The sequence below is a fragment of the Streptomyces sp. NBC_00286 genome (genome assembly GCF_036173125.1).
Taxonomy (GTDB): domain Bacteria; phylum Actinomycetota; class Actinomycetes; order Streptomycetales; family Streptomycetaceae; genus Streptomyces.
The window spans coordinates 8,975,858-9,033,528 of record NZ_CP108054.1 but is presented as its reverse complement, the minus strand read 5'-3'; the positions used below and the strand labels follow the sequence as shown (position 1 = coordinate 9,033,528).

Here is a 57,671-nt window from a genome sequence, read left to right as displayed (position 1 = left end):
ACCGGATCCAGGTGGTCTTGAGTTCGGTGTACTTCTCGAGGGCGTGGACGGACTTGTCCCGGCCGTTGCCCGACTGCTTCATGCCGCCGAAGGGGACGGTCAGGTCGCCCTCCTCGTAGCAGTTGACCCAGACCGTGCCGACCTTCAGCGCTCGCGAGACCTTGTGCGCGGTGGACAGGTCGGAGGTCCACAGGCCCGCCGCCAGGCCGTACTCGGTGGCGTTGGCCAGCCGTACCGCTTCCTCCAGGTCGTCGAAGGTGAGCACCGACAGGACGGGGCCGAAGATCTCCTCGCGGGCCAGCCGCATGCCGGGGCCCACCCGGTCGAAGACGGTCGGTTCCAGGTACGTGCCTCCCGTGCCGGTGAGGATGCGGTCGCCGCCGGTCCGCAGCCTGGCGCCCTCGGCCAGACCCGTGTCGATGTGGTCTCGTACGCGGCTCAGGTGGGCCTCGCCGGCCAGGGCGCCCATCTCGGTGGCCGGGTCGAGGGGGTCTCCGACCCGCAGATCCCGGGCTCGCGCCACGACGGCCTCGACGACGCGTTCGGCAATCGATGAGTGCACCATCAGCCGGGACGGGGCGGTGCACATCTCGCCCTGGTTGAAGAAGATGCCCCAGGCGGCGGTGGCGGCGGCCTTCTCCAGGTCGGGGGCGTCGGGAAGGACGATGTTGGGTGACTTGCCGCCGAGTTCCAGCCAGACGCGCTTGAGGTTGGAGTCGGCGGCGTAGTGCAGGAAATGTCGGCCTACGGCGGTCGAGCCGGTGAAGGCCAGGACGTCGACGTCGGGGTGGAGGCCGAGGGCGCGACCGGCGACCGGTCCGTTGCCGTTGACGACGTTGAGCACGCCCGGCGGCAGCCCGGCCTCGGTGGCGATCCGGCCCAGGAGGAGCGCGGACAGCGGCGAGTTCTCCGACGGCTTCAGTACGACCGTGCAGCCGGCGGCCAGTGCCGGGGCGATCTTCCAACCCGCCAGTGTCAGCGGGAAGTTCCACGGTACGACCGCGCCCACAACCCCGGCGGGCTCCCGGGTGACGAGCGCGAGGGCGTCCGGTGCGGTGTGCGGGGACTCGTCGGTGAGCTTGTCCGCCAACTGCCCGTACCAGCGGAAGGTGTTGATGACGGCACGCAGCTCGATCGCGTACGCGTCCGTGATCGGCTTACCCATCTCCAGGCTGACGGCGAGCGCGAGCGTCTCGCGCCGCTCCTCCAGCAGATCGGCGATCCGTACCAGCAGGCGGCCCCGCTCGGCGGGCGCCAGGCGCGGCCACGGACCGGCGTCGAAAGCCCGGCGGGCGGCGGCCACGGCCGCGTCCACCTCGGCGGCGCCCCCGTCGGCGATCCGGGCCACGACCTGGCGGTCCCGGGGCGAAACGGCCGCGAAGGTCTCTCCCCCGCCATCCTCGTCAGCGCCGTCGATGTGATGGGCACCGGACACCTCGAAGGTCTTGGCGCGGCGCAGCCACTCGTCGTGGGTGATGTCCGGCATGCGTGGCCTCCAGCTCACAGCAGTTTATGTCATTTGATCTCAAACGATATGAGTCACAAGGGCCGTCTACAAGCCCCGACAACTCCTCACGGCGACCCAGGAGAGCCGCGCCCGTGCGGTCCGGCCCCGGCCGGGACCGGACCGCACGGGCGCGCGTACGCCTCCGCGGCAGCCTCCTGGCCGTACGCCAGCCGACGAACGACCGCCTACCGCATGTCAGTTGACGACCGCCGCCTTGCCGCGCGTCAACCGGGCCGCGACCACTCCCGCGACCAGGACGGCCGGGACGGTGAGCTCCAGCCACAGAGCGGTGCTCTGCTCGCCGCCGATGAGCGTGGTGAAGTTCTCGACGATCAGCCAGATCGCACCGACGATGCCCAGTGCGCCCAGGGCCGGGGCGATCAGGGTGTTCCAGGGCCGGGCGTCCAGGCGTTCCCGGCGGAAGAAGGCGATCACGGAGACCGAGGTCAGGAAGTACAGCAGCATGATTCCCAGGACGGCCACTCCGCTGCCCCAGGAGAACAGGGTCAGGACGGGGTCCTTGTCGGCCAGCGCGAAGGGCATCACCAGCAGGACGGCGATGGCCGTCTGGACGAGGCCTGCCACGCCTGGGGAGTGGTGACGGTTGATCGACGTCAGCCTTCGGGGCAGCAGCCCGTCGCGGCTGAGGGAGAACAGGTAGCGGTTGGCGGAGTTGTGGAAGGCGAGGATGCCCGCGAAGAGCGAGGTGGCCAGCAGGATGGGCAGGACGTCGTTGACCCAGGTACCGAACTGGTCCGCGATGGGCGCGAAGACGAAGGCCGTCGAGTCGCCGCTCTCCAGCGCTTTGCCGGCGGCCGCGGTCGCGTTCGAGGCGCCGTAGGCGGAGATCAGCATCCAGGAGGCGAAGGCGAAGAAGCCGGTGACGAGGGCGACGGCCAGATACGTGGCTCGGGGCACCGTCCTGCGGGGTTCGCGCGCCTCCTCGCCGTAGATCGCGGTCGCTTCGAAGCCGATCATCGAGGCGACGGAGAACATCAGCGCCACGCCCGGGGCGCCGTCGAGGGCCGCCCCCGGCGAGAAGGACTGGCTGAAGCCGAGGCCCTCGGGTCCGCCGCCCTGGACGAAGGTGACGAGCGCGAAGGCGCTGAGGATGCTGAACTCCGCCAGCACGAAGACCGCCAGCACCTTGGCACCCATCTCGATGCCCGAGGCTCCCAGGACCTGGACGATCGCCATGGTGACCAGGACACACACCCACCAGGGCACGTCCACCCCGGTGTGGTGTGCCAGCAGTCCGCTCACGGTCGCTCCGTACAGGCCGTACATGGCGGCCTGGATCGCGCAGTACGCGAAGAGCGCGACGCCCGCGCTGCCGGTGCCGACGTGCCGGCCGAGACCCTTGCCGATGTACGTGTAGAAGGCGCCGGCGTTCACGACATGCCGACCCATGGCCACGAAGCCCACCGAGAACAGCAGGGTGATCACCCCCGCCGCCACATAGGTGGCAGGGGCGCCGGGTCCGTTGCCGAGCGCGACGGAGAGGGGGACGGCGCCCGCGACGCCGGTGAGCGGTGCCTGGGCGGACAGCACGAAGAAGAGGATGCCCAGGACGCCGAGGGAGTTGGGCTTGAGCTTGCCTTGGGTGGAGGCGTCGGGCGCGGCCTGGTTGCCGACCGCTGTCTGACTGTCCACTCGGATCACCTGCCAGAGAAAGGGAGAGGGTCGTTTCAGGCCAAACGAGTTGCCTCATCGTGGGCGGGAACTATCCGTTTGGCAAGGGGGTACGTGCTCCGGGATTTCCGCCGGAGTTGTCCTCAGCGCGTTTCCGGGCAGCGCGAACGCGGCCCAAATGCCCAGTCGGGACGTCCTGTTGGGCTTCTTGACTAGCGGTCTGCCGAGCCGGTGTCGCCGTCAGCTTCGGCTTCGGCTTCGGCTTCAGTTTCGGCTTCGGCTTCGGCTTCGAGGAGCCGGAGCAGGTGGCGCAGCTCCTCGACGGCCGCGTCGGTGGTCTCGGGCTCGCCGAAGACGAGCTGGTGCAGCACGATCCCGTCGAGGGCCGCGAAGATCAGTCGGGTCAAGGGGTGGTCTGCGTCGTGGGGCAGGATCCGGGACAGTTCGCGCTTGGTGGCGTCGAAGTAGGCGTCGTACAGCGCGCGGATCTGCGGCAGCAGCTCCGGCCGGCGCCGGGCCTCCAGCAGCAGCTCGTACTGGAACGCCTGTATGTCCGGATCCGCCGTGACCATCTCGGAGAGCCCGACCGAGAAGTCGGCGACCTTGCCGGTCCCTGGTTCGAGCGCGCTGGTGCTCAGCGAGGTGCGGATCGCATGGGCGAGCGCCTCCTCGATCAGTGCGTCCCGCGAGCCGAAGTGGTGGACGACCAGCCCGTGCGTGGTCCCCGCCTCCTGCGCGACGGCCCGGTAGGTGAGCTTGCGCAGCCCGCCCCGCGCCACGACCCGCACCGCCGCGTTGAGCAGGGCCTCGCGCCCCTCCCCGTAGTTCATGCGCCTGCGCGGCTCACGACCTTCGGGCTGCTCGGCGGACTCGGTCATGCTGGTGACCCTACCCGCCCGCCGTTCACCGCCGGGGTGGACGGATGCCGCGGAACTCCCAGTCGCCGCCGAGCGCCGTGGACAGCACCTCCTCCGATTCGGTGGGCTGGGCGCCGACGTCGGTGCGGATGGGGGTGGGGCCGGTGACGACGTGGTTGGTGAGGCGGCCCAGGCCCTCGACCTCGACTTCAACGACGTCGCCGGGCTGGACGGGACGGGAGTTGGCAGGGGTGCCGGACAGCAGCACGTCACCGGGGTACAGGGTGATCGTGCGCGCGATGTCGGCGACGAGGTAGTGCATGTCCCACTTCATCTCGTCGGTCGAACCGTCCTGGACCACTTGGCCGTTGACGTACGTGCGCAGGCTCTTGCCGTGGAAGTCCCAGTCGGTTACCAGGCCCGGGCCGAGCGGGCAGAGGGTGTCGGAACCCTTCACCCGGAGCATCGAGCCGGCGTCGGTGTCGCGGAAGTCGTGCAGGCCGTAGTCGTTGGCGATCGTGTAGCCCGCGATGTACGTCCCCGCCTCGGCCGGCGCGATGTTGCGCGCGGTCTTCCCGATGACGATGGCGACCTCGCCCTCGTAGTTGAGCCACTTGCAGCCGTCGGGGCGGACGATCGCGCCTTTGTGCGCGTTGAGGGCCGAGGTCGGCTTGTGGAAGTAGGTGGGCGTGTCCGGGAGTTGGATCTGGAACTCGTCGACGCGGCTGCGGTGGTTGAGGTGGACCGCGATCACCTTGGACGGGACGACCGGGGGCAGGTGATGCGCCTCCTCGGTCTTGACGCGGCGGCCGTCCCCGGCGACGAGTTCGTCCCCGTCGACGGTGACCTCGACGGCGGCGCCGTCGAGCAGGATGCGGCGGTATTCGGGCATGGCGGTACTCCTCGTCAGGACTGAGCGGCGGGGGTGGGCAGTCCGTTTCCGGTCCAGCCGTCGGCCGGACGGTCGAACCACAGATGGACCTGGCCGGTGCCGACGGAGTTCTCGTACTCGCCGTACTGCCGGGCCTTCGCGACGCACGCCTGCTCGCCGAGCGCGCCGGCCATCATCAGGTAGTGGAAGAACTTCGCCTCGGGCTTGAACTTCCAGAACTCCCCCATGGTGTCCAGGACCTTGTCGTGACGGCCCTCCTTGAACCACGCGATGCGTTCATAGTCGGCCTCGCGGGCCTCCGGCGTGCGGATGTGCACCGGGTCGCTGGCCTCGTGGTCGCGGATCTCGCGCAGCGGCCAGAAGGTGTGCGACAGCGCTCCCGAGGCGATGAGCAGGACGCGCCGCCCGGGGGTGGCGGCGATGCCGTCGGCCAGGGCACGGCCGAGGCGTAGGTGGTCCTCCATGTCGCCGGTCTGGCAGACGCCGATGCTCACCCAACGCTTGTCCGGAAGCCCCTCGCCGAGGAACTTCCACAGGTTGATGGTGGCGTAGTAGATCGGCAGGTAGTCGTCGTCGATCGCGGTGATCCAGGTGCCGTGCTTGTCGGCGAACGAGGCGATGTTGTGCGCGAGTTCGGGATCGCCGGGAAAGTCGTACGGCATCCGGCACATGCCGCGCGGCAGCTCCTCGGAGGTGAACAGGCCGGCGCGACGCTGCTGGGCGGTGACCACGAACTCGACGGTGGTGGCCCAGTGGGAGTCGAGGACGACGACGGTGTCATACGCGTCCGCGGCATCGCGCTCGAAGACGTCCTTACGGAGCTGCTGGAGGCCGGTGACGAGGGTGATCTCCTTGCCCTCGTTCAGCTCCAGCCGGTCCGCTTCCGGCAGCACGATGGTGGGCACGTGGGCGAGTAGGCCCGCCCCGACGATCTCACCCATGGTTGTTCCATCCGTTCGGGGCGGTCACGGTGTTCTTCAGGTCGCAGTAGAAGTCGAAGCTCCAGGTGCCGCCCTCCCGGCCGACACCGGAGAGGCGGGAGCCGCCGAAGGGCGCCTGGAGGTCACGTACGAAGAAGCAGTTGACCCAGACCGTGCCCGCCACGAGCTGGTCGCTGACGCGTTCGGCGCGCTCCCTGTCACCGGTGGCGAGGGTGGCGGCGAGCCCGAAGCGGGTGCCGTTGGCGAGGTGGACGGCTTCTTCCTCGGTGGCGAAGGTCTGGAGGGTCAGTACCGGCCCGAAGACCTCTTCCTGCACGATCTCCGAGTCCTGGGCGACATCCGTGAGGAGCGTCGGCGCGTAGTACTGCCCTTCCTTGCGGTGCCCGCCGATGACGACGCGCGCCCCGGCCTCGACGGCCCGCTGCACGAAACCGTCGATCTTCTCCAACTGCCGGGGGTGGATGTTGGGCCCGATGTCGGTGGCTTCGTCGCGCGGGTCGCCCTGCTTCAAGGCGGTGGCCTTCTCCACGAAGCGGCGCGTGAACTCCTCGGCAATCGATTCCTCGACGAGGATGCGGGTCGCGGCGAGGCAGACCTGCCCGGCGTTGTCGTACTGCTCCACCGCGAGGTCGACCGCGAGGTCCAGATCGGCGTCGGCGAACACCAACAGGGGTGATTTACCACCGAGTTCGAGGCTGAGCGGGGTGAGGTTCGGCGCGGCGGAGGCGGCGATACGACGCGCCGTCGGCACCGAACCTGTGAAGCTGATCCGGCGCACGTCCGGGTGCGAGGTGAGGGCGTCGCCGATCTCGGCGCCGTAACCCTGGACGACGTTGAGGACACCGGCGGGAAGCCCGGCCTGGGCGGCGATGTCGGCGAGCAGTGAGGCGGTCAGCGGGGACCACTCGGCCGGCTTGAGGACGACGGTGTTGCCGGCCGCCAGGGCGGGGGCAACCTTCCATGTGGCCAGCATGAGCGGGGCGTTCCACGGGGTGATCAGCACCGACGGGCCCGCTGGATCCCAGCTCACGTGGTTCGTGTGGCCTCGCGTCTCGAAGTCCTCGTGCTCGAGCTTCAGCAGCCAGTCCGCGAAGAAACGGAAGTTGTGGGCGACGCGCGGCATGACGCCCCGCCGGTGGGAGCGGAGCAGGGCGCCGTTGTCGCTGGTCTCGACGATGGACAGCTCTTCGATCCGCTTCTCCACGCCGTCGGCGATGGCGTGGAGGATGCGGGCGCGTTCGGCGCGGGGGGTGGCGGCCCAGGAGGGGAAGGCGGCTTTGGCGGCGGCCACGGCGGCGGTGGCCTCCGCCGGGGTGCCGCGGCTGATCTCACCGAGGACGCTTCCGTCGATGGGAGAGAGGTCGGTGAAGGTGCCTGGAGAGGCTAGGCGTTGGCCGCCGATCCAGTGCCGGGTGTCGACTGTGACTCCGGCGACGGTGATGTGGTCAGGCATGAGGGAAAGGGCTCCAATCAAACACGGGGTGGGGCGCCACCATCAGGGGCGCGGGCTGTATCGATATGCGGCTCTGCTGCGTGGCCACGAACAACCCGGAGCGGGCCACGAACCTCACTCGGCAGACGCTCCCGACGTACCGACCTCCAGCAGCCGCCCGCCGTCCCAAACCACCCCAACCTGCCGGTAGTACGCAGCAATCGGCTCCCGAACCTCCAACCGCGCCAGCTCCTCCGTAGGCGCCTCGAACAACTCCAACTCGGCGTCGCCGACCCACGGTTGCCCGCCCTCAAACGACGCCGCCCCGGACTCGATCAGCTCATCCAGAGCGAGCCCCTTGCCCTTCTCAATGGACGGCAGCCACCGGTGATGCACCATGGGATGCCCGTTGACGAACCCGTTCGTCTCCGACGGCTCCCGCAACGTCACCACGACCTGCGCCAGCCGCCGGTCAGCGGCGGCAAGCGTGGCCCCAAACCGAGCCCCCGCCTCAACCCGCGGAGCGGGCCCGTACTGATGAGGCCGCGTCTGGTGAATGGACCCGAGCTTCTTCGGATACCCCTGGTGCAGCCCGCGCGCGATGGCGAAGTCCTTGTCGACCCAGATGTAGACGCAGCGTGAGTACGTCTGCCCCCGGAACTTGCAGCGCACGACGGCGAAGGCCTCCTTGTACTGCGACAGCACCGGATCCAGCAGCTCGTCCCGGGACTCCGAGCAGGACTGCCAGTCGGCCCAGATCAGCGCTACGGCACCCGGGTCCTCGTCGGCCAACTCCAGTGGCTCGGGCAGCAGTTCACGTACCCGCGAGGGATCCGTGCGGTACTCGACGGTCAGCAGATCACCGGAGTAACGCCACGGCGGCGACGGAATCAGCGACGAGGCACCGCTCGCCGTCTTGGGATGGAAGTAACCACGGAGACTGGCCACTTGGAGCTCCTTACGCGGTGAGGGCGGGCTGCTTGAGCAGGTGGGCGCGATACTTGGCGGCACCCATCGCGGCCGCTTGGCCGCCGAGCGCGACGACGCCGACGAGCCGTCCGTCGACGTGATAGCCGACGAGGACGTCACCGTCCGGCTCGCCGTCCAGCACTCGCACGTCATCGAGGCCGAGACCGGGCGCCCCGAACGACTGGAGCCGGAAGTCGTGCTGGTCGCTCCAGAAGGTGGGAAGCGGGGCAAAGGGCGCCAACTCCACGTCCGCACCGGCCAGATGAGCGGCCAGCGTCTTCGCGGCGTGCTTGGCGGTATCGGTGGGGATCGACCAGTGCTCGACCCGACGAGGTACGCCGTCGTAGCGGGCGTTGGGGAAGCGGGCGACGTCGCCGACCGCGACCACCTCCGGATGTCCGCCGGCCCGCAGGTGCTCGTCGGTGAGCACACCGTCGGACAGGTCGAGCCCGTTGCCCTGAAGCCAGTCGGTGTTCGCGACCGAGCCGACCGACTCCACGACCACATCGGCGGGCAGCACGGAGCCGTCGTCGAGGACGACACCGGTCACCCGGTCGTCGCCCTCGAACCCGGCGACTCCCGTGCCGAGGGCGAAGCGCACCCCCCGCTCCTCGTGCCGCTTCAGCAGCACGCGGGCGAGCAGTTCGCCCAACGGGCCCACCATGGGCAGGGGCAGTGGATCGACGACGGTCACCTCGCGAACGCCGAGTCCTACGGCGGTGGCGGCGACCTCGCAGCCGATGAAACCGGCGCCGACCACGACGACACGGGCGCCGGGCCGGGTCAGTTCGGCTCGCAGACCTTGGGCGTCGGCGAGCGTACGGACCGTATGGCGGCCGCCGAGCAGGCCGGGGCAGCGCAGCCGACGAGGCCGCATGCCGGTGGCGACGACCAGACCGTCGTACGAGAGAGCCGATCCGGTGTCGAGTTCCACGGTCCGCTCGGCGAGGCGGGCCGCGACGACCTTCGTACCGAGCAGCCACTCCACGTCGGCCGTCGACGCCTTCGGCGTGAAGGCCAGCGACTCGAACGGCACCTTCCCGGCCAGCACTTCCTTCGACAACGGCGGCCGGTTGTACGGCATATGGGGCTCGTCCCCCACGACGGTGATCGCGCCGGTCCAGCCCGCCGCGCGCAGTTGCTCGGCGGCGCGCAGGCCGCCCATGGAGGCGCCGACGACGACGATGCGTCCGGTCACGGTGCTCAGTCCTCGATCCGAATGGCCTGCAGCGGACACACGTCCGCGGCCTCCTCGACCTCGTCGCGCAGCGCGTCGTCCGGATCGGAGACGTACGCCAGGTGGCCGGAGTCGTCCATCGAGAAGACGTCGGGGGCCGCGAAGACACACTGGCCGTGGTCCTGGCACTTGTTCATGTCGACGACGACCTTCATGGCCGGTCCTCCAGGTGGTGAGGGCGTCGGGCAGGGCGGGGACGGTTCGGTGGGAGGGGCCCGGCCGCCGTGCGCTCAGGCGCCGCGCGGCCGGGCCCCTCTGCCAAAGGGATGCGAGGAAGCCACACCCCTGACTCGTTTGGCTTCAAACAACATAGGAAGCTCACTCGCCCTGGTCAATACCTGTCCAGGTGGATAATTTTTTCGGGCCAGCCTCTTGCGGCACGGCGACTGGCTTCCATACCGTTCGGGCTCAAATGAAATCTCCAAGTCCCCCGACTCCCCGGACTCCCCCTTCGAGCGCCCCAAGGGCCCGAGGGTGTCCCATCACCCGCCCAAGGAGACATCGGTGAGCGCATCCGACACCCCAGACGTCCGACGCCACATGGAGCGGCTCGCCGCCGAGGGCATCGACGTGGTCCGGGTGATCTATCCGGACCTGATCGGCACCGACCGCGCCCGCGACGTCCTGCTCGACCACCTGCCGTCGGCCTGCGAGCACGGCCTCGCCTTCTGCCGCGCCGTCTACCACACCAGCCCGCAGGGCGACGTCGTCCCGGTCGCGGGCGGTCTGGACGCGGGACTGCCCGACGTCTGCGTGCGCCCGGACCTGTCCACCCTGGCCGCGCTGCCCTGGGAGCCCGGCGTCGCCACCTGCCTCGGCGAGGTCGTCGACCCGGCGACCGGGGCTCCCGCCGCCGAGTCACCGCGCGACCTGCTGCGTAGCGTCCTGGACCGGTGCGCCGAACACGGACTGCGGCCCGTGGTCGGACCCGAGCTGGAGTACTACCTGCTGGAGCCCGCCCCGGACACGCCCACCGGCTGGCGCCGCGCACCGGAGACCACCGGCGCCGTCTACACCGCCGGACTGCGCGCCGACCCCGGCAACCACCTGCTGCGCACCCTGCGGCACCTGCGCGACCTGGGCATCGGCGTCATCACCGGCAACCACGAGTTCGACGGCGGCCAGTACGAGATCAACCTCAGCCACTCGGGCGCCCTGGACGCCGCCGACCGCGCCTTCCGCTTCAAGAGCGCCGTCAAGGAACTGGCCCGCACGGAAGGCAAGCTCGCCACCTTCATGGCCAAGCCCTTCGGTGAGGCCGGCGGCTCCGGCTTCCACCTCCACCTCTCCTGCCTGGCCCCCGACGAGGAAGGCGGCCACAACGCCTTCGACGACCCTTCCGGCACGTACGGCCTGTCCGCCACCGCCCGGCACGCCGTCGCCGGCATCCTCGCCCACGCGCCCGCGCTCGCCGCGCTGGCCAATCCCACGGTCAACTCGTACAAGCGCTTCGGACCCGACACCCTCGCGCCCTGGCTGATCGACTGGGGTCTGGACAACCGCAGCGCCATGCTCCGCATCCCGCCCGAGCGGGGCTCCGGCGCCCGCCTGGAGCTGCGGCTCGGCGACGCCGGCGCCAACCCGTACCTGCTGATCGCCGGCACGATCGCCGCCGCCCTGCTCGGCGTCCGGGCGGGCGAGGAGCCCCCGGCCCCGCTGGAGGGCTACGGCTACGACACGTCCAAGTCCCCCGTACTGCCGACGAACCTGCCCGCGGCCCTCGACGCGCTGGAGGCGGACACCGCCCTCACCGAGGTGCTCGGCAAGGACTTCACCACCTCGTTCCTGAGCTACAAGCGCAACGAGGTCGAACGCTTCCAACGGCACGTCACCGACTGGGAGTTCACCGAGTACGCCTATCACCTGTGACGCCGAGGAGCCACCGCACCATGAGCATCCCGACCCCAACCTCAAGCCCGAGCACGACCGACGCGATACGCGAACCGATGCCGCTGGCCGATGTCGACCTCGCCGACCTGGACAACTTCACCGACGGGGTCACCCCTTGGCGGATGTTCCACACCCTGCGCCATGAGGACCCGGTGCACTGGCAGCCGGAGGAAGTCCCCAACTCCGGTTTCTGGGCGGTGACCCGGCACGCGGACATCGCCGCCGTCGACCGCGACTCGGAGACCTTCACCTCGACGAAGTTCGTCAACCTCGAAGAGGTCGACGACGACCAGATCAAGAGGCGCGCCTCCATCCTTGAGCTCGACGGCGTCCGCCACCGCGCCCTGCGCAGCCTGATCCAGCGCCAGTTCGGCGCGAGTGTCATCAACAGCTACACGGACTTCCTGCGCGGCCTGACCGCCACCACACTGGACGCCGCCCTGGCCAAGGGCAGCTTCGACTTCGTCAGGGAGATCTCAGCCGACTTCCCCATCAACGTGCTGGCCCGCCTCCTCGACGTACCTCCTACGGACAACCAGCAGCTCATCGACTGGGGAAACCGCATCATCGGAAACACCGACCCCGACTACGCCGATGTGCTGCTGCACAGCGAGGAGAGCGAGCAGTACCGCGACCTGCCGTTCCGCTCCCCCGCCTCACTCGAAGTCTTCGAGTACGGAAGGGAGTTGGCCCGCCGGCGGCGCGGAGGCGACGGTACGGACCTGGTGTCCAAGCTCGTCAACACCACCCCGCGCGACGGAGTGCCGCTCTCACCGCAGGACTTCGACAACTACTTCCTGCTGCTGGTCGTCGCCGGCAACGAGACCACCCGCCACACCATCACCCACTCCATGCTGGCCCTCCTTCAGCACCCCGAGCAGCTGGCGCGCCTCCAGGAGGACCCCTCGCTGATCCCCACCGCGGTGGAGGAGTTCCTGCGCTGGGCCTCGCCCGTCTACCACTTCCGCCGCACCGCGACCCGCGACGTCGAACTCGGCGGCAAGCAGGTCAGGGAGGGCGACAAGGTCGTCATGTGGTTCGCGTCCGGGAACCGCGACGAGGAGGTCTTCGGCAACCCGTACGACTTCGACGTCGCCCGGCAGAACAACGATCACGTCACCTTCGGCAAGGGCAGCCCGCACCTGTGCCTGGGCAACCTGCTCGCCCGTACCGAGATCCGCATCATGTTCGAGGAGCTGATTCCGCGCCTCGCGGACATCCGCCTGGCCGGCGACGTCCCCCGCGTCCGCTCGAACTTCGTCAACGGCATCAAGAAGCTGCCGGTCGAGGTGACTCTGGCCTGACGACCCGCGGCAACAGGCGCCACCCGCAACAATCACCCGTCCCGGGTGAGTGCTCATGTCCGCGGTGACCGCACGCTGGAGCCGTGGACGGTCTCCAGATCCTTCCGCCGGCCATCACCATGATGGTCGGGCCGCAGATCATGTCGGCGGTCATCTTCGTGACGACACCGAGCGCGGTTCATGTGTCCCTGGGTTTCCTGGGCGGCGTAGCGGTGGTCGCGACGGCGGCAGGAGTGGCCCTCGCGTGGGGACTCGCCGCCGCCCCGGGGAACGCCGTCGACCTGGGCAGCAGAGACGACAACGGCTCGGGCGGCAAGATCATCCAGTACGTACTCGTCGGCCTGCTGGCGGCTTCGACGGCGAAGAACTGGTTCGGACGGGCCACCGCCGAGCCGCCGAAACGGCTCGGCACGCTGATGACGGCCGGCCCGAAGAGGGCGTTCAAGGTCGGGCTGCTCGTCATCCTGCTGATGCCGTCGGACATCGCGATCATGCTGACGGCCGGTGTGCATCTGGAACAGAGCGACTCGGGATACGAGCGGGCGCTTCCGTTCATCGCCCTGACCGTCCTGGTGGCCGCGATCCCGCTGCTGGCCCGGCTCCTGTTCCACCGGCGGGCGGAGTCAGCCGCGCCGACGGTACAGGAGTGGATCAGACCCATGGCCGGCTCATCAACATCATCGCCTGCGCGATCTTCATCGTCCTGATCCTCACCTGAAGGCAAGCGCACATCCCCGCCTGAGGCAGGCGGGCCCGACGAATCGAGGAAACGTCATGACGCAGACAGTGCACCGCCGCTCTCCCGAAACGATGCCTGCTGCCGCCGGACTGGTCGTGTTCGCGGCGGTCATGCTGGTCATCGCCGGTGTCCTCGACATCTTCCGGGGGATCATGGGCATCGCCGACGACGATCTCTTCGTCGCGACGCCGCAGTACGTCTTCCGGTTCGACCTGACCGGATGGGGCTGGTTCCACCTGATCCTCGGGTTCCTGGGGGTCCTCATCGGTGTCAGCCTGTTCAAGGCCGCCCTCTGGGCACGGATCGCGGGTGTGGCGATCGCCGGGTTCCTGATCATCGCGAACTTCCTGTCGCTGCCCTACTACCCGGTCTGGTCGATCATCTCGATCGCCCTGTACTCCTTCGTCATCTGGGCGCTGTGCGTGGTACGGCCAGGGACGATCACCGACTGAGCGGACCGGCCTCCCGCCCTCTCGTGTGGCGATCATGAACATGGGGCCGTCAGATGGAACTGAGGCCTCAGCCATGTCGCAGGCCACACCCAGAGGGCGGTGGGCATGCCCCGCAACACAGCCTCAGCAGCACGGGACACCCGCGATACCTCGGCGAACGTCCCGGCTTCCGGCCGCGGCGGCGCGGAGGCGCGCCGGGGGCCGACGGGCGACCCGCTGCTGGCCGCGAAGTTCGCGATCCCGGCCGTGCCACGGACTCTCGTACACCGTCAGCGGCTGCTGGACCGGCTCACCGCGGGTACGGCCGGTCCTCTGACGCTGATCACCGGCCCGGCGGGCGCTGGGAAGACGACGCTGGCGGCCTCGTGGGTGGCCGAGGGGACGGCACCGGGCCCGGTGGTGTGGCTGACCGCGGAGCATGAGGACCGAGCGCCCGGGGAGTTCTGGGCGTACGTACTCGAAGCGCTGCGCCATCACGAGGTCGAGCTGCCCGAGGATCCGGACCGGCCCGGGTCCGCCGAGTTCGTCGAGCACTCCTTGCTCGCGACACTCGCGTCCGGGCTGGCCCGCCGAAACCGGCCGGTCGTGTTCGTACTCGACGGTCTCGACCAGGTTCCGGTACGGGAGGTGACCTCGGCCCTGGACTTCGTCCTGAGCCACGCGGGCCCGAGTTTGCGCCTGGTCGTCATCAGCCGGGTCGACCCCCTGCTTCCGCTGCACCGCTACCGTGCCCAGGGCCGGATCTGTGAGATCCGCAGCGCCGATCTGGCGTTCACCGAGCAGGAGGCCTCCATGCTCCTGCGCGGACATGGTCTGGAGTCCTGCGAGGAGAGCGCCGACGTCCTGACGACTCGCACCGGAGGCTGGGCGGCCGGTCTGAGGCTGTGCGCCCTGGAGATGCAACGGTCCGACGACCCGAGCGGCTTCGCCCGCTCCTTCGCAGCATCCCAGAGCGCGGTAGCCGACTACCTGCTCGCCGAGGTACTCGACGCCCAGCCCGAGACCACCCGCGACCTGCTGATGCGCTCGAGCATCCTCGAGCGGGTGCACCCCGACCTGGCGAACACGCTGACGGGGCGCGAGGACGCGGAGTGGATCCTGGCGGGGCTCGCCCGCGCGGGCGCCTTCGTGGAGTCCGTGGCGGGGACGAGGTGGTGCCGTTTCCAGCCACTGTTCGCCGAGGTTCTGCGCACGCATCTGCGCCACCATCATCCCGGGCTCGAACCCCGGTTGCGCCGCCGGGCCGCGGTCTGGCTCGCCGACCATGGCTGGCTCACCGAGGCGGTGGAGCAGGCGGCTGCGGCGGCGGACTGGGAGTGGGCCAGCGCCCGGGTGGTCGAGCATCTGGAGATCGGGCGTCTGCTTACCGGTCCCGAGGCCCAGCGGCTGGAGGGCTGCTTTGCCGGTATGCCGCGTGATCTCCCCGACGCCGCGTCCGCGCTCGTGGCGGGGGCCTGTGCCGCGGCTCGGTACGACTTCGTGGGATGCCGGGCGCAACTGGACCGGGCTGGGGAGCACATCCGCACGGCCCAAGCACAGCCGTCTGCGGAGACACGGCTCGCTCTTTCCCTGCTCCGGCTGCTCAGTTTGCCCGGCGGTGGAGACCGCGATGCTGCCCGGGAGGCAGACCGGACGCTGGACCTCGCCGGGTGCGTGCCCCGGTCGCGGCGTGCGGAGCATCCGGAGATCGAGGCGCTACGGCGGTACGGACTGGCCCGCGGGCTGCTGCTCACCGGGCGTCTCGGCGCCGCCCGCGCCGCCTTCGCCGCCTTCGCCGCGGCGGCGGACGGCCGCACCGACGCGACCGACGTCGTACGGCACCACAGTCTCGGGATGCTGGCCCTGCTGGAGTCCCTCCGCGGTGAGCTCAACGAGGCCGAGAAACATGCCCGGTTGGCCCTCGCGACCGCCCGCGACCGTTCCGTGCCGCCGGCGCGGCGGTCCGGGATCGGGCATCTCGCGCTGGCCGGCGTCGCCCTCGAACGCGGCGATCTCCGGGGCGCACGTCATCATCTCGACCTCGGTTCCGAGTGTCCCGACGCGGAGCTCGACCCGGTCGCGCGTACCGAACTGCTGGTGGCGCGCGCCCACTTGAACCTCGCGCAAGGCCGCTGGCGCGATGCCCTCGCGGAGATCGAGGATCGTCCGCCTTCGCTCCCGCCCTGGCCGGCGCAGCGCGTCGCCCTCGCGGACTCGGCCGTCCAGTTGGCCCGGGGTGATCCCACTGCGGCGATCAGCGCCCTGCGCGAAGCCGGGCCTGATGCGTCGGCGCACGTCATCGCGCTTGCCCGCGCCCATCTCGCGTCGGGAGACGCCGACCGGGCGCTCGCTCTCCTTCCACCACCGGACGATCAGGGCGACGCGGGCATCAGGCAACGGGTCGCCGTCCTTCTGATACGGGCCCATGCCGCGCTCCTCGCCAAGGACACCGAGTCGGCGCACCGCATACTCGGCGAAGCCCTCTCCACCGCCCGGCCCGAGACTCTGCGGCGCCCCTTCCTCGAGGCGGGGCCCTGGGTGCGGCACCTTCTGGAGCTGCGGCCCCATATGGCCCACAGGCACGCCTGGCTCGGGAGCCCCTCGGCTCCACTGGTCGTGGAGCAGCTCAGTGTTCGCGAGCGTCAAGTGCTCGAGCACTGCGCGCAGGTCATGTCGACGGAGGAGATCGCGGAGGCGATGTGTCTGTCGGTCAACACGGTGAAGACGCACTTGCGGAGCATCTTCCGCAAGCTCGTTGTCTCCCGACGGGGCGAGGCGGTACGGCGAGCGCGGGAGCTTGGGCTGCTCTGAAACGGGGCCCTACCGGGAGGGCGGGTTCGCTGCGCGTGCGGGTCCGTCGTGGGTTGTCGCGTAGTTCCCCAGCCCCGCCCCTTCCCGAAACTGTGGGCTGCGCCTCCAGGCCCCCCTGCCTCCGGCGGGCGGGTGGGCGCCTTCGGCGGGTGGGTGGGTTTGTGGGGTGGGCGGGGTGCCTCCGGGAGGTGGGCGCCCACCGCGGGTGGGCGGGGTGCCTATCGGGGTGGTGGGTGACATGCCATGTCGCGGCTGCGGGTGCGTTGTGGCTGGTCACGCCCCGCGGCGGAGCCGCAAATTGACACAGCCCCGCGCCCCTGAGGGGGTGGGTGACAGCCGTGTCGCGACTGCAGACCCGTCGTGGCTGGTCGCGCCCCGCGGCGGAGCCGCACATTGACACAGCCCCGCGCCCCTGAAGGGGCGCCCCTGGAGCCGTCCGTTATCAGGCTCAACAGCCATCACCCTCACCAGGCAACCGTGCTCGCCATCCACCCTGCTGACCAGCCACCGCGTGCCCGCACCCCCAACTACCCGCAGCCTGCCGCCGGGGGGAGGGGACGTGGGCCGGTGCGTCGTATGCCCGTCGCTTAGCTTCGGTCTGGGCACACCAGAACCCTGTATCAGCAAGGGGTCGTATGCCCTGTTGGCGACGGGCTGACGCACCGGACCGCGGCCCCGCACCCACCACGCACCCAAGGGGCGCGGGGCTGCGTCAATGTGCGGCTCCGCCGCGTGGGCGCGACCAGCCACACACAACCCGCACCCGCGACACGAAGTGTCACCCACCACCCCGTGGCGGGGGGCCTGGGGGCGCAGCCCACAGTTTCGGGAAGGGGCGGGGCTGGGGAAAGAACCGCCCAACCGCCAGCCGCACACGTCACCTGATGCGAGTGATGCCCCCCACCGCGCCGCGAGCCACCCTCGTAACCATGCCCATGCAATACGAGTTCCGCGTCACCGGCCACCTCTCCGCAGCCCTCGCCGCCGCCTTCCCCGAGCTGGAAAAGACCCCAGCCCCGGAGCAAGCCCTCCTCTTCGGCCAGGTCACCGACGAGGCACACCTCTACGGCCTGCTCCTCCGCTTCCAGGACCTGGGCCTGCAGATCATCGAAATGCGCCGGCTCCCGGAGGGGTAAGGCCACTCACGCCACCGCCCCAAGCGGCGCCCCCTTCTGGAACTGCGTCCGGTACAGCTCCGCGTACCGCCCACCCACCGCGAGCAACTCCTCATGCGTACCCCGCTCCACGATCCGCCCCGCCTCGACGACGAGGATCGTGTCAGCGGCCCGTACGGTCGACAACCGATGGGCGATGACCACCGCGGTCCGGCCCGACAACGCTTCGGTGAGCGCCTCCTGGACGGCGGCCTCAGACGTGTTGTCCAGGTGCGCGGTCGCCTCGTCAAGGATGACCACCCGCTGCCGGGCAAGCAGCAGCCGCGCGATGGTCATCCGCTGGCGCTCGCCACCGGACAGCCGATAGCCACGCTCACCCACCACCGTGTCGAGCCCATCCGGCAGCGACCGCACGAGGTCCTCAAGGCGGGCGCGCCGCAGAACGTCCCACAGCTCGTCGTCGCCGGAGGCATCCGCATCGGGCCGCGCAAGCAGCAGATTCGCACGCACCGAATCGTGGAACAGATGCCCGTCCTGCGTGACCATGCCGACAGCGCCCCGCATCGACTCGGCACTCAGATCACGCACGTCGACGCCACCAATACGCACGGAACCCTCATCGACGTCGTACAACCGCGGCAGCAACTGCGCGATCGTCGACTTCCCGGCACCGGAAGAGCCGACAAGAGCGACAGTCTGCCCAGGCTCAGCACGGAACGAAATACCGTGCAGAACCTCCGCGCCCCCACGGGTGTCCAACGACGCCACCTCCTCCAGCGAGGCCAGAGACACCTTGTCCGCAGACGGATAGCCGAAGCGGACATCCGTGAACTCCACGGAGAGCGGACCCTCCGGCACCTTCCGAGCGTCCGGCTTCTCCGAGATCAGCGGCTTCAGATCGAGCACCTCGAAGACCCGCTCGAAGCTCACAAGCGCGCTCATGACCTCAACTCGCGCCCCCGCCAAGGAGGTCAGGGGCGCGTACAGGCGGGTGAGGAGCAGCGCCAGCGACACCACGGCGCCGGCCTCAAGGCTGCCGCGCAGCGCGAACCAGCCGCCGAGGCCGTAGACGAGGGCGAGGGCGAGCGCGGAGACGAGGGTCAGCGCGGTGATGAACGCCGTCTGCGCCATCGCCGTACGCACCCCGATGTCGCGCACCCGCCGGGCCCGCGCCGCGAACTCCTCCGACTCGTCCTCGGGCCGCCCGAAGAGCTTGACCAGCGTGGCGCCGGGCGCGGAGAAGCGCTCGGTCATGCGGGTGCCCATCGCGGCGTTCAGGTCGGCGGCCTCGCGCTGGAGTTTCGCCATCCGGCGGCCCATGCGGCGGGCGGGGATGACGAACACCGGGAGCAGGAGCAGGGCGAGCAGGGTGATCTGCCAGGACAGGGTGAGCATGACGGCGAGGGTGAGCAGCAGCGTCACGAGGTTGCCGACGACTTGGGACAGGGTGTTGCTGAACGCCCGCTGGGCGCCGATCACGTCGTTGTTGAGGCGGCTGACGAGCGCTCCCGTACGGGTGCGGGTGAAGAAGGCGACCGGCATGCGCTGCACATGATCGAAGACCGCCGTCCGCAGATCGAGGATGAGTCCCTCGCCGAGTCTCGACGAGAGCCAGCGGCTCGTCAGTCCGAGTCCCGCCTCGGCGAACGCGATCAGGGCGATGAGCAGGGCAAGGCGTACGACCGTGCCCTCCTCGCCACCGGACACGATCACGTCCACGACCCGTCCGGCGAGGACCGGCGTCGCCACCGCGAGCAGCGCGGTCGCCACGCTGAGCACCACGAACTGCGCGATACGGCGGCGGTGCGGACGGGCGAAGGCGGCGATGCGGCGCAGCGTCGCGCGGGCGAGGGGGCGGCGCTCCTGCTGGGCGTTCATGACGCTGTGCAGCTGCATCCAGGCTGTGGTTTCCATACTCATGGGAACGACGCTAGAACCTCAATCAACCTTGAGGTCAAGCGGCTGACCGATACTACGCGTGATCCAAGGCCGTGACGCCTGATCCCAGGAAACGTGCGCGGCGCGTAAGCCGCCGTCCCCGTGCACGCAACCCCCCGTTGGCACGGCGCGGAAAGCCTTTCCCGGTGTGACGGACGTACGACTTCCCCGCACCCTGCGCAGACGCATACCGGTCCGCCAGATCCTGTGCCTGCTTCCGCTCGCCCTCGTGGCCGTGGTCGCGGTGCGCCACTGGTCCGTGCTCGTGGACGGCTTCCACCACCTGGCGACGGCCAAGTGGCCCTGGCTGCTGGCGGCGGGGGCGGCGACCTGCCTGACCTGGGTCGCGGCGGCCGTCACCCGGCAGGGCGCCCTGGTCGAGCGGCTGCCCAAGTGCCGGTTGCTCGCCACGCAGTTCGCGGCGGGCGCCGCCAACCATCTGCTGCCGACCGGACTCGGCGCGAGCGCCGTCAACCTCCGTTTCATGGCGGTCTGCGGGGTTCCACTGACCCGCTCCTCGGCCGCCCTCGCGCTCTATCTACTCGCGGAGGCCATCGCCCGGACCGGCCTGCTGCTGGCCCTGCTGATCGCCTTCCCCGACGCACTGCGCCCCGACAAGCTCATCCCGGACGCGGCGGTCGGTCCGCTGCTGATCGCCGCCGGTGCCGCGGCGTGCGTAGCGCTAGCGGTCCTGCTGCTCGTACGACGGCTGCGTACCGCCCTGTCCACCTTCCTGCGGACCGCGCTGGGTGAGGCGCGCTCCGTGCACACCCGGCCGGCGCGCGCACTCGCGCTGTGGGGCGGCTCGTTCTCCTTCCCCATCCTTCAGGCGGCCGGACTCGTCGCGGTGAGCCTTGCGCTGGGGCTGCCGGTGTCTCCGCTGCACATCGTGGTCGCGTATCTGGCGGCGACTGTCGCCGTCGCCCTCATCCCCACGCCGGGCGGTATCGGCTCGGTCGAGGCCGCGCTCATCGTCGCGCTGGTGGCAGCGGGCGGCCCGGCCGCGGTGGCGACGGCGGTCGTACTCGCCTACCGCATCATCACGGTGTGGCTGCCGCTGCTGCCGGGGGCCTTGACGCTGGGCGCGCTGGTGCGCCTGAAGATGATCTGAGGCGGGGCCCCAAAGGCGGCGCATCCAGGCCAACTTGGGCGCCACGAAGGCGAGGGCGAGTCCCAGCCCCTTGAGCCGCCGGTGATCACTCCATGCAAGCCCTCCCCCAGACACGCCGGGCGTCCGGACAGCCGACGCGCCTACGACGATGGCCGGAATCAGAACGGCCCAGGGGCGAGGCATACGCGCGGATACGGCAGGATGAGCGAGCCCGCCGGATTTCGCACAGACGTCCCGGCGGGAGCGCACATCCAGGAATCGAGCAGCAGGTGACGAAGTGACGAGACATCACATACCGGGCGTACGCCCCCTTCCCAGAACGACGGGAGGCAGTTGGTGAACCGCGATCTCACCGCACACGACATGATCATCGCCGGCGTCTGGGTGGCCGTCGGGCTTGCGGCGGGCGTCGGGCTGCGGATGCTGCTGCGCTGGCTGCGCAAGCACGCGGACCGCACGCGATGGAACGGTGACGACGTCATCGTCGACTCGCTGCGCGCGCTGGTGCCCCTCGCGGCGCTGGCCGGCGGTGTGGCCGCCGCAGCGGCGGCCCTGCCTCTGACGAAGCAGGTCAATCACAACGTCAACCAGGTCCTGACGGTTCTCCTCATCCTCGCCTCCACCATCACGGCGGCGCGTATCGTCACGGGCCTGGTGCGGGCCGTGACCCAGTCACGGCAGGGCGTCGCCGGATCGGCCACGATCTTCGTCAACATCACCCGTGTCGTGGTGCTGGCGATCGGCATCCTGATCGTCCTGCAGACCCTGGGCATCTCCATCGCCCCGCTGCTCACCGCCCTCGGCGTCGGCGGTCTGGCGGTCGCCCTCGCTCTCCAGGACACCCTCGCGAACCTCTTCGCGGGCATCCACATCCTCGCCTCGAAGACGATCCAGCCCGGCGACTACATCAGACTGACTAGCGGTGAGGAGGGCTACGTCGTCGACATCAACTGGCGCAACACCGTCGTACGTAATCTCTCCAACAACCTCGTGATCATCCCCAACGCCCAGCTGTCCAGCACAAACATGACCAACTACAGCCGTCCCGAACAGGAGATGACGCTCACCGTCCAGGTCGGGGTCGGCTACGACAGTGACCTGGAGCAGGTCGAGCGGGTGACCTCCGAGGTCGTGATGGAGGTGATGACGGAGGTCGAGGGCGCCATGCCCGAGCACGAACCCGCCATCCGCTTCCACACGTTCGGGGATTCGCGGATCAGTTTCACGGTCATCCTGGGGGTCGGCGAGTTCAGCGACCAGTACCGGATCAAGCACGAGTTCATCAAGCGGCTGCACACGCGCTACCGGGTCGAGGGCATCAGGATCCCCTCCCCCGCGCGGACGATCGCGCTGCAGAACGGCGGCCCGAACGGCAGCGGGGCCATTCCGCCGCAGTGGGACGGCGTCACCACCATCTCCGTAGACACGCAGAAGGCATGAGCCGAGCGGGAGGTCACCGTGTCAACACCGGTGACCTCCCCGGCAGTTGCCCGCCCCAAGAGGAGGCGTCAGGGCACGTACGTGGCGGTCAGGGCACGTACGTAGCGTTCTGCGCCGTGGCGACCACCTGCTGACCGTTGGCCTGGGTGAGCCGACCCGCGGACACCCACGCGTCCACCGTCGACCGCACCCGCGTCACCAGGGCGGCCTTGTTGGCGAACGGCGCCCCCGCCCAGATCTCGTCGAGCAACGTCGTCCCGTCGGACTTCGCCGGGTTGGCGACCCCGGAGTCCGTGTTCCCGAACACGACCTTGGGCTCGGCCCGGCGGACATAGGCGTGCGTCCGGTCCTCGGTGCCCTCGTAGAAGGGGGCGAACTCGGTGCCGTTCAGCGTGTAGTGGAGCGGCTTGCCGGACACCGGTGCCAGTGAGGGCAGCAGGTCGCCGGAGAGGGCGGCGTTCTTGTAGAGCCCGACCTGGAGGTGGCTGGTGCTGGAGTTGCGGCCCACCAGGTTGACCGGGCCGTAGAACAGGGTCTGCAGGGTCGGGTCGTCGAGCGCCTTCTCGACCCGCAGCCGGAACGGGATGGTGACGCGGACGGTGTCGCCGCTGCGCCAGGCCCGGGAGATCGTGAAGTAGCTGCCGGGGCTGGGAGTTCCGCTGACCGCGCTGCCGTTGACGGTCACCCGGAAGCCGCCGGTCGCCCAGGACGGCACCCGCAGCTTCAGGTCGAAGGTCGCGCTGCCGCCGGTGATGGTGAGCGTGGAGCCCTGCTCCCTCGGGTAGTCCGTGGCCTGTGTGACGGTGACGCCCTTCGCGGACCAGGTCAGGGTGGAGGGGCTGTACAGGTTGACGTACAGGGCGGAGTTGTCGGCCTTCGTGAAGTACACCGAATCCTGGTACTTGGTGGCGCTCTCCATGCCGGTGCCCTCGCAGCAGGTCGTGCCCTGCTTGGGCGTGTAGTCGCGTACGTGCCCGGGGGTGAGGCCGATGAAGTACGTGACCAGCGGCTTCTCCGCGTCGGCCTTGTCCTGCTTGGAGCCGAGGACCTGGTTGTACAGGCCCCGCTCGTAGTAGTCCATGTACTTCGGGTCCTGGTCGTGGAAGAACAGCATCCGGCTCAGCTTGAGCAGGTTGTACGCGCAGCAGGTCTCGGCGCTGGTGTCGCTGATCGTGCCCGCGATGACGCCTCGGGCCTTCCAGAACTCGCCCGTGCTCGTCCCGCCGATGCCGAAGATGCGGTGCGGGATGACCATGCCCCAGAAGTTCTTGGCGGCGGTGAGGTAGCGGGTCTCGCCCGTCGCGTCGTACAGCCGCACGTAGCCGGTGAAGATCGGGATGTGCTGGTTGGCGTGCAGGCCGTTGAGGATGTCCGTGTTCGCGGCGCAGGCGTCGATGAGCTTGTCGAGGTCGAACAGCTTGGCCAGCGCGAGGTGTTCGGCCTTGCCGGTGATCGAGTGCAGGTCGACGATCGTCTCGACGATGCCGCCGAACTCGCCGCTGGAGAAGATGCCCCACATGCGCTGGAGGGTGGCGTCGGGCAGCTTGGACAGCCGGGAGTACATCCAGTCGCACATGCCGGAAGCGAGGTCGAGCGCGCGGTCGTCGTCGGTGGCGAGGTACGCGTCGAGCAGTCCCTTGAGGATCTTGTGCGCGGTGTAGTAGGGCGCCCAGACCTTGGTGTAGTCACCGCTGGTCATCGACTCCAGCTGGATGAACTGCGTCTCCGGGTACGCGGCGAGGAACCCGGGATGGCTCGGCCGGCCCCAGGTGCGGCGCAGGGTGGCGGTGAGGTTGCGCCCTGAGGCGTCCGCGAAGGTGCCGCCGGTGGTGGCCGAGAAGTAGTACGACGCGAGGTTGCCGAGCCCCGCGGAGGACGTCTTGGCCTCGTTGGTCTGCAGCGAGGTGATGTCGGCGGCGGCCAGGGCCCGGGAGTAGACGTTGAACTCGTCGAAGGCGCCCGCGAACACGGGGTCGGTGGAGAAGTTGGAGCGGCCCAGCCAGTTGTTCGTCAGGGTTCCCAGGGTGGCCGGGTTGAGGGTCATCGAGGTGTTCTGGGCGACGCGTGCGCCGTTGACGTAGAGCGTGCCGGTGTTGCCGGAGATGGTCACCGCCAGGTGGCTCCACTGGTTCAGCGGCAGTGCGGCGGTGCCGTTGAGGCCCTGTTCGCCGCCCGGCCCGCTGGTGGTGATGGCGAAGCGCGGTACTCCGCTGGCGTTGCGGGCGGCCAGGTACATGTACCGGGTGGTGTTGTTGCCGAAGTCGAAGATCCGCTGCCAGTTGGCGTTGTGCGTGGGCTTCACCCAGACCGACAGGGTGATCGCCGCGGCACCGCCGAGCACGGCGGCCGGGAGGTCGACGTACTGGTACGAGCCGCGCACGTTCTCGTGCGCGCCGCCCCACTTCCCGGTGACGGCGAGCATCTTCGGGTCGTTGCGCAGTGCCGTGCGCACCTCGGTCAGCGCGCCGATCATGGTGCGGATCTTGTCGGCGTACGCCTGATCGCCGGTGGACGCGTACGCCTGCGACAGCATGGTCAGGAAGTGGCCGGTGTAGTGGCCGCGGAGGTTGCCGTTGGCCTCGCCGTCCAGTCCCTCCCAGCCACCGGGTGCGACCGCGCCGCCCGTGGAGAGCCCGGCGTTGGCGCGGTAGACCTGGAGCAGCCGGTTCACGTCGTAGCCGCGGCCGTGGTCGAGCATCAGCTGGCGCTTGCCGGCGAAGATGCCCTGCCCGAGCTTCACGTCCTCCAGCTCGAACGGCCGCACCGCCCAGGCGGACGGCACCGGCAGCCCGGCCGCGACGGCGACCGCCGCCGCGGAGGCACCATTCGCGGCGGCGGCGCGGCCGATGGGGATCGCGGAGATCACCGGGGTCGCGGCGACCAGGGCGGCGGCGCGGAAAAGGGATCGTCTGGAGGGGGATGACGCCATGGGGGGCCTCTTCTTGCTCAAGCTTCTGGTCAGGAGGGATGTCCGATATATCGATCAAGGTTCGGATAACCGACCAGACCGTAAAAGGCGGGCGAGATCACGTCAATGGTTACGTCACGATTGACACCGAGTACCCCTATGGCATCACCAGAAGCAGAAGTCGCAAGCGTTCACGAAGTCTTGACGCGACCCCACCTGCACCTTACGTTCTGACCGGCTTGCCGAACTCTGTTCGAAATGTCGGCCGTTGGCCGGTGTGTCCAGGGCGCTCGACTGCATGATGCGGCAACGTTCCGCGGTCGGGCGACCACTCCCGTCCGCTGACGGCTTCCTGGTCCCGCGTAACGGCACGGCGATCGGGGCGCGTCTGTGAACTGACCGCCGCGTACGGCCGTTCCGCAGGGGCCCCGATCAACAAGTAGGGCCCATGGGACGGGCCGTACCCGCAGAAGAAAGCACCGAGGAGAGCCGCACATGAACACACCGGACAGACCCGCCGCCGTACCGAACGACACCAGGCCCCCGAGCTCCCTGACGCCATCCCGCCGCGGTGTACTGCGGGCGATGGCCGCCCTCCCCGCTTCCGCTGCCCTCCTGGGCGCACTGCCCGGAACGCTCGGCTCGGCCCTGGCCTCCGCACCACCTCGCGGCTCCGCCACCCGCTACACCATCATGCCGTTCCTCAACAGCACCGATGCCACGGTCAACGTCTACGAGTCCGACGACGCCACCGACTTCCGGCTGGTGAAGGCGTCCGCGTACACCCCGCCGGCGGGCCGGATCCGGGACGCCAGCATCTTCCGGCACTCCAACGGCTACTACTACGTCACGTACACCACGCGCACCTGGCAGGACACCAGCACCACCATCGGATTCGCCCGCAGCTCGGACCGGGCCAACTGGACGTTCCTGTACGACTACACCGTCCCCATCGCGAACCTGTCGCGCGCCTGGGCGCCCGAGTGGTTCGTCGACAGCGACGGCAGCGTGAACATCATCCTGTCCTGCTCGACCGCCAACGACCAGTGGATCTTCACGCCGTATCGGCTGAGGGCCACCAACTCCGCGCTCACCGCCTGGAGTTCACCCGTGGCCCTGTCGGGAATCGGCGCCAACCACATCGACACGTTCATCGTGAAGCTCGGCTCCACCTACCACGCGTTCACGAAGAACGAGACGACGAAGTACATCGAGTACGCCACCGCCACCGCCCTCAACGGCCCGTACACCATCCGCCGGACCGGCAACTGGGCGGGCTGGGGCAGCACCCGCGAGGGCGCCGCGCTGATCCAGCTCGACAACGGCGCGTGGCGGATCTTCTTCGACGGCTACGGCGACGGCAGCTACTACTACAGCGACAGCTACGACGCCTTCGCGACCTGGAGCGCCCCGAAGAGGCTGCCGTCGATCTCCGGCACGGCACGTCACTTCACCGTGCTCAAGGAGACGGTCTCCGGCGGGGTGAACCTGCCGGTGAACGTCACCCGCTCGTTCCGCTCGGCCAACTACACCACCCGCCACTGGCAGGAGCAGTCCGCCCTGCTCAACCTCCCCGTGGTGAGCTCCTCGAGCAGCGCGGCGGAGAGGCAGGCGGCCACGTTCACGGTCGTGCCGGGTCTCGCCGACGCGGGCGGCTACTCCTTCCGCAACGCGGCCGGGAACTACCTGCGCCACTGGGATTTCCGGGCGCGCTTCGACGCGAACGACGGCTCGTCGACCTTCGCCAGGGACGCCACGTACATCGCCCGTACGGGCACGGCGAGCGGCTCGGTCCGCTTCGAGTCGTACAACTACCCGGGCTACTACCTGCGCCATTACGGCTTCCAGTTGCGGGTGGACCCGGCGGACGGCTCCGCAGTGTTCCGCCAGGACAGTTCCTTCGTGCCCGTCACACCACTCTGACCTGCACGGCAGTCCCGTCCCACAGATCTGCGTGCACATCGCGTGCACACTTGCGGCGGCGCATTGCGGCACGTTGGTCGTGTGCCGGGTGCGTTCGGCGATCATGATGTCCTCCTTTCCTCCTGTCCTCCTGTCCTCCTGTCCGGTAACGGCTGAGCCCGGCGCACGTTTGCTTCGTGCGCCGGGCTGGCGATCTCTGCGGCGCACCAGGTCCGCTGGACGTCACGTCCGCTGTGAGCGCGGCGTCAAGGCCGCCTCGGGTATCCCCGCAGGCGCCGGGATGCCGTACAACTCCTCGAAAGAAGCCGGCGCGTTCTTCCAGTCCACTTCCAGAGCGAAGCCGTACGTATCCAGTGTCTCGGCGAGCGTCCCGTGCCTCATCCGAGCCTGAACGTTCCGGGGCGGGCGGTACACCCGCAGCGATCAGGACAGCATGCATGAAGTCCCGCAGGTCCCGGAACGTGGCTGTGTCCGGTACCTGGACTCCCTTGGCACGCGCCTTGGCTTTCGCGCGATTGAATACCTCGGAAAGCGTGTTGGGTCGCAGTGGCGTCCCCCGGCGAGTCACCGTAACGAGTTGGTCGTACTCATCGGGACGGGGAGTCCAACCGCTTCGCTTGCGGTGGCGCAGGGCAGAGGCAGAGGGTGGTGCCGTTCGCCGCTCCATATGCGCCATATACCTGTCCAGGAGGAACGACCCCATGGGGATCACTGCGTAGCTGTGTGCGGTTTTCAGAGGTGCTGCCTCGCCGTGCTGACACTGTTCGAACACCTCCAGCTTCTTCAGACTGCACTTCATGTCAGTCGTGCGCACGGCTGCGGCTGGCGGTCTCCCGGAGGTCAGCGTATGCAAGGCGCGCATTCCGCAGATCAGCACCGCTCAGCAAGAAACCGCTGAGATTCCGGTTGCGAAGCTCGACCCCCCGCAAATCGGCGAACCTGAGGTCGATCTTTGTGTCCCTATTCAGGTCAGTGATGCGGCCTTCGTTGACGCCAGAGTTGAACCGGGTGGTGATGCCCTGCACTACTGCGTGCTGGTCTTCGCGGATGGCCTTGGCCAAGCTGGCCAGTGCTGGGAGATGGGAAGTGGCGAGTTGCTCGAGCCAGCCAGCTGTCCGCCGGCTACTCCGCGGAGGAGATACTGGTCTGCGCGGCGAGCGCCGTTCGCGGCCGCCGCGTACGACCGAGTCAGTAGGGCCTGTGCGGCACTTTTCGGAGGGATGGGAAGGTGGTTCCCCGAATCCGGCACCAGGGTTCGTCCTGCCCCACCATGACGACATGACTCTGCAGTCAGTGATCAGGGGTGCGCAGTCCGGCCAGCAGAATAACGAGCAGGTGTTCGGTTCGGTGGAGTGAGGCGCTGCTTGTGCGGGTGAGGAGCTGGTAGAGGACGGAGCCGATGAGAGCGTCAGCAACCGCTTCCACGTCGACGTCGGCGCGGAATTCGCCGCTCGTCACTCCCGCGCGCAGGCAGCTCGCGACGGCCTCGTGCTGCGCACGGGTGTGGTCCCGATAGAGGCTTTCGGCGTCGTGCGGGCTCTCGGCGGCGGCAGCGGTCAAGGCCAGGATCATGGCCGCATGGCGCGGGTCGCCGACCGATGTGGCGTAGGCACGGAACCAGGCGGTCAGTTGCTGGGCGGAGCTGTCGGTGCTTGGCCGGCCGGGCAGCCGGATGCCGGGCGCGGCAGTGAGAAAGCTGTGCAGGACGGCATCGCCGACGAGGGCCGCTTTGGAGGACCAGCGGCGGTAGAGCGTGGGTTTGCCGACGCCGGCTGCGGCGGCGACCTTCTCCATCGACAGACCGGCATAGCCGTCGCGCAGGAGAACCTCCCGCGCCGCGTCGAGGATGGCCTCGTCCCTGGCCGCGTCCCGGGGCCGCCCAGGCCGCCGCACCTCATTCATAGCCGCCCATCCTACGAGAGGTACACTCATAATTACGAAACGTATCGTAACGATATGTAGGAGGGGTCCATGGGTGCAAACGTGGTTGTCGTCATCGGTGTGGGCGGCATGGGGCAGGCCATCGCCCGGCGCCAGGGCAGCGGCAACAAGCTACTGCTCGCCGACTTCAACAAGAAGACTCTCGCTTCCGTCGCGGATCTCCTGCGCGGGCAGGGACACGACATCGTCACGCAGACGGTGGACGTCTCCTCACGTTCTTCGGTCGCCGCTCTCGCGGACGCGGCGGCACAGCTCGGCCCCGTGGTCCAGGTCGCGCACACCGCGGGCCTCTCTCCCGTTCAGGCCCCCGCCGCCGCCGTCCTGAAGGTGGACCTGCTCGGCACGGCGCTGGTCCTGGAGGAGTTCGGGCGGGTCATCGCGCCCGGCGGAGCAGGCCTGGTGATCTCCAGCATGGCCGGACACATGCTGCCCGTCCCCCTGAGCGCGGAGCAGGAACAGGCCCTCGCCCACACGCCCACCGACGATCTGCTGGACCTGCCCTTCACCTCCCCGGAGGTCGCGGGACAGGCCGCCTATCCGCTGGCCAAGTACGGCAACCGGCTCCGAGTCCAGGTCGCCAGCGCCTCCTGGGGCGAGCGGGGAGCCCGGATCAACTCCATCAGTCCCGGCGTGATCGCCACCCCCATGGGACAGCAGGAACTCGACGGGGACAGCGGCCAGATCATGCGCGCCATGATCTCCGCGTCGGGAACCGGCCGACTGGGCACACCCGACGACATCGCCGAGGCCGCCGCCTTCCTGCTCGGCCCCGGCGCCACCTTCATCACCGGCAACGACCTGCTCGTGGACGGCGGCGTCGTCGCGGCCATCCGCGCCGGCCGTCTCACTCCGGTCGCCTGACTCGGAATACCGGGGCACAGCGGCACTCCCGCACCCCGGCCCTCGTCCGCCGCCTCCCCGAACGACCACCAACTGTCGGCCGGCCCGCAAGTGCCCGTAACCGTATGCATGAGGAGAAACCATGAGCCTGGTTCCGCCCCCGTTCGACCCCGAACTCGCCGCCGTTCTGGAGGTTGTCGCCGAGACGCTTCCTTCCACCTTCACGATCGACATGGTGGCCGCGGCACGCCAGGGCATGGCAGCGGCCAGGCCAGGTCCGGAGGCACTGGACCAGGACGGGCTTTTCGAGGTGGAGGACCGGATCGTGCCGGGCCCCGAGGGTGCCCCCGACATCTCGCTGCTGATTGCCCGCCCACCCAACCACGTGACAGCGCCCGACCAAGGCGTGTACGTGGCCGGCGTGTCCACCATGTACCGCACTGCGCGAGCATGACGAGGTCCGTGAGCGTCGCCGCCACGCCGTCCACCCAGCGCACGCCAAACCGGAACTGCCGGCCACCCGCCCGAACGAGATCCGGTCCCGAGACGTAACGCGGCTGCGCGGACCGGGCAAACGGGTCTTCTGCCACCTGTACTCGATCATCGACATCTACAGCCGCTACACCGTCGTCTGGATGGTCGCCGTCCGCGCCGACGTCCTGACCGCCGTCTACCAGCGCACCCCTGAACGGTTCGTCAACAAGCCACCCACCCCGCCGATCGTCCCCACCAACGTGTGGATCAACCAGCCGGACGACCGCGCCGCCGCCCAGTGATCACCTCGGACGCCGGCGACCCCGGCTCATTCGACGAACCCTGAAACCGACCGACTCACCAGGCTTGAGACGTTCCGCGTCTCGTGGTCGACCAGGACGAGGCCGCCACCATCCGGGGTCTCCGCGTGCACGGGCGGGCTCGGCCTTGCACCGAGCCCGCCGCTCCCACTCCACCCGTTCCTGGTCGCTCGCTGTGACGCTCACCCGGTTCGGCGTACGTCGTTGCCCGCGAACGTCAGGAACACCAGGACCTGCGTCACGCCAACGGCTAGCGCTGCAGTGTCAGTACCCCCGGCCGGTAAGGCAGGAGGCCGTAGTCCCCGCCGTCGGTGCTGGGGTCGCGCCCCTGGTAGAGGAACTGCAGATTGCAAGGGTCGATGGTCTTGGTCTGGTCGGGGTTGGTGCGAACCAGATCGCCGTGGCTGATGTCCCTGGTCCAGGTGGCGCCGCTGTTGGCACTGCCGGCGAAGGGGCTGGTCACGGTGTCGGCCTGCGGCTGCGGTGTCCACGTGCCGTCGAGGCTGGTGGCCGTGAACGAGCGGAAGTAGCGACCATACCCTGTGTAATTCTGGGCCTCGACGATCATGAGGTACTGGTTCTGACCCTGGACCTTGTAGACCTCGACCGCCTCGAACAGGTTGAGCGGCGTGTCGCTCATGATCTTCGTGAACGAACCGAAGGTGCCCGGGAAGTTGCCGATGGGCATGCTGGCGCGGTAGATGCCGCCCTCATCGTCGGCGAAGAACATGTACATGTTCGTGTCGTCGCCGATGAGGGTCACATCGAGGGGGCCCCCCTTCGGGAGGGTGCCCGTGAACAGCTCCTGCTGCGCGGACCAGCCGTTGGGGTCGGTGGGGTCGCTCGAGGTGCGGTATCCGAAGCTGTATGGCCAAGCCCCGTTGTAGGCGAGCACCCAGAGGTTCTTCGGGGCGAAGTAGAACAGCGTCGGCGCGATGCCATCGAAGGGGATCGTGTTCTGGGTGGCGGTGGCCATGTCGGACCAGTTCGTGAAGGGGCTGAAGGTCGTCAATCCCCAGCGCCCGTCGTTACCGGCGAGGGTGTTGTGCGTCGTGGCATAGACGATGTGCTTGCCGTTGTGGACGACGCTGGTGAAGTCCTTGAGCGAGGCCCACCCCGCCTTCGGCTCCGCCAGCGGGCCGGTCGAGGTCCAGCGGTAGGTCGACGGAAGAGCACACGCGTTGCCCGTCCCGGACAGGCCGGTCCACTTCTGGTTGGCGCCGCCGTGGCACGACCAGATCTGCACCCCCGTGCCGTTGGCCTTGCCCCAGCCCGAGACGTCCAGGCACAGCCCGGACCGCACGCCGACGATCGTGCCGTCGGGGTTCACCCGCCACTGCTGGTTGTCGCTGCCGTTGCACGTCCAGATCTGCACCGGGGTCCCGGACGTGGTGCCGCCGCCCCGGACATCCAGGCACTTGTTGCCGTACACGGTCAGCTGGTTGCTGTCCGTCAACGTCCACTGCTGGTTGGTGCCGCCGTGGCAGTCCCAGATGTGCACGTTCGCGCCGTCGGTCTGACTGAAGCCCGCCGCATCGAGGCAGCGGCCGGAATCGACACCGCGCACGTCGCTGGTGGTGGCCGCCTGAGCCGGGCCGGCGACAAGCAGCGCCGCCAGCGCGGCCAGGGCCGCAACCACGGCGGCGAGCGCTGCAGATGGATGTCTGGGGCTGAAACTACGTCTGTGCATAAGGACCTCGTCATCCTTGAGCAAGCGGCTCCGGTCCACCCCGTCAGGGGCTGTCCGGACGGCGGTGTAGTGCGGGCCCTAAAATGTTCGACATAGCGAACATGGGTCGAAGTGTCGAGCAAACTGGATAATAGGGTTCCGGTGATCAGCGTCAATACCTCTCGCAAATTCACAAGCCGGAACATTCACAGACTGAAACCAGGCGGCCTCAAGTCCCATGCCTGTACAGGTCTTTAACTGTGGGTCAGGTAGCGGTGCGGGCGCGGGCTTGGACAGGCACCCTTGCAGTACTGGTTGCCACCGCTCCCGAAAAGGTTGCCGCCCGGTCCAGGTTGAGGGTGCGAGGGGCCACGGGCAGCGGTGCAGGCGGGTGCGTTCGACCGTCTAGCGCGGAGGCCGGTGCCCTGCCTGTCTCGCGGTGGACGCGGGTGTTGACCTGCTGGCAGAAGATCGCGCAGGCCCCGCAGAGTTCGGCGAAGCTGCTGTGCTTCTCCCGCAGGTTCGCGGAGGTCGGGGTCAGGATCACCACCCGGAAGCGGGACCACGCCAGCCACGCGCAGAACAACAGCGTCTCGCGCTCGCTTCCACCGCCCGGACCAGGCACTTTCGGGCCCCATCCCCAGTCGAACTGCAACCAGAGACCGGGCTCGGCGATCCACAGCCGGAAGTACGACGGTGGCCGGCCCGCCACCGTTCCTTCGCCCGCGCGACCGCCCGCCGCGTCGTCCGCTCGCCCCCGGTGAACCCAGTAGCTGGAGGCGTTCGTGAGCTTGTCGGCTCGCACCGTGCGCTGCGACCGGTCGACCCACTCCTCAATCTCCGGCATGAATGGGTCGATCAAGGATCTTGTGCTGTCCGCTCTCAACTCCTAGGATCCATGCCGTCCGAAGGATCGGTTCACGTTCGCAGTATCGAACACGCCCGGGCCGAAGCGGCTTGCGCATGCTGCACATGCCGGGCATGACAGCCACCCGCATCATCCGTACCAGTAAGGCTCTCCCCCACACGCCAAGTGCCGGACTTGGAAGGGTGCACCTGTCATTCGTGCGGCGAGACCCGATCGCCTCCCGGAGCATCGTGTGACGTCACCCGCACCATGCCGCGCCCGCGCCTGTGCCGCGCGGCCGTGGTCCTCCTGTTAGGCCTGGCGCGGCCGGCCCGCCGTCCAACTCGCAGGCCGCGCCTGGGGCACGTCGTATCCCAGCCCCGTCCTGCCGCCCCCACCCCGCCAGGTCACCCCACTGACCGGCGGCGACACCTTCGACGGAACGACCATGAAACCGAAGCGGGAAGGGAACCACAATCCGGACCACGACAAGTGGTCCGTCAACAACGGCCTGACCCTGCGCACCGCGACGGCCACCAACCACCTGTACTGGGCCCGCAATACCCTCACCCACCGGATTCAGGGACCCACCACCACCGCGACCATCCAGCTGGACTACACGACGATCCGCAACGGACGGCAACCGGAACACCACCGGCACCGAAGTCGCGAGCGCCGACGTCACGGGCGGTCGCATCCGGCTGCGCGCGGCCGCCGACATCCGCCCCGGCGCCTCCCGTCCGGGCACCTTCTCCCACAACTCCGACGGCACCAGCTTCACCCGCCCGGGGCCCGCGTTCGCTGGGCCACACCTGGCAGGTCTTCATGGGCTGCCGCTTCGCCCTTCCAACTACGCCGCCCAGACACTCGGCGGCTCCGTCCGCATCGCACGGTTCGCGCTGACCACACCCCGAGCGCAGCAACGTTCCTCCCCCGCACCTGACCAGTGCTCAGTCCCTGACCCGCAGCACCAGGAAGGACCACGCCATGGCCAGTACCGCCGTCCACGGGCCAACGGCTCACCCGACCGCAGTGAGATCACCCGCCACCGGTACGAGACTCGCCCGGGCAGCCGCCTGGGTGATGGGCCTCCTGCTGGTGTTCGCCGTCGTGCCCGCCGTGGTGCAGCCCACCGCAGCCAGGGCCGACAACCCGATCGTGCAGCACGTCTACACCGCCGACCCTGCCCCACTCGTGCACAACGGACGGGTCTACCTCTACACCGGGCACGACGAGGACGGCTCCACCTCCTCCTTCGTGATGAAGGACTGGCGGGTGTGGTCCTCCGCCGACATGGTCAACTGGACCGACCACGGCTCACCGCTCAGCCTGGACACCTTCAGCTGGGCGTCCACCGACGCGTGGGCGGGCCAGGCCATCGAACGGGGCGGCAAGTTCTACTGGTACGTGCCGGTGACGGCCCGGGCCACCGGCCGGATGGCCATAGGCGTGGCGGTGTCGGACAGCCCCACCGGCCCGTTCCGGGACGCCCTCGGCCACCCGCTGATGGAGAACAGTGAGATCGACCCGACCGTCTTCATCGACGACGACGGCCAGGCCTACCTGTACTGGGGCAATCCGAACCTGTGGTACGTCAAGCTGAACGCGGACATGACGTCCTACGCAGGCAGCCCCGTCCAAATTCCGCTCACCACCGCGGGCTTCGGAACCCGCACCGACAACCCCGACCGCCCCACGCTGTACGAAGAAGCACCCTGGGTCTACAAGCGGAACGGCCTGTACTACATGGTGTATGCGGCCAGGTGCTGCTCGGAGTTCATCGCCTACTCCACGGCACCCAGCCCGACCGGGCCGTGGACCTACCGGGGAACAGTCATGCCCGCCCAGGGCAACGCCTTCACCAACCACGCGGGCATCGTGGACTTTCAGGGCAACTCGTATTTCTTCTACCACAACGGCGCCCTCCCGGGCGGCGGCGGCTTCACCCGCTCGGTCGCAGTGGAGAAGTTCTCCTACAACGCTGACGGAACGATCCCGACGATCAACATGACGGACACCGGTGCACCCCAGGTCGGTGCGCTTGACCCGTACGTACGCCAGGAGGCCGAGACGATCGCCTGGGGTTCCGGGATCGAGACCGAATGGACCAGTGACGGCGGAATGAACGTCGGCTGGATCGAAAACGGCGACTACACCAAGGTCAAGGGAGTGGCCTTCGGGACCGGCGCCTCCTCCTACACTGCGCGCGTGGCCTCCGCCACCGGCGGCGGCACCGTCGAGCTGCGCCTGGGCAGTCCGAGCGGGACGGTCGTGGGCCGGTGCAGTGTGCCGAACACCGGCGGCTGGCAGGCCTGGACCACGGTGACCTGCCCAGTGAGCGGCGTGGCGGGAACCCAGGACCTCTACCTGAGGTTCGCCGGCGGCAGCGGCTACCTGTTCAACATGAACTGGTGGCAGTTCACCCGCGCCGCGTAACCGCACCGCGTTGACTTGCTCCTCGGGCTGAAGCCCGAGGATCCCGGCCTTCCCGTCCGGGGACTGTGCCGCGTAGCGGCACAGTCCCCGGACGGGACTCCGTGGCTTCCTGCTTCGTCGCGCTGTGGCCGGGACGAGTCCTGGCCTGACCTGCGCTCCACAGGCTGTAACCGCCAGCCCGGCGGCCGTTTTCACCTCCCCCCGCCGACGTCCCCCGCCTGACGTCACCGCCGCCCTGACGGCGGCGCGGCGCGGAGGCCCCGCCGACGCGCAACACCGGTGAGCGCGCCCCGATCCCCGGCTGCGTCCACGCCGCCCATCCCGCCCTCCCACATCCTCAACTCCAGCCAGGGCATGGTCGAAGAGGTCGCAACGGGGATGTCAGCGGCCCGGCCACGCCGTACGCCGGTGGTGACCTGGGCGGACTTCGGAGGGCGCTGTCACATTGCTGGGTGCATGAGTGGCTGACAGCGTGCTGGAATGTGGCCGGCCCGGGTGTCGGCCTGGGTCAGGCTGTTGCGGGCAGGCCAGCGATACCCCACCGCCACAGCCCCGCTCCTACGGAGCCGCCCACCGCGAGGTCATGCCCTCGGTCGAGCACCGCTCCCACAAAGGCCTGAACAACCGGGCCGAGAACTCCCACCAACCGACCCGGCAGCGCGAACGGGCCATGAAAGGCTTCCGCATCACCAGCGGAGCTGCCGTGAGTTTGTCGGTGACGACGACCCGCAGCACCGTACCCGTCTTTGTGAGAAGGCCACGGAAGAATCGCCTGGCCGCGTCGGTTCTGCACGAGGATGTCCAGCGCGTTGCCGTCCTGGTCGACGGCCCGCCACAGGCGCCCATGGGATCTCCGCCACCTACAACTCCGGCGTCAACGAAGGCCGCATCCCCGACGTCAGACTCCAAAAACGCCTGATGGCAGGATGCGCGGGCGTTCCGCTCCTGCGCCACCGCGTCATCCTGATCGCCCGCCTCCGCCGCCGTTACGCGGACCGGCCGACCACGATACCCAGATGATCTCCGCCTACGAAAATCTTGCCAGAGCCGCGTTCACACGTACGGCGACAGTTGCACTCCCTTTCTCTGCGCCCTGGCTCTCAGGACGCTCACTCACCACGTCTGGCACCGGCTCGCCCCCGTGGCTCTCGAGGTTCAGCCGGCGGAGCGGCCGCCGTCGATGACCCAGATCTGACCGGTGACATGGCCGGCCTCGGCGTCGTCGAGGAGAAAGGCGGCGACGTTGGCGATCTCCTGCGGGGTTCCGAGCCGGCCCTGGGGGACCTGGCCGGCGAGCATCTCGAGCTGGTCGGCCGGGGCGTTGTCCAGGATGGGCGTGTGGGTCACGCCCGGGGCGACGGCGTTGACGCGGATGGCCTGGGTCGCGTACTCGAGGGCCGCGACGCGGGTCATCATCACCGACGCGCCCTTGGAGACGATGTAGGCGGAATTCAGGGGTGTGGCGCGGAAGCCGCCGATGGAGGCGGTGTTGACCACGGCGCCGCCTCCACTTTCCAGCATGAGCCGCACTCCGGCCTGGAGGACCAGGTAGGTGCCACGGACGTTGATGGCCAGGACCTCGTCGAAGGCCTGGACGGGGTACTCGTGCAGCGGCTGCGTCGCGCCGCCGATCCCCGCGTTGTTGGCCAGGAGGTCCAGGCCGCCGAACTCGGTGCGGATCCACTCCTCGGTGGCACGCACATCGGCCTCGTCGGCGACGTCGAGGTGCCGGGCCGTGGCCCGGTCGCCGAGTTCGGTGGCCAGCTCGTACTGCCGGCCGCTCACGTCGGTCACGATAACGCGCGCGCCGTCGGCGACCAGGCGCGTGGCGATCGCCCGCCCGATGCCCGAGCCGGCACCGGTGACCAGCGCGATCTTGTTCTCGAATCGTTCCATGAACTCTGTGCTCCTGTTTCTTCGGGTAGAGGGAGCCGCGGCAGAACCTCCTTCGAGAGGCGCCCGGGGGTACCCGTCATCCAGGGCTTCCCCGGGCGGCCGCCGCGCCGGGCCCGCCCCCACGGCCCGGCGCCTTTCGGGGCCGGCCGCCCTGCGGCCCCGGGGTTTGGGGAAACTCAGACCCGGGCGGCCTCGCGCTCCCTGTCCGGATCCGGTGCTTTTGCGTCGAGCTGCTTGGCCGGCTCCTCGACTTCCTCTGATCGCTGACCGGCTTTCATGCTCACTGACCAGGAACTTCGGGGCCCCGGGATACCCGGTCACACCTGCGCCCATCGGCGGACCCCTCATTGCGCAAGTACAGGCGCTCGCCTGCTCAGGGGATGAGGGCGAATTCCTCGACGAGGGAGCCGGGGACGTGGTAGCCGGTCTGGTCGCGGACGGTGTCGATGTGTGCGGCCACGTCATCGGCGGTGGCGATCGGAGCGTCGGCGGGGACGTGGTGTCCCGCGGTGACGCCGATGAAAACGCGGGCGTAGCGGCCGCGCGCGATGGAGAACGCCTCGTGGCTGTAGGGGTTCTCCTCACTCGCGAGGTAGCTCGCCATGGCGGTGATCATCTCGGGTTCGTTGTGGGCCGGGGTGGTGGGGACGCCGGCGAGGGTCTCGAGGTTCATGTCCTCGATCATGCGGCTGGCGGCGGCCGGGAGGATGGTGTTGACCTTGATGCCGTGGGGGGCGCCTTCGAGGGCGACGACATTGGCCAGGCCCAGGACGGCGCCCTTGGCGGCCGCGTAGTTGGCCTGCTCGGGGCTTCCGAAGATGCCCGAGGCGGACGAGGTGAACACGATGCGCCCGTAGCCCTTGTCGCGCATGACGGCGAAGGCGGGCTGGGTGACGTAGAAGGCGCCCTTGACGTGGACGGCGAGGAGGGCCTCGACAGCCTCGGGGGTGAGGTCGGTGAAGGGCGCGTTGCGGATATTGCCCGCGTTGTTGATCAGGATGTCGACCGTGCCGAAGGCGTCCAGCGCGGTCTGGACGATGGCCTTGCCGCCCTCGGGGGTGGCGACCGAGTCGTAGTTGGCGACGGCCTGCCCGCCGGCCGAGGTGATCTCCTTGGCGACCTGGTCGGCCATGGCGCTGCCGCCGCCGTCGCCTGCCATGCTGCCGCCGAGGTCGTTGACGACGACCTTCGCTCCGCGGGCGGCCAGATCGAGGGCATGGGCACGTCCCAGACCCCCTCCTGCCCCGGTGACGATCGCGACGCGTCCATCGAACGAGATACGGGTCATGGTGACGACTTCCCTCTGTGCTATGGCGTGGTTGTGAGGCCGGAAGGCCCGCCCTGACTGCACGATATGCCTACTTGGCACAACATGCCAAGTAGGGCTGACGTGTCACAATAGGTGGCAGTGACCCGACGAGTGCGAGGAGAAGGCCGGAATGCCTCAGACCGCCGAGGACAGCACCAGTGCGAAGCCCCAGCACGATCTCCGCCGTCGGCGCCGGGCATCCATGCAGCGCGACCTCGCCCTGGGTGCTGTCGACCTCTTCGAACGCCAAGGCTTCGCGGAGACCACCGTCGAGCAGATCGCGGCTGCCGCCGGCATCTCCCTGCGCACCTTCTACCGGCACTGCGCGGTCAAGGAGGAGGCCCTGACCCCCCTGCTCGTCGAGGGCGTCAACACCCTTGTGGAGGTCCTCGCGGAACGCCCCGCGGACGAACCCCTGCGCGACGCCGCCCAGGCCGCACTCCTGGCCAGCAGTACCAGCACCTCCACAGGCGACCTGCGCCGTATCGCACGGCTGATGCTCGGCGAACCCGCTCTCAAGGCCCGCTGGCTCGCCGCCGGCCGCCGCGCCCAGGACCTGCTGACCCCCGTCATCGCCGAGCGGCTCGGCCCGAGTGCCGACACCCTCGCCGCATCGGCCACCGCCGGCATGCTCGTCAACGTCGCGACCACCGCCCTCGAATACTGGGCCGGTGACCCCGACTCCGGCACCCTCGCCGACGTCACCACCTCCGCGTACACCGCCATCGCGAACTTCAACCACCCCCGAGTCGGCGCCCGTGCCGCCGACGACAGGAAGTAGCCCCACCATCACCCCCTCGTGACGTGTCCGGCATGCTCCCGTAGGCGGTGGTTCCGCCATCGGCTGGATCGACCTGCGCCACCCGCCCGGCATCGGCTCCCGCGGATGACCTGGCCCCCACACAGGGACCTTCGCGACAGGCGCCATCACAGCCCTGACCGCCACACGGTTCCAGCGTTGGCCGTCGATGTCCCCAAGGAGATCAGGAGGCAGGTGAGACCGTGCCCGTCATGGCTCGACAGAGCCATTCACGTCTCGACACGGCTGACCAGAATGAACAGGTCACCCCTGCCTGAAGCACTTCGACCTTCGCGTACGACTTCTCCAGACCCCGCACACGTATCGCCGGGCGGGCGATCGTTTGGGCCGTCATGGTCATCCGCCTCCTTCGCGGAGCTGTTCCAGGCGAGTGCGAGGAAGCTCCTGCACGGCGTATGCCGCTCGTGGTGGCGTACCTCTTGACTTCACCCCCGTTCCCGCGCCACATTCCTGACTCTGCATCAGAAACGGGGCGTCGGGAACCCTCGTGTCCCGGGCAGCACAGCACGGCCTCCCTTTCCCTGACCAGACTGGAGAGACCTGCCATGTCCACTCACGCTGATCCCGTCAGACGTACGTCGCTCTCCGCCCCCTCGCGCCGCCATGTGATCGGTGCCGCCGGCGCCGGGCTCGCCCTCGCCGGAGGGCTGCCGTATCCCGGCGGCCCCTACGCCACCGCCGCCGACACCGCCGACCTGCCCCTCCTCGGCACGTACGACGTCGTGGTCATCGGCTCCGGAGCCGCCGGTATGACGGCCGCGCTCACCGCCGCCAAGCAGGGCCTGACCTGCGTCGTCGTAGAGAAGGCGGGAACCTTCGGCGGCTCGGCGGCCCGTTCCGGCGCGGGTATCTGGATCCCGAACAACTCCGTCATCCTGGGCGCCGGGGTGCCCGACACCCCGGCGAAGGCGGCCACGTACCTCGCGTCGGTGGTCGGCGACGACGTCCCGGTCGAGCGGCAGAAGGCCTTCCTCGACCATGGGCCCGCCATGCTCTCCTTCGTCATGGCCAACAGCCCGCTGCGCTTCCGGTGGATGGAGGGCTACAGCGACTACTACCCGGAGTTGCCCGGCGGGCTGGCGCAGGGCCGCTCCATCGAGCCCGACCAGCTCGACGGGAACATCCTGGGTGCGGAGCTGGCCCGGCTGAACCCGGCGTACATGACGGTCCCGGCCGGCATGGTCGTCTTCAGCGCCGACTACAAGTGGCTCGTCCTGTCCGCGGTCAGCGGGAAGGGGCTCGCCGTGGCCACCGAGTGCCTGGCCCGGGGGACGAAGGCGGCGCTGCTGGGCCAGAAGCCGCTCACCATGGGGCAGTCGCTGGCGGCGGGCCTGCGTGCCGGGCTGCTCAGGGCGAACGTGCCCGTGTGGCTGAACACGCCGCTGACCGATCTGCACCAGGAGAACGGCGCCGTCACCGGCGCGGTCGTCACCAGGAACGGCGCCCCCGGACTGCTACGTGCCCGCCGGGGCGTCATCGTCGGCTCGGGCGGCTTCGAGCACAACGCGGCCATGCGCGAGCGGTACCAGGAGCAGCCGATCGGCACCCGGTGGACGGTCGGCGCCAAGGAGAACACTGGTGACGGCATCCGGGCCGGTGAACGGGCGGGCGCGGCGCTGGAGTTGATGGACGACGCGTGGTGGGGTCCGGCGATCCCGCTCCCCGACCAGCCGTACTTCTGCCTCGCCGAACGCACCCTGCCCGGCGGGCTCCTCGTCAACGCGGCCGGAGCGCGCTTCGTCAACGAGGCCGCGCCGTACAGCGATGTCGTGCACACCATGTACGACCGCGACACCCCGAACGCCCCGCACATCCCCGCCTGGCTGATCGTCGACCAGAACTACCGCAACCGCTACCTCTTCAAGGATGTGGCGCCGACCTTCGTGTTCCCCGACGCCTGGTACGAGTCGGGCGCCGTCCACAAGGCGTGGACACTGGACGCGCTGGCCGCCTCGATCGGCATACCCGCGGCCGCCCTGCGCGCCACCGTCAACCGCTTCAACTCCCTTGCCAGGAGCGGCGACGACACCGACTTCGGACGCGGCGACAGCGCGTACGACCACTACTACACGGACCCCTCGGTCCGCCCCAACTCCTGCCTGGCACCACTGTGGCTGGCCCCCTACTACGCCTTCCGGATCGTTCCGGGCGACCTCGGCACCAAGGGCGGCCTGCTCACCGACGCCCGGGCGCGCGTGCTCAGCCCGGACGGCTCGGTGATCCCCGGCCTGTACGCGGCGGGCAACGCCAGCGCCGCCGTCATGGGCCGCAGTTACGCGGGCGCGGGCTCGACGATCGGCCCCGCGATGACGTTCGGGTACATCGCGGCACGGGACCTCGCGGCGCGCGGGTGAGCCGTCAACCGCTCCCGTCTTCGTACGCGCCGACGGCTGACCGCCTCGCGACCACGAACCACCCGAGGGTTCAGCGCACGAGACTGGGCCGCTTGCTGTCGAAGGCCCAGTCCTTGACCAGGTATCGCATCGCGAGGACGTCGTCTCGGCCCGACAGGTTCTTCTCCCGGTAGAGGTCGTGGGCCGCGAGGAGGCGGTCATTGTCGAGGTGGATGCCGAGGCCGGGGGTGTCGGGGACGGCGACCTCGCCGCCGGCGATCCGCGGGGGGTCGGTGGTCAGGCGTTCCAGGCCCTCCTGCCAGATCCAGTGCGTGTCGAGGGCGTTGTACTCGCCGGGCGCGGCGGCACCGCAGTGGGCCATCATCGCCAGGGAGATGTCGAAGTGGTTGTTGGAGTGGCAGCCCCAGGTCAGGCCCATCGCGTCGCAGAGCTGGGCGACCCGTACCGACCCCTGCATCGTCCAGAAGTGCGGGTCGGCGAGAGGGATGGAGACCGACTGGAGGGCCAGGGCGTGGGTCAGCTCGCGCCAGTCCGTGGCAATCATGTTGGTCGCCGTGGGGAGCCCGGTGGCCCGGCGGAACTCCGCGAGGATCTCCCGCCCCGAGTAGCCGCCCTCGGGTCCGCACGGGTCCTCGGCGTAGGCGAGGGTGCCGACCAGCGGCTTGCACAGTTCGACGGCTTCACGCAGGGACCAGGCGCCGTTCGGGTCAAGGGTGATCCGGGCTTCCGGGAAGCGTTCTTTGAGCGCCCGTACGGCCTTGACCTCCTCGTTCCCGGGCAGGACGCCGCCCTTGAGCTTGAAGTCCCGGAAGCCGTACAGGTCGTAGGTCGCCTCGGCCTGGCGGACGATCGCCTCGGGGGTCAGGGCCTCCTCGTGCCGGATCCGGTACCAGTCCACGGCTGAGCCGGCTTCGCGTACGTAGTCGAGGTCGGTGCGGTCGGGGTCGCCGACGTAGAAGAGGTATCCGAGGACCCGTACGGAATCGCGCTGCTTCCCGTCGCCGAGGAGCGCGGCGACGGGCACCTCCAGGTGTTGCCCGAGGAGGTCCAGAAGCGCCGACTCGACGGCGGTGACGGCGTGCACGGTGGTGCGCAGATCGAAGGTCTGGCCGCCTCTGCCGCCCGAGTCGCGGTCCGCGAATCGGTCTCCGATGGCCCGCAGGACGCGCTTGTAGTCGCCCACGCGTGCATCGACGACGAGGGATTCGGCGTCCCGCAGTGTCTGCGTGATCTTCTCGCCGCCTGGCACCTCCCCCAGTCCCGTACGCCCCTCGGAGTCCTCGAGCACGACGACGTTTCGCGTGAAGTACGGGCCGTGAGCGCCGGAGAGGTTGAGCTCCATGGAGTCCCGGCCGGCGACCGGGAAGACGGAGAACTTGGTGACGGTGGGCTGGCTCATGACTGGTCTCCGCTCCACAGGTCGAGGACGTCCGGGGCCCATTCGACGGCCAGTACGCCGGTCACTGTCCTCACATGAAGACAACGTCCATGTATGAAAATGGAGGCTAGGCTCGTGAACGCGATCTGGTCAATGGCCGAGCCGAGGGGTGTCAGGCACCCGGCGGTCCATCGGCCAGACGCAGCATCACCTTGCTGCTGGCGCTCGTCGGGTCGGCGGCGACGGCCAGTGCCTGCGCGGCCCGGTCCAGCGGGAAGCGGTGGCTGATCACCGGTGACACATCCAGCCGTCGCGCAGGGCGACCAGCGCATCGTCGATCTCCTCGACGATGCGGTACGAGCCGATCTGAGTTGGTGCCGAGCGACACCAGCGAGGAGATCAGCCCGCGCCGCCTTACGGGGGCGTACTCAGCGAGCATGACGGTCGCTCCGGCGATCTGGCGCGCGACCTACGCGACGTTGCGTCAGATGGTTCTGCCCTCGAACTCCCGCCCGACGCCGCCCTGTCGGAGAACGAACTGGCGGCGTCGCTCTGGGTAAGCCGCACGCCGGTACGGGAGAGCGTCTCGGGAACTCTGTGTGTGCCTGAGGGTTTCAGGCTTTTCGGGCGCGGCGTGGCCGTGTGCCGTCACAGTGGGGTCCGAACCTCGGGGTGAGGATGTGGAGTTCGGTGGCGCGCACGTGGTGGAAGCCGGTGGCAGAGCATGTCGCCGTCGCCACCAACCGGCCCACACCCACCACCCCCTCCATGGCCCCGAACCCGGCGTACTCCCGCACCCGGTCGACCTAACGACCGACCACCGCACAAAGACACGCACCCCGGGCCACACCCGATTCATGCAGGAAAACTCAGCAAAACCGCCAACACGCCCCCCTGCGCTCGGTGTTCAGCGACATCGAACGCATCCGCGCCCACTCACCGGAACTGTTCGCCTCCGGCCCCACGAAGGCGCCGGTGCGACGGAATGTGGTGGTGTGGGAGTAGCCGCTCCGCCCCGGACTGAGCATCCAGCCGCACTCCGAGGACGGCGTGCGGGAACAGAAAGGCCACCGCGCCGATCAGCCAGTCCTCATGCCAAGCTCACCCACGTTCCCTGTTCGACGGAGCGTGCCATGGCGTCCAGCGCCGCCGCGCTCGCCACGGCGTCAGCGGCCGTCGGGCCGTACGGGGTGCCTTCGGCGATCGAGCGCAGGAAGTGGTACGCCTCGATGACCTTGAGGTCGTCGTAGCCCATGCTGTTGGCCGAGCCCGGCTGGAAGGCGGCGTACTCGCCGTGGCCGGGGCCTACGTACAGGGTGCTCATGGGCTGGTCCTGGTAGCTGGTGCCGCGGCTGACGGTGAGTTCTCCCATGCGCCGGTAGTCCCAGGAGACCGCGCCGGTGGTGCCGTGGATCTCGAAGCCGTAGTTGTTCTGCTCGCCGACCGAGACGCGGCTTGCCTCCAGGACGCCGCGGGCGCCGGAGGCGAAACGGAGGAGGCAGTTGACGTAGTCCTCGTTCTCCACCGGGCCGAGTTCGCCGCCGGAGGCCAGGGTGTGACCGGCGGTGGCGCCGGTGGGGCGGGCCCGCTCGGGGATGAAGACGGCGGTGTCTGCGGTCAGGGAGGTGATCTCCCCGAGCAGGAAACGGGCCAGGTCGACGCCGTGTGAGGCCAGGTCGCCGAGCACCCCGCCACCCCCGCGTTCCCGCTCGTACCGCCAGGTCAGGGCGCCCTCGGGGTGGGCCGCGTAGTCGCTGAACAGCCGGATGCGTACGTGGGTGACCGTGCCGATCTCGCCGGCGGCGACCAGTGCGCGGGCGGCCTCGACGGCGGGCGCGTTGCGGTAGTTGAAGCCGACGGCGCCCTGGAGGCCGCCCTTGCCGAGGGCGTCGGCTACGGCCCTGGCGTCCTCGGCGGTCAGGCCCACCGGCTTCTCGATCCAGATGTGCTTGCCGGCCTCGGCCATCGCCACGCCGATCTCGCGATGCAGGAAGTTGGGGGCGGTGATGCTCACCGCGCGCACCCGCGGGTCGGCGGCCACCTCTCGCCAGTCGCGGACGGCGGACGCGAAGCCGTAGCGCTCTGCCGCCTCCTCGGCCCGGCCGGGCACCTCGTCCGCGACGGTGACCAGTTCGGGGCGCAGGGGCAGTTGCGGGAAGTGGTGCGGCAGGCGGGCGTACGCCTGCGTGTGCACGCGTCCCATCCAGCCGAAGCCGACGACTGCTACGCCGAGCGTATTCACCATGCTGTGCCCTTCGATCGAGAACCTGCGGTTCTCGACTCTGCCTCATGGCCTGCGGCCTCGCTCCGCGGGGTGGGGCGGTTCGCGGCTGCGGGTCCGTTGCGGCTGGTCGCGCCCACGCGGCGGAGCCGCAAATAGACACAGCCCCGCGCCCCTGAAGGAAGGCCTGCGGCCTCCTTCAGGGGCGCGGAACCGCTGAGGGGCGCGGAACCGCTTCGCCTATGCCATCTCATGGCCTCGCCGTGAGGTAGCCCCCCATCGTGCGGAAGTAATCCGTCGCCGCGTGCTCCGTGCCATCCTCCGTGCGGACCCGCTTCACGCACAGGCCGCGCAGTCGGCCGTTCCTCGCCTCGGCGCCTGCGACGATGATCACGCCGTCGCCCTCGCGGATGAAGATGCGGCCCGGAGTGCCGCCGTAACGGCCTTCCGATACTGCTGCCTCGACGATGCGCAGGCGCTCGCCGCGGTGGTACGTGAAGGCGTTGGGGTACGGGTCGCACTGGGCGCGTACCAGGCGGTCCAGGTCCTCGGCGGGCCAGGTCCAGTCGATGCGGCTGTCCTCGAGTGAACGCTTGTGGAAGAAGCTGGCGCGGCTGCGGTCCTGGGGGATCCACTGCGCGCGGCCCGAGGCGATCAGGTCGAGGGACTCGGTCACGACCGGTGTGATCAGGTCGACCGTGCGGTGGAACAGGTCGGTGACGGTGTCGGTGGGGCCCACCGGTACGGCGCGCTGCAACAGGATGTCGCCCGCGTCGAGTTCGGCGTTCATCCGGTGCGCCGTGACGCCGACTTCCCGCTCGCCGTTGATCAGCGCCCAGATCAGCGGGGAGAAGCCCGCGTACGCCGGCAGCAGCGAGTCGTGGATGTTGAGCGTGCCGTGCGGCGGGAGGTCGAAGACCTCGGGAGGCAGTACGGTCCGCCAGTTGTTGGCGACGATCAGGTCCGGTTCCGCTTCCCGTAGCGCGGTGAGGAGTTCGGGGTCGTCGGGGCGGTTGCGGAGCAGTACCGGGATGCCGTGCTTCTCGGCGAGATCGGCCACCGAGTCGTCCCAGATCTTCTCGTACACGTGGTCGCTCTTGGGGTGGGTCACGGCCATGACCACCTCGTGATCGGACTCCAGCAGAGCCTGGAGGGTGCGGTGCCCCCAGGTCTGATAGCCGAACATGACGACCCGCATACTCGATCCTCTCCTAGGACACACCATTGCAAGGTAAGGCTAACCTTATTTAACATCAGTGGCGCCTAAGGGAAGGAAAGTTGCGGTGAACGCACTGCACGACGAACCGGACGCCATCCACGATCTGATCGGCGTAGGTTTTGGCCCGTCAAATCTCGCGCTGGCCATCGCGGTTGAGGAACACAACTCCCGAGCCGCCCCCGACCAGCGCCTTCGAGCCCGGTTCCTGGAGCGCCAGCCGTCCTTCGGCTGGCACCGTGGCATGCTCATCGACGATGCCACGATGCAGGTGTCCTTCCTCAAGGACCTTGTCACGATGCGCAATCCGACCAGCGACTTCAGCTTCCTGTGCTTCCTGCGGGAGCGCGGCAGACTCGTGGACTTCCTCAACGCGAAGACGCTTTTCCCGCTGCGGATCGAGTTCCACGAGTACTTCGAGTGGGCCGCCGCCCGGATCGCCCACCAGGTCGACTACGGCGCCGAAGTCCTGTCCGTAGAGCCGGTACTGGCCGAGAACGGCGAGGTCCGCTGGTTCGATGTCATCAGCCGAGTACCCGGCGACCCGGAGCGCACCGTCGTGCGCAGGGCCCGGAACATCTCGGTGGCCGTCGGCCTCGAGCCCCATCTCCCGCCGGGCACCGAGCTGTCGGACCGTATCTGGCACAACAGCGAACTGGTGCCGCGCGTAAGCGAGTTGAACGACGCCGGCGCTTCGGTGGGCCGTATCCTGGTCCTCGGAGCCGGTCAGAGCGCCGCGGAGGCGGTCGACTATCTGCACCGCTCCTTCCCCGAGGCGGAGGTCTGCGCGGTCTTCGCCAAGTACGGGTACACCCCCGCCGACGACAGTCCCTTCGCCAACCGGATCTTCGACCCGGAGGCCGTGGACGTCTACTTCCAGGCCAAGCCGGAGGTGAAGCAGTCCCTGGTCGACTACCACCGCAGCACCAACTACTCGGTGGTCGACATGGACTTGATCGAGTCGCTGTACGCGACCATGTACCGCGAGAAGGTCCAGGGCCACGAACGGCTGACGATGCGCAACGTCTCCCGCATCCGGGACGTCCGCACGCTGGACGACCGCCTGGACGTCACCGTCGAGTTCCTCCCCACGGGCGAGCGGGAGGTGCTCTCCGCCGACCTGCTGGTCCATGCGACCGGCTACCGGCCCAGGGATCTCGACCAACTGCTGGGCAGGACGGCGAAGTTGTGCCTGCGGGACGATGACGACGCCGTACGCGTGGGCCGCGACCATCGCGTGGAGGCCGCGCCCGAGGTCACGGCGGGCATCTATCTGCAGGGCGCGACCGAGCACACGCACGGTCTCACCTCGACCCTGCTGTCCACAACCGCCGTGCGCTCGGGCGAGATTCTCGATTCGCTGCTCAGCCACAAGGCGAGTGACGCGGAAGCAGGGATCCATTCCGCCGCCGGTGCTCTCGCGGACTCCGCCGCCGATTCCAGGGCCAGCGTCTCGGCCAATTCCTCGGCCTGAAAGGGCGGTTCATCGTCGTGACGACGGCACGCGCGCGCGTGCCGTCGGACGGCGCCCGGGGCGGCCGGGTGCGCGCCCCGGGCTGGGCAGACACTTTGACTTAGGGTAGCCTCACCTAGGTTTTTCTCTTTGTCCGATCCCGGAGGGGTACGGGTGGGTCCTTCAAATCCGTCGGGACGGGACGTCCTGAGGGACGCGGTCAGAGGTCAGCGACGCTTCGTCGCGCTCGGCTCTCTCCTCGGTTCCGGGCACCAGATCGGCGAGGCACTGGTGCCGGTCCTGATCGGCATCGTGATCGACCAGGCCGTCACCGACTCCGACACCGGCGCCCTGCTCCTCTGGCTGGCGATCCTCGCCGTGGTGTACGTGGGCCTGGCGTTGAGCTTCCGCATAGGCGCCTGGTCCGGTGAACGGGCCTCAGTTCAGGCCGAACACGCGCTGCGCATCACGCTCGTACGAAGGGTCCTGGACCCCGGCGGCGGGGCGGAGGAGGGCCGGCTGCCCGGAGCGCTCGCCAGCATCGCGACCGAGGACGCCAAGCGGGTCGGCGTCGTCAACTTGGCGCTGATGTTCGGGATTTCGGCACTGATGGGCCTGCTCACCTGTGCCGTCGTCCTGCTGCGTACGTCGGTGCTGCTCGGTCTGGTCGTGCTGCTCGGCACGCCCATCCTGCTCTGGCTCGGGCATCTGCTGAGCAAGCCGCTGGAGAGCCGCAGCGAGGCCGAGCAGGAGCGGGCGGCGCATGCCTCGGCGGTGGCCGCCGACCTGGTGGCCGGACTGCGGATCCTGAAGGGCATCGGCGGCGAGTCGACGGCCATCGCCCGTTACCGCACCACCAGCCGTGACTCCCTGAAAGCGACCTTGCGGGCCGCTCGCGCTCAGGCCTTCCAGAACGGCATGGTCCTGGCGCTGACGGGCTGTCTGATCGCCGTAGTCGCACTGGTCGGTGGCCGACTGGCCGCCCAAGGCAGCATCAGCCTTGGCCAGTTGGTGTCGGCGGTCGGCCTCGCGCTCTTCCTGCTCGGACCGCTGGAGACGCTGGCCTGGGTCAACGCCGAGTTCGCCCAGGGCCGGGCCTCGGCCGCCCGGATCGCGGAGGTGCTGGCCACTCCGCAAGCCGTCACGTCCGGCGGCCGGAGCCTGCCGCAGCAGGTGCGCGGCGCGGTCCGGCTGAGCGGGCTCAGCCATGGCGGGCTGCGCGAGGTGGACCTGGACATCGCACCCGGCGAACTCCTCGGCGTGGTCGCGACCGACCCCGCGCACGCCGCCGACCTGCTGCGCTGCCTGTCCCGGCAGACCGACCCCGAAGCCGGAACGGTCGAACTGGACGGCGTACCCCTGCGCGACCTGGATCCCGCCGAGTTGCGTACGAGCCTGCTGGTGGCCGAGCACGACGCGGACCTCTTCGAGGGCACCGTCCGCGAGAACGTCACGGCCGCCGTCATCGCCGGAGCCGGAGCCGACTCAGTATCCGTCGATCCGGAGTCGGCGATGGTCGCGGCCGGTGTGGCTCAGGTCGCGCAGACCCTGCCGGACGGCGAGGACACGAAGGTCAGCGAGCGCGGCCGGTCCCTCTCGGGCGGGCAGCGTCAACGGGTCGCACTCGCCCGCGCGTTGGCGGCCGACCGGCCCGTCCTGGTGGTCCACGATCCGACCACCGCGGTCGACGCGGTGACCGAGGCCCGTATCGCGGCAGGCCTGAGGGAGATCCGCAAGGGCCGCACCACCGTGCTCGTGACCACCAGTCCCGCGCTGCTCGCGGTCACCGACCGGGTCGTACTCCTCGACGACGGCCGGATCACCGACTCGGCCCCGCACACCGATCTGGTACGCCGTCACGAGGCGTACCGCGCGGCGGTGCTGTCATGACCGACACGTCAGAGAACGGGAACGGCGGGAACAAGAAAGCGATGACCGGCACAGACCCCGGCCTCGATACGGACGAGCAGCCGCCCGACTCCCGGGAACTGCTGCCCACCGCGACCGGCGCCCGCACCCGTGCCGCCGTCCGCGAACTGCTGCGTCCGCGCCGCGGTTTGGCCCTCGGCAGCTTCGCGGTGATGGTCGCGGCCACCGGTGTGGGGCTGCTCGTCCAGCCGCTCCTTGGCCGCATCGTGGACGTGGTGGCCGAGGGGCGCCCGCCCGGGGACGTGACGGCTCCCGTTGTCCTCCTGGTGCTGGTCGCCCTCGCCCAGGGCGGCACCACCGCACTGGGCCTGACCCTGGTCTCCCGGCTCGGCGAGACCCTGCTCGCCCAACTGCGCGAGCGTTTCGTAGAGAAGGCGCTGCGGCTGCCGCTGGAACAGGTGGAGAAGGCGGGCGCCGGAGACCTCACCGCACGGGTCACCCGGGACGTCTCGGTGGTAGCCGAGGCGGTGCGCAACGCCCTGCCCGAACTGGCCCGTTCCCTGCTGGCCATCGTGCTGACGCTGGGCGCGATGGCGGCGCTGGACTGGCGTTTCCTGCTAGCGGCCCTCCTCGCTGTGCCGATCCAGGCGCACACCGCCCGTTGGTACGTACGCCATGCCGTGCCGCTCTACGCCCGTCAGCGCATCGCGACGGGCACTCAGCAGCAGCAGCTCCTCGACTCGATCTCCGGGGCGGGTACGGTACGGGCGTTCCGGCTGGAGGAGCAGCACACCGCGCACGTGACCCGGCGTTCGTCGGCGGCGGTCGAGCTGACGCTGCGCGGAGTGAAGCTGGTGCTGGGCTTCTACAACCGGCTGCACGTGGGCGAGTTCATCGGCCTCGCCGCGGTCCTCGTCACCGGGTTCCTGCTGGTGCGAGCCGACTCGGTGTCCATCGGCACCGCGACCGCCGCAGCCCTGTACTTCCACAGTCTGTTCGCGCCGATCAACTCCGCGCTGGTGCTGCTCGACGACGCCCAGTCGGCGACGGCCGCGCTCGCCCGGCTGGTCGGGGTCGCCGACCAGCCGGACCCCGAGCCGGACGAGACGGCGAAACCGCACCAGCGGCGGGAGCCGGGCACAGCGGCGGACGGCACCGTCACCGTGACCGGCATCGACCACGCGTACGAGCCCGGCCGCCCCGTCCTCCACGAGGTGGACCTGACGCTCCGGGCCGGCGAACGCGTGGCCCTGGTCGGCCCGAGCGGCGCGGGCAAGACAACCCTGGCCAAGCTCATCGCAGGCGTACACGCACCGACGTCCGGCTCGATACACCTGACCGGCACCGGAACGTACGACAGCGGCGCAGGCCTTCCGGTAGCCCTGGTCACGCAGGAGACGCATGTCTTCGCCGGTTCGCTCGCGGAGGATCTGCGCCTGGCGCGGGCCGACGCGACCGACGACGAGCTGCGCACCGCCCTGGCCACCGTGGAGGCCCTGGACTGGGTCGAAGCACTGCCCGAGGGCCTGGACACGGTCGTGGGCGAGGGCGGACACCGCCTCACACCCGCCCGGGTCCAGCAACTCGCCCTGGCACGGCTGGTGTTGGCCGATCCCCCGGTGGCCGTACTCGACGAGGCGACCGCCGAGGCCGGCAGTACCGGAGCCCGGCTGCTGGAACGGGCGGCCGACCGGGCGGTGGACGGCCGCACGGCGCTGGTCGTCGCACACCGCCTCACCCAGGCCGCGGCCGCGGACCGGATCGTCGTCATGGACGGCGGCCGGATCGTGGAGAGCGGCACCCATGACGAGCTGTGCGCGGCGGGCGGGACCTACGCCTCCCTGTGGGAGGCCTGGTCCGGTACGCGCGCCACAGTCGATCAGCCCCCCATGCAGCAGCACCGTCCCGACACAACCACCACCATGAAGGACCACTGATGCTCGGCTCTCTCAGAGGCACACGCCTCGCCGCGGCGCTCGTCTCCGCGCTACTGCTCTTCACCACCGCCTGCGGCTCGGGAGATGATTCCGGGACATCCGCAGAGAACGCGGGGAACAAGGGATCCGCGAACGGCGCCTTCCCGGTGTCCATCCCGCACAAGTACGGCAGTACGTCCATCAAGGCGGAGCCCAAGCGGATCGTCACGGTCGGTCTGACCGACCAGGACGCCGTGCTCGCGCTGGGCAAGGTGCCCGTCGGCACCACCGAGTGGCTCGGCGGCTACAAGGGCGCCATCGGCCCCTGGGCCGCCGACAAGCTGGGCAGCGAGAAGGCGCCCACCGTGCTGAAGGACACCGGCACCGGTCCGCAGGCGGAGAAGATCGCCGCACTCAAGCCCGACCTGATCCTCGCGGTCTACGGGGGTCTGACCAAGGAGCAGTACGAGACCCTGTCGAAGTTCGCGCCGGTGGTGGCCCAGCCGAAGGCGTACAACGACTACGGCGTCCCGTGGCAGGAGCAGACCGAGATCATCGGCAAGGCGCTCGGCCAGGAGGCGGAGGCGAAGAAGCTCGTCGAGGACGTCCAGGCCGACGTCAAGAAGGCGGCCACGGACAACCCGGACTTCGCCGGGAAGACCGCCGTGATGGCCACGCCGTACGAGGGCATGTTCGTCTTCGGCAGCCAGGACCCGCGTTCCCGGCTGCTCACGGATCTCGGCTTCAAGCTGCCGACGGATCTGGACAAGGTCATCGGTGACGAGTTCGGCGCCAACATCAGCAAGGAGCGCACCGATCTGCTGGACACGGACGCCCTCGTGTGGATCGTCTCCGATGTGGCCAAGGACGAGGCCAAGCTCAACAAGAACGCGCTGTATGCCGACTTGAACGTGGCGAAGCAGGACCGTGAGGTCTTCGTCAAGGAGGCGAGCGACTACGGAAACTCCGTCTCGTTCGTGTCGGTTCTGAGCCTGCCGTACATGCTTGAGCGGTTGGTGCCGCAGCTGGCTGCCGCGGTTGATGGCGATACCGCCACCAAGGTGGAGCAGCCGGCTTCCTGAAGCGCCGGCTGCTCCGCGGGCGTTTGAAGCTGCGGGTTGGTTGTGGCTGGTCGCGCCCACGCGGCGGAGCCGCAAATTGACACAGCCCCGCGCCCCTTAAAGGAAGGCCTGCGGCCTCCTTTAAGGGGCGCGGGGCAGATCGGACAGGGGCTGTAGTCGCGGGACAAACCCCGCGACTACAGCCCCTCATTAGGTTAGGCTAGCCTTACTGATTGAGCCCGGCGTGCCAGGGAGGGCTTCGCCATGGGATTACCAGTCGTCGACTTGTATCCCATTGACGGCGGCGGACGCCTTCATGCACGACATCGAGCCGTTCGTCGTGGCCGACGCCGTGGCGGACTTCTCCGCCGAGGACCACGCCATGGCGCTGCGCTGGATCGCGCGTACGGGCGTCGTGTGCACCACGAACCAGCTGCTGCGCGAACTCCTGCACGGCAGGGCCGCGCATGATGCCTCGGCGGCGGTGCGGCCCGTACACGAGCAGCGGCGTCCGGGTTAGTCGTCGCTCTCCCGGCCGTCGACGAACGTCGTCACCACCTCGATGTCCCCGATGCGCGAGGTGTCGACCCGCCTCGGGTCGTCGCCCAGTACGACCAGGTCGGCGCGTTTGCCGGGAGTGAGCGTGCCCGCGACGGAGTCCCAGTGGCAGGCGTAGGCCCCGCCGACGGTGTACGCGCGCAGCGCCTCGTCGACGGTGACGGACTCATCCGGGCCGATGAGCTGGCCCGACTCCGAGGCCCGTTCGACCATGAACTGGACGGCCCGCAGCGGCGATCCGTCCGCGACGGGCCGGTCGGAGCTGCCCACCAGCGTGATGCCGTGCTCGAGGAAACCCCTCCCCCGGTACATCCACGGCGCCCGTTCCTCGCCCATGATCGAGGCGTAGTCGTCGCCGAAGTAGCGCAGGAAGTTCGGCTGGACCACGGCGCTCACGCCGAGCCGCGCCATGCGGGACAGCTGGTCGGGCCGGATCAGTCCCGCGTGTTCGATGCGGTGCCGCGCGCCCGGTCGCGGCCGGAGGTGATGCGCCCGTTCCAGGGCGTCCAGGGCGACGTCGGCCGCGCGGTCGCCTATGGCGTGGACGGCGAGCTGCCAGCCGCCGAGATGGCCGGCCACGATCGTGTCGGCGAGCGCCTCGGGGTCGTCCTGCAACTGGCCGGCGTGGTCCAGGCCTTCGTACGGGCTGCTCAGTGCGGCCGTACGGGCCATCATGCCGCCGTCGGTGTAGATCTTCAGCGCGCCAACGGAGAGCCATTCGTCCCCGAAGCCGGTGCGCAGGCCGAGGTCGAGGGCGCGCGGGATGCCGTCGTCCTCGTGCGCGGCCACCGCCTTCAGCCGGTCCGCGGCCACCATGAGCTGCACTCGTAGCGGCAACTGCCCTTGGTCGCGGGCGAGTTGGTAGGCGCCCAGCTCGACCGGACTGTGCCCGAACAGGGCGCCGCCGATGCCCGCCTCGGCGCAGGCGGTCACGCCCTCGGCGAGACAGACCCGGGCGGCGCGCCCGATCGCGGTCGCCAACTCCTCCTGGGAGTACGGCAGTCGCAGCGCCCGTGCGGCTCCCATGGCCTGTTCGGCGAGGAAGCCGTCCTCGTGCGGCACTTCGGCGGGCAGCAGGTCCAGGACCTCGGTGTTGACCACACAGCCGTGTCCGGAGTCGTGCAGCAGGTAGACCTTGCGCCCCTCGCTGACCTTGTCCAGTTCGGCGGCGGTCAGATGGCGGCCGAGGGCCCGCTGGTCGTACCCCACGAGCTGCGCCCAGCCGCCGGGCGGCGTGCCCGCGACAGTGGCGGCGACGACCCCGAGCACGTCCTCGGCCGACGTGCAGGGTGCCACGCTCGGGGTGTTCGCCTTGAAGCCGGTCCATGCCAGGTGCACATGGCTGTCGATGAACCCGGGCAGCACGGTCGCGCCCTGCAGATCCACTACCCGGCGCGCGGGCAGCCCGGTCACCGCCTCGTCCAGGCCTACGATCCGGCCCTCCCAGATGCCCACGTCGTGGGCGACCGGGTGGTCAGGGTCCATGGTCAGGACGTGCGCGTTGGTGAGTCTGGTGCTGAGCATCGGGGTCAGCCGGTCCGCTCCATCCGCTCGACGAGACTCGTGGGCCGCATGTCGGTCCAGTTCATCTCGATGTAGTCGAGGCACTCCTGACGCGGGCCGGGGCCGTGGACGACGGTCCAGCCCGCCGGGACGTCCACGAAGTCGGGCCACAGGCTGTGTTGGCCCTCGTCGTTGACGAGTACGGAGTAGACGCCGTCGGGGTTCTCGAACGGGTTGGTGTTGCCGCTGCTCATGCGGTGATCCTCCTGGGTGCGGGGCTCGGGGGCAAGGGGCTATTGGGCCATGGGGTCAGGGACGGTTCTGGGTGCGGGTGACCAGGGCCTTCAGGGCGCGGAACCAGGTCTCGGCCAGGTCGCGTACGGCTTTCTCCGTCAGTACGGCTTCGGGCCAGGACCAGTGGGCGGCCAGGACGGGGCCGTCTGCGCGGTCCTCGGTCACGACGTTGATGCCGAGGGCGTGGCCCTCCCGCATCTCCGGTTCGGCGCCGATGTCCGCGTCGTCCTCCTCGGGGGCGTACGACCAGTCCGTGTCCTCGGGGATGCCGAACCGGCCGAGGTAGTTGAACTCGATCGCCGGCGTCTCGAAGGCGGCGAGGACGGGTGCCGTACGGGGGTTGAGGTGGCGCAGCATGCCGTAGCCGACGCCGTTCGCGGGCAGCGAGCCGAGGTGCCGGCGTACCGCGGCCACCGCCTCGTCCGCGGCCGGGCCGCCCTGGAGCGCGTCGTCCAGGTCGGCGAGGCCGGTGTCCAAGCGGACCGGGAAGACGCTGGTGAACCAGCCGACCGTACGCGACAGATCGGCGTCCCCCGCCAACTCCTCCTCGCGGCCGTGGCTTTCGAGGTCGACGAGGACCGGGCCCGCCGAGCCGTCTCCGTGACGCCGTCGCCAGTCGGCGACGGCGAGGCCGAGGCCGGTGAGCAGGACGTCGTTGACGTTCGCGCCGAAGGCGGCGGGCACGGCCGAGAGCAGCGGGCCCGTCTGGTCTGCGGGCAGACGCAGCGCCAGCTCCCGTACCGTGCCGACGGTGTCGCGGTCCGGGTCGAGCGGCCGGTCCAGCGGGAAGGGCGCGGCGCCGTCGAACACGCCGGTCCAGAACGGCAGTTCCGCCTCGCGGGCCGGGTCCTGGGCCAGCTCGGCCAGCTTGCGCGACCAGGTGCGGAAGGAGGTGTCGACGGGCGGCAGTTCCGCCGGGCGCCCGGCCGCGACGTCCTGCCAGGCGGCGGCCAGGTCGGGCAGCAGGACGCGCCAGGAGACGCCGTCGGTGACGAGGTGGTGGGCCATCAGGAGCAGCCTGCCCGGCTCACCGCCCGCGTCGAACCACACGGCCCGCACCATGGCGCCGGCGTCCGGGTCGAGCGTCGCGCGGGCGGCATGGGCGCGTTCCGCGACCACCGTCCGCAGCGCCTCACCGTCCAGCGCGCGGACGTCAACCCGCTCGATCCAAGCCTCGATGTCCACGGCGTCCGGGCCCGGGACCTCGATGGTCCAGTCGTCGGTTGCCGTGCTTCCCGTATCTCCCGTATCTCCCGTACGGACCAGCGTGCCGCGCAGCATGGCGTGCCGGTCGGCGAGGGCCCGCAGCACGGCGGCCAGCTTCGGCCGGTCCAGGGCGGCGGGCGTCCGGACCAGGGCGGCCTGGTGGTAGCCCTTGAAGGAGCCGCCGAGTTCGCGCAGCCAGTGCATGACCGGCGTCAGTGGCACGGTGCCGATGCCGTCGTCGGCCGGGCGGGCACCGGCGGCCTCGGGTCCGGCAGCCGTGGCCACCTCGGCGAGAGCCGCGACCGTACGGTGCCGGAACACCAGGCGCGGCGTGATCCGCACGCCCGCCGCCCGGGCCCTGCTCACGAGCTGCATGGCCACGATGCTGTCGCCGCCGAGTGTGAAGAAGTCGTCGTCGACGCCGACTCGGTCGAGTCCCAGTACGTCGGCGAAGACGCCGCACAGGGTCTTCTCGAGTTCCGTACTGGGCGCCCGGCCGCTGGAGACGGCGCTGAAGTCCGGGGCGGGCAGGGCGGCCCGGTCCAGCTTGCCGTTGGCCAGTGCGGGCAGCCGGTCCAGGAGTACGACGGCGGCCGGGACCATGTAGTCCGGCAACTGTCCGCCTACGTGCGCCCGCAGCCGCCCTGCGTCGGGGAGCCGTCCGGCGACCGGAACGACGTACGCCACCAGCAGTTTCCGCGGGCCCTCCTGGCGCACCGTCACCACGGCTTGGGCGACGTCGGGGTGGGAGGAGAGCACGGACTCGATCTCGCCGGGTTCGATGCGGAAGCCGCGGATCTTCACCTGGTCGTCGGCGCGGCCGAGGTAGTCGAGCTGTCCGTCGGCGGTCCAGCGCGCCAGGTCGCCGGTCCGGTACAGCCTGGAGCCGGGCGGCCCGAACGGGTCGGCGACGAAGCGTTCGGCGGTCAGCGCGGGGCGGCCCAGGTAGCCGCGGGCCAGGCCGCCGCCGGCCAGGTAGAGCTCGCCCGTGACGCCGGGCGGTACGGGCTGCA

At 69.5% G+C, this 57,671-nt stretch carries 43 protein-coding genes and 4 pseudogenes (2 of these 47 running past the window's edge); 22 read left to right on the top strand and 25 right to left on the bottom strand.

Features of this window, described 5'->3' with window-relative positions; translation table 11 throughout:
* The 9 genes from OHT21_RS40755 to OHT21_RS40715 form a co-directional block, all read right to left on the bottom strand.
* Nucleotides 1-1,486, bottom strand: the 5' portion of a protein-coding gene (locus OHT21_RS40755) for an aldehyde dehydrogenase (protein WP_328773262.1). 5 nt of this gene lie to the left of the window's left edge; the window shows 1,486 of its 1,491 coding nt (coding positions 1-1,486); the start codon lies at nt 1,484-1,486; its stop codon lies beyond the left edge, outside the window.
* A 216-nt stretch (nt 1,487-1,702) separates the two neighbouring features.
* The gene (locus tag OHT21_RS40750; protein ID WP_328773261.1) at nt 1,703-3,160 is read right to left on the bottom strand and encodes an APC family permease; all 1,458 of its coding nucleotides are present in this window, start codon (nt 3,158-3,160) and stop codon (nt 1,703-1,705) included.
* A 191-nt stretch (nt 3,161-3,351) separates the two neighbouring features.
* Nucleotides 3,352-4,017: a TetR/AcrR family transcriptional regulator gene (locus OHT21_RS40745; RefSeq protein WP_328773260.1), complete on the bottom strand. Its 666-nt coding sequence runs from the start codon at nt 4,015-4,017 to the stop codon at nt 3,352-3,354.
* 25 nt (nt 4,018-4,042) lie between these two features.
* Nucleotides 4,043-4,888 carry a fumarylacetoacetate hydrolase family protein gene (locus tag OHT21_RS40740; protein WP_328773259.1) on the bottom strand — a complete coding sequence of 282 codons (846 nt, stop codon included), beginning with the start codon at nt 4,886-4,888 and terminating at the stop codon, nt 4,043-4,045.
* Nucleotides 4,889-4,902: 14 nt separating this feature from the next.
* Entirely contained in the window at nt 4,903-5,829 is a 927-nt protein-coding gene (locus OHT21_RS40735) for a 3,4-dihydroxyphenylacetate 2,3-dioxygenase (RefSeq protein ID WP_328773258.1), read from the bottom strand.
* Nucleotides 5,822-7,282 (bottom strand): aldehyde dehydrogenase, encoded by a 1,461-nt coding sequence (locus OHT21_RS40730; RefSeq protein ID WP_328773257.1) that lies wholly within the window; start codon nt 7,280-7,282, stop codon nt 5,822-5,824. Before OHT21_RS40730 ends, OHT21_RS40735 begins: the two co-directional genes overlap by 8 nt.
* 114 nt (nt 7,283-7,396) lie before the next feature.
* Nucleotides 7,397-8,209 carry an acetoacetate decarboxylase family protein gene (locus tag OHT21_RS40725; RefSeq protein WP_328773256.1) on the bottom strand — a complete coding sequence of 271 codons (813 nt, stop codon included), beginning with the start codon at nt 8,207-8,209 and terminating at the stop codon, nt 7,397-7,399.
* Between the two features lie 10 nt (nt 8,210-8,219).
* Nucleotides 8,220-9,428, bottom strand: coding sequence for an NAD(P)/FAD-dependent oxidoreductase (locus tag OHT21_RS40720; protein WP_328773255.1), 1,209 nt, complete (start codon nt 9,426-9,428; stop codon nt 8,220-8,222).
* A 5-nt stretch (nt 9,429-9,433) separates the two neighbouring features.
* Nucleotides 9,434-9,622, bottom strand: coding sequence for a ferredoxin (locus tag OHT21_RS40715; RefSeq protein ID WP_126396150.1), 189 nt, complete (start codon nt 9,620-9,622; stop codon nt 9,434-9,436).
* Nucleotides 9,623-9,971: 349 nt separating this feature from the next.
* Between OHT21_RS40715 and OHT21_RS40710 the strand changes: the two genes are divergently transcribed.
* From OHT21_RS40710 to OHT21_RS40685, 6 genes are all read left to right on the top strand, one after another.
* Complete coding sequence (locus tag OHT21_RS40710) at nt 9,972-11,336, top strand: glutamine synthetase family protein (RefSeq protein WP_328773254.1); 1,365 nt, start codon at nt 9,972-9,974, stop codon at nt 11,334-11,336.
* A gap of 20 nt (nt 11,337-11,356) precedes the next feature.
* Complete coding sequence (locus tag OHT21_RS40705; protein ID WP_328773253.1) at nt 11,357-12,661, top strand: cytochrome P450; 1,305 nt, start codon at nt 11,357-11,359, stop codon at nt 12,659-12,661.
* 83 nt (nt 12,662-12,744) lie between these two features.
* Entirely contained in the window at nt 12,745-13,368 is a 624-nt protein-coding gene (locus OHT21_RS40700; RefSeq protein WP_328773252.1) for a GAP family protein, read from the top strand.
* Between the two features lie 67 nt (nt 13,369-13,435).
* Entirely contained in the window at nt 13,436-13,852 is a 417-nt protein-coding gene (locus tag OHT21_RS40695; RefSeq protein ID WP_328773251.1) for a DUF7144 family membrane protein, read from the top strand.
* Between the two features lie 105 nt (nt 13,853-13,957).
* Nucleotides 13,958-16,642, top strand: coding sequence for a LuxR C-terminal-related transcriptional regulator (locus tag OHT21_RS40690; RefSeq protein ID WP_328773250.1), 2,685 nt, complete (start codon nt 13,958-13,960; stop codon nt 16,640-16,642).
* Nucleotides 16,643-17,577: 935 nt separating this feature from the next.
* Entirely contained in the window at nt 17,578-17,778 is a 201-nt protein-coding gene (locus OHT21_RS40685; protein WP_328774418.1) for a hypothetical protein, read from the top strand.
* A 6-nt stretch (nt 17,779-17,784) separates the two neighbouring features.
* Here the strand turns inward: OHT21_RS40685 and OHT21_RS40680 are convergent, their stop codons facing one another.
* Nucleotides 17,785-19,671, bottom strand: a complete 1,887-nt coding sequence (locus OHT21_RS40680; protein WP_328774417.1) for an ABC transporter ATP-binding protein — start codon at nt 19,669-19,671, stop codon at nt 17,785-17,787.
* 172 nt (nt 19,672-19,843) lie between these two features.
* Between OHT21_RS40680 and OHT21_RS40675 the strand changes: the two genes are divergently transcribed.
* The gene (locus OHT21_RS40675) at nt 19,844-20,806 is read left to right on the top strand and encodes a lysylphosphatidylglycerol synthase transmembrane domain-containing protein (RefSeq protein WP_328773249.1); all 963 of its coding nucleotides are present in this window, start codon (nt 19,844-19,846) and stop codon (nt 20,804-20,806) included.
* Between the two features lie 336 nt (nt 20,807-21,142).
* Nucleotides 21,143-22,246, top strand: a complete 1,104-nt coding sequence (locus tag OHT21_RS40670; RefSeq protein ID WP_328773248.1) for a mechanosensitive ion channel family protein — start codon at nt 21,143-21,145, stop codon at nt 22,244-22,246.
* A gap of 88 nt (nt 22,247-22,334) precedes the next feature.
* Here OHT21_RS40670 and OHT21_RS40665 read toward each other — a convergent pair whose 3' ends face one another.
* Nucleotides 22,335-25,175 carry a beta-L-arabinofuranosidase domain-containing protein gene (locus tag OHT21_RS40665; RefSeq protein ID WP_328773247.1) on the bottom strand — a complete coding sequence of 947 codons (2,841 nt, stop codon included), beginning with the start codon at nt 25,173-25,175 and terminating at the stop codon, nt 22,335-22,337.
* Nucleotides 25,176-25,649: 474 nt separating this feature from the next.
* Between OHT21_RS40665 and OHT21_RS40660 the strand changes: the two genes are divergently transcribed.
* The gene (locus OHT21_RS40660) at nt 25,650-27,077 is read left to right on the top strand and encodes a glycoside hydrolase family 43 protein (protein WP_328773246.1); all 1,428 of its coding nucleotides are present in this window, start codon (nt 25,650-25,652) and stop codon (nt 27,075-27,077) included.
* A gap of 222 nt (nt 27,078-27,299) precedes the next feature.
* Here OHT21_RS40660 and OHT21_RS40655 read toward each other — a convergent pair whose 3' ends face one another.
* The 3 genes from OHT21_RS40655 to OHT21_RS40645 all read right to left on the bottom strand — a co-directional run bounded on the left by OHT21_RS40655 (nt 27,300) and on the right by OHT21_RS40645 (nt 28,979).
* Complete coding sequence (locus OHT21_RS40655) at nt 27,300-27,458, bottom strand: hypothetical protein (RefSeq protein WP_328773245.1); 159 nt, start codon at nt 27,456-27,458, stop codon at nt 27,300-27,302.
* Nucleotides 27,459-27,877: 419 nt separating this feature from the next.
* Nucleotides 27,878-28,138, bottom strand: coding sequence for a pentapeptide repeat-containing protein (locus OHT21_RS40650; RefSeq protein WP_328773244.1), 261 nt, complete (start codon nt 28,136-28,138; stop codon nt 27,878-27,880).
* A 229-nt stretch (nt 28,139-28,367) separates the two neighbouring features.
* Nucleotides 28,368-28,979 (bottom strand): TetR/AcrR family transcriptional regulator, encoded by a 612-nt coding sequence (locus OHT21_RS40645; protein WP_328773243.1) that lies wholly within the window; start codon nt 28,977-28,979, stop codon nt 28,368-28,370.
* A gap of 69 nt (nt 28,980-29,048) precedes the next feature.
* Here OHT21_RS40645 and OHT21_RS40640 point away from each other — a divergent pair, with 69 nt between their 5' ends.
* The 3 genes from OHT21_RS40640 to OHT21_RS40630 all read left to right on the top strand — a co-directional run bounded on the left by OHT21_RS40640 (nt 29,049) and on the right by OHT21_RS40630 (nt 30,634).
* Nucleotides 29,049-29,879 (top strand): SDR family oxidoreductase, encoded by an 831-nt coding sequence (locus OHT21_RS40640; protein WP_328773242.1) that lies wholly within the window; start codon nt 29,049-29,051, stop codon nt 29,877-29,879.
* A 121-nt stretch (nt 29,880-30,000) separates the two neighbouring features.
* A complete protein-coding gene (locus tag OHT21_RS40635) occupies nt 30,001-30,312 on the top strand; it encodes a hypothetical protein (RefSeq protein WP_328773241.1) in 312 nt (103 codons plus the stop codon).
* A gap of 181 nt (nt 30,313-30,493) precedes the next feature.
* Nucleotides 30,494-30,634, top strand: coding sequence for a hypothetical protein (locus tag OHT21_RS40630; RefSeq protein WP_328773240.1), 141 nt, complete (start codon nt 30,494-30,496; stop codon nt 30,632-30,634).
* Nucleotides 30,635-30,902: 268 nt separating this feature from the next.
* Here the strand turns inward: OHT21_RS40630 and OHT21_RS40625 are convergent, their stop codons facing one another.
* On the bottom strand, nt 30,903-32,342 hold the full coding sequence (locus OHT21_RS40625; protein ID WP_328773239.1) for a non-reducing end alpha-L-arabinofuranosidase family hydrolase: 1,440 nt from the start codon (nt 32,340-32,342) through the stop codon (nt 30,903-30,905).
* A 244-nt stretch (nt 32,343-32,586) separates the two neighbouring features.
* Nucleotides 32,587-33,168, bottom strand: a complete 582-nt coding sequence (locus OHT21_RS40620; protein ID WP_443050554.1) for a hypothetical protein — start codon at nt 33,166-33,168, stop codon at nt 32,587-32,589.
* A 325-nt stretch (nt 33,169-33,493) separates the two neighbouring features.
* Between OHT21_RS40620 and OHT21_RS40615 the strand changes: the two are divergent.
* From OHT21_RS40615 to OHT21_RS40605, 3 genes and pseudogenes are all read left to right on the top strand, one after another.
* Nucleotides 33,494-34,079 (top strand): annotated as a pseudogene (locus tag OHT21_RS40615) (xylosidase); the annotation flags it as partial.
* A gap of 172 nt (nt 34,080-34,251) precedes the next feature.
* Nucleotides 34,252-35,604 (top strand): glycoside hydrolase family 43 protein, encoded by a 1,353-nt coding sequence (locus OHT21_RS40610; RefSeq protein WP_328774416.1) that lies wholly within the window; start codon nt 34,252-34,254, stop codon nt 35,602-35,604.
* A 553-nt stretch (nt 35,605-36,157) separates the two neighbouring features.
* Nucleotides 36,158-36,290, top strand: a pseudogene (locus OHT21_RS40605) (DDE-type integrase/transposase/recombinase); the annotation flags it as partial.
* Nucleotides 36,291-36,309: 19 nt separating this feature from the next.
* Here the strand turns inward: OHT21_RS40605 and OHT21_RS40600 are convergent.
* The 3 genes and pseudogenes from OHT21_RS40600 to OHT21_RS40590 all read right to left on the bottom strand — a co-directional run.
* Nucleotides 36,310-36,442 (bottom strand): annotated as a pseudogene (locus tag OHT21_RS40600) (DDE-type integrase/transposase/recombinase); the annotation flags it as partial.
* A 317-nt stretch (nt 36,443-36,759) separates the two neighbouring features.
* Nucleotides 36,760-37,500, bottom strand: a complete 741-nt coding sequence (locus OHT21_RS40595; protein ID WP_328773238.1) for an SDR family NAD(P)-dependent oxidoreductase — start codon at nt 37,498-37,500, stop codon at nt 36,760-36,762.
* A gap of 373 nt (nt 37,501-37,873) precedes the next feature.
* The gene (locus OHT21_RS40590; protein WP_328773237.1) at nt 37,874-38,788 is read right to left on the bottom strand and encodes an SDR family NAD(P)-dependent oxidoreductase; all 915 of its coding nucleotides are present in this window, start codon (nt 38,786-38,788) and stop codon (nt 37,874-37,876) included.
* Between the two features lie 151 nt (nt 38,789-38,939).
* On the opposite strand from OHT21_RS40590, the gene OHT21_RS40585 reads away from it, so the two are divergent.
* Together OHT21_RS40585 and kstD are read left to right on the top strand one after the other, a co-directional pair.
* Nucleotides 38,940-39,590, top strand: a complete 651-nt coding sequence (locus tag OHT21_RS40585) for a TetR/AcrR family transcriptional regulator (protein WP_328773236.1) — start codon at nt 38,940-38,942, stop codon at nt 39,588-39,590.
* Between the two features lie 584 nt (nt 39,591-40,174).
* Nucleotides 40,175-41,983 (top strand): 3-oxosteroid 1-dehydrogenase, encoded by a 1,809-nt coding sequence (gene kstD, locus OHT21_RS40580; protein ID WP_328773235.1) that lies wholly within the window; start codon nt 40,175-40,177, stop codon nt 41,981-41,983.
* Between the two features lie 70 nt (nt 41,984-42,053).
* On the opposite strand, the gene OHT21_RS40575 is transcribed toward kstD, so the two are convergent.
* The 3 genes from OHT21_RS40575 to OHT21_RS40565 all read right to left on the bottom strand — a co-directional run bounded on the left by OHT21_RS40575 (nt 42,054) and on the right by OHT21_RS40565 (nt 46,780).
* A complete protein-coding gene (locus OHT21_RS40575) occupies nt 42,054-43,382 on the bottom strand; it encodes an enolase C-terminal domain-like protein (protein ID WP_328773234.1) in 1,329 nt (442 codons plus the stop codon).
* 1,069 nt (nt 43,383-44,451) lie between these two features.
* Nucleotides 44,452-45,606, bottom strand: a complete 1,155-nt coding sequence (locus tag OHT21_RS40570) for a Gfo/Idh/MocA family protein (RefSeq protein WP_328773233.1) — start codon at nt 45,604-45,606, stop codon at nt 44,452-44,454.
* Between the two features lie 226 nt (nt 45,607-45,832).
* Nucleotides 45,833-46,780, bottom strand: a complete 948-nt coding sequence (locus tag OHT21_RS40565; RefSeq protein ID WP_328773232.1) for a methionyl-tRNA formyltransferase — start codon at nt 46,778-46,780, stop codon at nt 45,833-45,835.
* Nucleotides 46,781-46,865: 85 nt separating this feature from the next.
* Between OHT21_RS40565 and OHT21_RS40560 the strand changes: the two genes are divergently transcribed.
* From OHT21_RS40560 to OHT21_RS40540, 5 genes and pseudogenes are all read left to right on the top strand, one after another.
* Nucleotides 46,866-48,272 (top strand): lysine N(6)-hydroxylase/L-ornithine N(5)-oxygenase family protein, encoded by a 1,407-nt coding sequence (locus tag OHT21_RS40560; RefSeq protein WP_328773231.1) that lies wholly within the window; start codon nt 46,866-46,868, stop codon nt 48,270-48,272.
* Between the two features lie 153 nt (nt 48,273-48,425).
* Nucleotides 48,426-50,141, top strand: coding sequence for an ABC transporter ATP-binding protein (locus OHT21_RS40555; protein WP_328774415.1), 1,716 nt, complete (start codon nt 48,426-48,428; stop codon nt 50,139-50,141).
* Nucleotides 50,138-52,057: an ABC transporter ATP-binding protein gene (locus OHT21_RS40550; RefSeq protein ID WP_443050553.1), complete on the top strand. Its 1,920-nt coding sequence runs from the start codon at nt 50,138-50,140 to the stop codon at nt 52,055-52,057. Before OHT21_RS40555 ends, OHT21_RS40550 begins: the two co-directional genes overlap by 4 nt.
* Nucleotides 52,057-53,118: an iron-siderophore ABC transporter substrate-binding protein gene (locus OHT21_RS40545; RefSeq protein ID WP_328773230.1), complete on the top strand. Its 1,062-nt coding sequence runs from the start codon at nt 52,057-52,059 to the stop codon at nt 53,116-53,118. Before OHT21_RS40550 ends, OHT21_RS40545 begins: the two co-directional genes overlap by 1 nt.
* Before the next feature lie 268 nt (nt 53,119-53,386).
* Nucleotides 53,387-53,617 (top strand): annotated as a pseudogene (locus OHT21_RS40540) (isochorismatase family protein); the annotation flags it as partial.
* On the opposite strand, the gene OHT21_RS40535 reads toward OHT21_RS40540, so the two are convergent.
* The 3 genes in view from OHT21_RS40535 to OHT21_RS40525 are tightly spaced (at most 55 nt apart) and all read right to left on the bottom strand, a layout consistent with a single transcriptional unit that may run on beyond the window.
* Nucleotides 53,614-55,179: an amidohydrolase gene (locus OHT21_RS40535; protein WP_328773229.1), complete on the bottom strand. Its 1,566-nt coding sequence runs from the start codon at nt 55,177-55,179 to the stop codon at nt 53,614-53,616. The pseudogene OHT21_RS40540 and the gene OHT21_RS40535 sit on opposite strands and share 4 nt — an antisense overlap.
* Before the next feature lie 5 nt (nt 55,180-55,184).
* Nucleotides 55,185-55,412, bottom strand: a complete 228-nt coding sequence (locus OHT21_RS40530; protein ID WP_328773228.1) for an MbtH family protein — start codon at nt 55,410-55,412, stop codon at nt 55,185-55,187.
* 55 nt (nt 55,413-55,467) lie between these two features.
* Nucleotides 55,468-57,671 carry the 3' portion of an amino acid adenylation domain-containing protein gene (locus OHT21_RS40525; RefSeq protein ID WP_443050552.1) on the bottom strand. It continues 16,834 nt past the right edge of the window, so 2,204 of the gene's 19,038 nt are visible here — the last part of the coding sequence; the start codon falls outside the window, past its right edge; its stop codon occupies nt 55,468-55,470.

Bases quoted from the DNA above. Each gene is read 5' to 3' on its own strand.
- OHT21_RS40745 (WP_328773260.1), bottom strand. From the start codon at position 4,017: ATGACCGAGTCCGCCGAGCAGCCCGAAGGTCGTGAGCCGCGCAGGCGC.
- OHT21_RS40740 (WP_328773259.1), bottom strand. From the start codon at position 4,888: ATGCCCGAATACCGCCGCATCCTGCTCGACGGCGCCGCCGTCGAGGTC.
- OHT21_RS40735 (WP_328773258.1), bottom strand. From the start codon at position 5,829: ATGGGTGAGATCGTCGGGGCGGGCCTACTCGCCCACGTGCCCACCATC.
- OHT21_RS40730 (WP_328773257.1), bottom strand. From the start codon at position 7,282: ATGCCTGACCACATCACCGTCGCCGGAGTCACAGTCGACACCCGGCAC.
- OHT21_RS40715 (WP_126396150.1), bottom strand. From the start codon at position 9,622: ATGAAGGTCGTCGTCGACATGAACAAGTGCCAGGACCACGGCCAGTGT.
- OHT21_RS40705 (WP_328773253.1), top strand. From the start codon at position 11,357: ATGAGCATCCCGACCCCAACCTCAAGCCCGAGCACGACCGACGCGATA.
- OHT21_RS40695 (WP_328773251.1), top strand. From the start codon at position 13,436: ATGACGCAGACAGTGCACCGCCGCTCTCCCGAAACGATGCCTGCTGCC.
- OHT21_RS40690 (WP_328773250.1), top strand. From the start codon at position 13,958: ATGCCCCGCAACACAGCCTCAGCAGCACGGGACACCCGCGATACCTCG.
- OHT21_RS40685 (WP_328774418.1), top strand. From the start codon at position 17,578: ATGCAATACGAGTTCCGCGTCACCGGCCACCTCTCCGCAGCCCTCGCC.
- OHT21_RS40680 (WP_328774417.1), bottom strand. From the start codon at position 19,671: ATGGAAACCACAGCCTGGATGCAGCTGCACAGCGTCATGAACGCCCAG.
- OHT21_RS40665 (WP_328773247.1), bottom strand. From the start codon at position 25,175: ATGGCGTCATCCCCCTCCAGACGATCCCTTTTCCGCGCCGCCGCCCTG.
- OHT21_RS40660 (WP_328773246.1), top strand. From the start codon at position 25,650: ATGAACACACCGGACAGACCCGCCGCCGTACCGAACGACACCAGGCCC.
- OHT21_RS40655 (WP_328773245.1), bottom strand. From the start codon at position 27,458: ATGAGGCACGGGACGCTCGCCGAGACACTGGATACGTACGGCTTCGCT.
- OHT21_RS40645 (WP_328773243.1), bottom strand. From the start codon at position 28,979: ATGAATGAGGTGCGGCGGCCTGGGCGGCCCCGGGACGCGGCCAGGGAC.
- OHT21_RS40640 (WP_328773242.1), top strand. From the start codon at position 29,049: ATGGGTGCAAACGTGGTTGTCGTCATCGGTGTGGGCGGCATGGGGCAG.
- OHT21_RS40635 (WP_328773241.1), top strand. From the start codon at position 30,001: ATGAGCCTGGTTCCGCCCCCGTTCGACCCCGAACTCGCCGCCGTTCTG.
- OHT21_RS40630 (WP_328773240.1), top strand. From the start codon at position 30,494: ATGGTCGCCGTCCGCGCCGACGTCCTGACCGCCGTCTACCAGCGCACC.
- OHT21_RS40625 (WP_328773239.1), bottom strand. From the start codon at position 32,342: ATGCACAGACGTAGTTTCAGCCCCAGACATCCATCTGCAGCGCTCGCC.
- OHT21_RS40620 (WP_443050554.1), bottom strand. From the start codon at position 33,168: ATGCCGGAGATTGAGGAGTGGGTCGACCGGTCGCAGCGCACGGTGCGA.
- OHT21_RS40610 (WP_328774416.1), top strand. From the start codon at position 34,252: ATGGGCCTCCTGCTGGTGTTCGCCGTCGTGCCCGCCGTGGTGCAGCCC.
- OHT21_RS40595 (WP_328773238.1), bottom strand. From the start codon at position 37,500: ATGGAACGATTCGAGAACAAGATCGCGCTGGTCACCGGTGCCGGCTCG.
- OHT21_RS40590 (WP_328773237.1), bottom strand. From the start codon at position 38,788: ATGACCCGTATCTCGTTCGATGGACGCGTCGCGATCGTCACCGGGGCA.
- OHT21_RS40585 (WP_328773236.1), top strand. From the start codon at position 38,940: ATGCCTCAGACCGCCGAGGACAGCACCAGTGCGAAGCCCCAGCACGAT.
- kstD (WP_328773235.1), top strand. From the start codon at position 40,175: ATGTCCACTCACGCTGATCCCGTCAGACGTACGTCGCTCTCCGCCCCC.
- OHT21_RS40575 (WP_328773234.1), bottom strand. From the start codon at position 43,382: ATGAGCCAGCCCACCGTCACCAAGTTCTCCGTCTTCCCGGTCGCCGGC.
- OHT21_RS40570 (WP_328773233.1), bottom strand. From the start codon at position 45,606: ATGGTGAATACGCTCGGCGTAGCAGTCGTCGGCTTCGGCTGGATGGGA.
- OHT21_RS40565 (WP_328773232.1), bottom strand. From the start codon at position 46,780: ATGCGGGTCGTCATGTTCGGCTATCAGACCTGGGGGCACCGCACCCTC.
- OHT21_RS40550 (WP_443050553.1), top strand. From the start codon at position 50,138: ATGACCGACACGTCAGAGAACGGGAACGGCGGGAACAAGAAAGCGATG.
- OHT21_RS40545 (WP_328773230.1), top strand. From the start codon at position 52,057: ATGCTCGGCTCTCTCAGAGGCACACGCCTCGCCGCGGCGCTCGTCTCC.
- OHT21_RS40535 (WP_328773229.1), bottom strand. From the start codon at position 55,179: ATGCTCAGCACCAGACTCACCAACGCGCACGTCCTGACCATGGACCCT.
- OHT21_RS40530 (WP_328773228.1), bottom strand. From the start codon at position 55,412: ATGAGCAGCGGCAACACCAACCCGTTCGAGAACCCCGACGGCGTCTAC.